Origin of the sequence: Methylorubrum podarium, from assembly GCF_040270385.1 — a bacterium.
Lineage (GTDB): Bacteria > Pseudomonadota > Alphaproteobacteria > Rhizobiales > Beijerinckiaceae > Methylobacterium > Methylobacterium podarium.
Window position 1 is genome coordinate 1 of the sequence record NZ_JBELQE010000014.1, and the last position, 57,180, is coordinate 57,180.

The window sequence follows — 57,180 nt, forward strand, 5'->3', positions numbered from 1 at the left end:
GGTTCAGGATGAGGCGATGCGGTGCCTTCTGCACCACCCCCACCCCGAACCCCTCCCCACAAGGGGGAGGGAACAGGCCCTGCTTTGCCCGAAGCACTCAACCGGAGACCTGATAAGACGTCAGCCCTTCTTCGCGCTCGGGAAGAACAGCTGCTCGCCGTTGATCTTGTAGTCGGCGATCGCCTTCTGGCCCTCGGGCGAGACCAGCCAGTCGATGAAGGCCTGGCCCTCCTTCACCTTCACCGTCGGATGCTTGTCCGGGTTCACCAGCATCACGCCGTAGGGGTTGAACAGCCGCTTGTCGCCCTCGACGAGGATGGTCAGGTCGCCCCGGTTCTTGAACGAGAGCCAAGTGCCGCGGTCGGCAAGGATGTAGGCGCCGAGCGACGAGGCGGTGTTCAGCGCCGGGCCCATGCCCTGGCCGACATCGCGGTACCAGTCGCCGCGCACGGCCGCGAGATCGACACCGGCCTCCTTCCAGCCCCGCAGCTCGGCGCTGTGCGTGCCGGAACGGTCGCCCCGAGAGACGAAGGGCGCCTTGGCCGCCGCGATGGTCTTGAACGCGTCGTCCACGCCCTTGCCGCGAATGCCGGCCGGATCGTCCTTCGGGCCGATCAGCATGAAGTCGTTGTACATCACGTCCTGCCGCCCCTTGGCGAAGCCCTCGGCGACGAACTTGTCCTCGGCCGGGCGGTCGTGGACGAGCAAGACGTCGGCATCGCCCCGGCGCGCCGCGTCGAGGGCCTGGCCGGTGCCGAGCGCCACGACCTTCACATCGATGCCGGTCTTCTGCTTGAACAGCGGCAGGATGTGCTTGAACAGCCCCGATTGCTCGGTCGAGGTCGTCGAGGCGACGACGATCGAGGCGGGCTCGGCGGAGAGCGGCGAGACCGCGCCGAGAGCGGTCAGTAGCGAGAGGGTCAGGAAGCCGCGGCGAAGGAAGTCCAAGGCAGTTCTCCGGTCAGGTAGGCCCGCGCCTCAGCGGTGCGGGGTGAGAAGAGGACGGATCGGGTCGGGCCCCGCTCGACGACGCGGCCGGCGGCGAGCACCACGGTCTCGTCGGCGAGCCGGGCGACCTGCCCGAGATTGTGCGAGACGAGGAGCACGGCGGTGCCGGCCCGCGCCATCTCGGCCACCAGGCTCTCGATGGTCTCGGTCGCGGTGGGGTCGAGGCTCGCGGTCGGTTCGTCGAGGAGGAGAAGGCCGGGCCGCATCGCCCAGGCGCGGGCCAGCGCGAGGCGCTGCTGCTCGCCGCCCGAGAAGCGGGTCGCCGCGTCGTCCGCCCGCTCCGACAGGCCGACGCGGGCGAGCGCCGCCGCGATCCGCTCGGCCCGCGCGCGGCGGGGCAGCTTGAGCGGGACGAGGCCGAGGGCGACGTTGGCGGCGGCGCTGGCGCGCACCAGGGCGGGGCGCTGGAAGACGAAGGCGCGGGGGCCGGGCGCGAGGCGCACCGTGCCGGAATCGGGCCGCAGCAAGCCGTCGATCACCCGCAGCGTCACACTCTTGCCCGCGCCGTTGGGGCCGACCAGGGCCGTGATGCCGGACGCGGCAACGTCGAGGCTGAGCCGGTCGAGGATCGTCCGCCCGCCGAGGGTCAGGCCGACGCCGTCGAGGCGGATGGCGGGGGCGGCGCTCATCCGTAGGCCCTCGCCGCGTGTCCGCGCAGCAGCGCGGCGGCCGCGTTCACGGCGAGCACGAGGCCCATCAGCACGGCGCCGAGCGCCAGGGCGAGGCTGAGGTCGCCCTTCTGCGTCTCCAGCGAGATCGCCGTGGTCATGGTGCGGGTATGTCCGTCGATGTTGCCGCCGACGACGAGCACCGCGCCGATCTCCGAGATTGCCCGGCCGAAGGCGGCGAGCGCCGCGGTGAACAGCGAGAAGCGCGCGTCGTAGATCAGCACGCCGGCCCGCCGCGGCGCGGAGAGCCGCAGGGAGCGGAGCTGCTCGCCGAGATGCGCCTCGGCGTCGGCGATGACCTGACGCGTGAGCGCCGCGACCAGGGGGGTCGCCAGCACGGCCTGGGCCGCCACCATGGCGGTGGGGGTGAACAGCAGCCCGAGCGCTCCGAGCGGACCCGAGCGCGACAGGGCGAGATAGAGGATCAAGCCGACGATCACCGGCGGCAGGCCCATGAAGGTGTTGAGCAGCCCGACCAGGGCATCGCGCCCCGGAAACCGCGCCACCGCGATCAGGGCACCGAGCGGAATGCCGAGAAGAAGCCCGATGCCGACCGCCGTGAGGCTGACGCGCAGGGACAGCCACGCGATCGCCAGGACATCCCGGTCGAGCGTCCACAGGCGAAAGAACGTCTCCTGAAAGGCTTGGCTCACGCGGTGGACTCGTGGGCATACGGGGCTGCGCGGGGCTTGCCGGGATGATACGCCACAGGGTGCAAGATCAATAGGAAAGGCCGTGCATATGGCCGTCGAGATTGTGCCCGGTTCCCGCCAGGTCCTCACGGAGCCGGGTCGTCTGAACGTGCGCCTCCAGGTCGAGGGCCGCTGCGAGGGCGCGCCCTCCTTCGCGCTCCGGGGAGCCCACGCTCTCCTCGACGCGCTCGGCCGGTCGGGCTCGCTTCAGGGGGCGGCCGAGCGCCTCTCGATCTCCTACCGCTCCGCCTGGGGCCAGCTCGAAGCGCTCGAACAGGCGCTCGGACGGCCGGTCGTCGTGAAGACCAAGGGGCACGGCACCGACCTCACCTCCTTCGGCACGGCGCTGCTCGCGCTGCTCGCGGCGTCGTGGAACCGCCTCGCACCGGCGCTCGCGGCGGAGGAACTGGCGCTGACCGAGGGTCTGCGGCGGCTGCTGGAGCCGGCGGACGCCCGGATCCGGCTGGCAGCGAGCCACGATCCGCTGCTGCTGGAGGCGGTCGAGGCGCGGCGGGAGATCGACCTGATGGTCGCGGGCAGCCTCGACGCCCTGGCGCGGCTGCGCGACGGAACCGTCGATGCCGCGGGCTTTCATTACGGTTCGGACGGTCCGCCCCCGGCCCCCTTCGACGCCGTCTTCGCCGACCGCGACCTGATCGTCGTGCCGCTGTTTCGCCGGGAGCAGGGCTTGATGCTGGCGGCCGGCAATCCGCTCAGGCTCGAAACGGTCGCCGACATCGCCGCGCGGCAGGCCCGTTTCGTCAACCGTCAGCGCGGCGCCGGTACCCGGATCTGGTTCGAGCGGCTCTGCGCCGAGGCGGGTCTCGCGCCGGAGGCCATCGTCGGCCATCACACGGAGGAGTTCACCCACCAAGCGGTGGCGGCCTTGATCGCCACGGGTGCGGCCGATGTCGGCATGGGCACCCGCTCCGTCGCCGAGCGCTTCGCCCTCGACTACCGTCCGCTCGGCTGGGAGATCTACTTTCTCGCGGCGCGCGCGAGCCTCGGTGCGCCGCGCCTGGCGGCCTTCCGCGACGACCTGCGGGATCGGGCTGGCCGCGCCTCGGGCTATGCGGCGCCCGATGACGTCCGCGAGTAGGTGTTGTCCGATGCACTGCTTGGAATGAAGAGGTCCGCTAAGGATGGGGGGCTTGGAAGCCAGGCCCGTCAGCGGACGGACTACTTCCGACCCATATCAACTATTGGGTGCGCTGCCATCTCCTACTTGGAACCTATCATCCTTTCGGTTCAGCCAAGCGGCGGAGACATGGCCATGATGCGACTGGCAGTTTCTACTTGCTAACGTACGGAAAACACACCGATCCACGAGAATACTTCTAACTCAATCCCACGTCGATGTTCAAAAGTTATGGCTTCTGCCTTTTAGGATATTCCTGTCTGAGTTCGTCCAGGTTAAAACGCCACAACCCCTTTTTCTCGATCGCGCGCGTTAGTTCCGCAACCGGCGTATGCTTCTTGAACAGAGTCATTTCCCTCAAAGACGAATTAACCATGTTTTGCAAATATAAGCTGATCGGTTGCTGATCCTCGAAGAAACTGGTTCTGAACAAAGACAACCAGCCCATGAGGAATGCAAGAGGTGTGTCGGTGCTGTAGGGCATAATGAAGCCCGTTGCATCCAGAGCACCCACCTTGTGAGTAAAAGGTAGGCCGATCTGTTGAGTGAAAGGTGCCTTCTGGTGGGGTGACAAGATCAAGGCGACGTTCTGGTCGAGAAGGAATATGCCATCGAGAGGGAGAATTTTCTCACTATCGATATACTCCATCACCTCCAATAGGATCGATTGCCAAGGCGACTTCGTTTCGGTTGCGACCATAAAATATGGTCGGTAGAAAACATAGTAGGAGGCCCAATCATTTGGGCTAGTCACCTGTACTAACCGAGACATGTTCTTTGCACGTAACGCACGAAACTTTCGAGCTTTCCGCAATTCGTCCGGCATAATCGAGCGCGACAAACTGGTTTTAACTTCGCCGGCGGCCAGTACCCCTTCGATGAAAAACAGTGTCGGAACATCTCGTGCCGTTGAGAACGGTTGCGACTGATTCGAAAATACCAGATCCATCTGGCCCGATCGGGCTCCAACGCTGTCGCTGTCGCTTTCGGAAGCGATCACTTCGCCCGTTCCCACGTTTACGGATCGAGGTAGGTGCTTTTCGAAGAAATCGCGAGAGGCGATTTCCAGTGCGTTACCCCGTAGACCGGAATGCTCGAAACGAGTACGTGCTACTTCCAGCTCCAACTCAAGGATTTTTTGCTGCTGATTGAAAAGTTCCTTAAAGTCCATCTTCCTAAATTTGCTCCGCTCACCTATCAGAAAACTGCCAATGCATTGGAAAATATTATACTCGTGACAGAATGTACGTAGTATTCTGAGCTATGGTCGAGGTAAATTTTTGCAATTTTCTAACTCTCCGATATAAAAAATCACTATGAATGTCTACATCTGATAGTCGCCAGATCTAAAACAGGCAGTCCCCTTTTACAGCAAACTAAATTGTAAAAATCTATCTGATCTATAGTCTCAAAGCGAACCTTTCCCAGTCCCGCAACGGGTCGAAAGACGACCATACCGAAGCTCAAGAACTGTCTGGCTCCGACCCCGAATCCGCCTACCACAGCAGCGCGTGCGGGTAGTAGGCCAGCATGTCGCCGGGCGCGAGGCTGGTCGCGTCGTCGGGCAGTTCGACGAGGCCGTCGCTCTCGGTGAGCGAGGTCAGCACGCCCGCCCCGTCGCGCGGAAACTTTTGCGCCTCCAAACCGCCATCGGTCGCGCGAAAAAGACTGACGCGGACGAACTCACGGCGGCCCGCCTTCTTGCGGTAGGCGAAACCCGCCCGCACCGGCCAGGACAGCGGCGGCGCGTAGAGTGCGCCGCCCAGCCGGGCCAGGAGCGGGCGCACCACGAAGAGCAGCGTGACGTAGACCGCGACCGGATTGCCCGGCAGGCCGATGAAGGGCGTGCCCGCCACCAACCCCGCCGCGACCGGGCGGCCGGGCTTGATCGCGAGGCGCCAGAGCATCAGCCGCCCCTGCGACTCGACGGCGGCCTTCACGTGGTCCTCCTCACCAGTCGAGACGCCGCCGGAGGTGAGGATCAGGTCGTGGTCCCGCGCGGCCTCGGCGAGGCGGGCCGACAGGGTCGAGGGGTCGTCGCGCAGGATGCCGAGATCGTCCACCGCGACACCGAGGCGGGTGAGCAGGCTGACGAGCAGCACGCGGTTCGAGTCGTGGATCGCGCCGGGGCGCAAGGGCGCGCCGGGCTCGCTCAACTCGTCGCCGGTGGAGAACACCGCGACCCGCAGGCGGCGGCGCACCGCGATCCGCGCATGGCCGGTGGCGGCGGCCAGCGCCAGGTCCTGCGGGCGCAGGCGCTGCCCGGCGGCGATCGCGAGACCGCCCCGGCCGAGATCCTCGCCCGCCGGCCGCGCGTTGGCGCCGCGCTTCAGGCCCGGCGGCAGGGTGACGCGGTCGCCCTCGCGCCGTACGTCCTCCTGCATGAACACGGTGTCCGCGCCCGGCGGCATCGGCGCGCCGGTGAAGATGTGGATCGCCGTGCCGTGCGGCATGTCCCCGGCCGCGGCACCGGCCGCGAGGCGGCCGCTGACCGGAAGGACGGTCTCGCCCGCCGGGGCAAGGTCGGCGAAGCGCACGGCGTAGCCGTCGACCGCGGTGTTGGCGAAGGGCGGCAGGTCATGCGCGGCGAACACGTCCTCCGCCGCGATCCGGCCGTCGGCGAGACCGAGCGGCACCGTCTCGGTGCCGGCGATGACAGGGAAGCGCTCGGCGATCGAGGCCACCGCCTCCTCGACCCGCATCAACTTGCCCCCGAAGGCGAAGCAGTCGTCGGTGAGCTGTGCCATCGCTCAGGATCTCTCCAGCCGGGCGAGCACCGCTTCGAGGGGTTCGGCGCGCTCGACGACGAGACCGGCGATGGCCTCGATGTCGTCGAGCCCGACCACCGGCACGCCGGCTTGCGGGAACGGCACGTCGCTGGCGATGCCGACGATGTGCGGATCCTGATCGTGCAGCGGCGGGCGGCCGTTGGCAGCGCGAAAGACTTCGAGCTTCGGATGTGCCTCGCGCTTGAAGCCCTCGACCAGGGCGAGGCCGGCCGGCGTCAGCCGCCGCAGCAAGTCGGGCAAGGTGGCCTCGGCGCCGTCCCCGACCTCGCGGATCTGGGCCCAGCGCCGGGCGGAGGAGACGATGACCTCGCTCGCTCCGGCCTGTCGGTGGACGAAGGAATCCTTGCCCGGATGGTCGATGTCGAAGGCGTGGTGGGCGTGTTTCAGGGTCGCGACCCGCACGCCGCGCGCGACGAGAACGGGGATCAGGCGGGCGAGCAATGTCGTCTTGCCCGCCCCGCTCCAGCCGGCGAGGCCGATGACGCGCAGACCGCTCATGACTCGCCTCCACCGGGCTCGAAGCCGAGTTCGGTCAGGGCCGCGTCGGCCTCTTGCGTGCCGAGCAGGGCCAGGAAGGCGGCGAGCGCGGGCTTCTCGCGATCCGCCACGCGATAGGCGAAGTCGTAATGCTCCTGCGCCAGGGGCAGGAAGCCGAGGCCGTAGGCGTGCGCCACGCTCGCGATCGCCACGCCCCAATCGGCCCGCCCCTGCGCCACCGCCGCCGCGACGGCGTTGTGCGAGCGCGGCTGGTTCCAGAAGCCCGGCGGCCGGGCGGCGCCGATCAGGCCGTCCACGAGGAGGCGGGTGCCCGATCCGGCGTTGCGGTTGACCATGACCGAGTCCGGGTCGGCGAGGGCGGCGCCCACCGCCTCGGCGGCGCTGCGCCCCTCGAAGCGGGGATCGCCCGCCCGGAACACCACGCCCTGCAGGCGGCGCCAGCCGGGGGACAGCGCCATGCCGGGTTCGAGGAAGGGCGCGTTGTAGCGGCCGGTCTCGGGGTCGAGCAAGTGCATCGCGGCGAGATCGCACTCGCCCCGGCGCAGGGCCGCGAGCCCGCCGGCCGAGCCGACCCAGACCGTGCGGGCGCGAAAGCCCCGTTCGGCGAGCAGCCCGACCACGCGGTCGAGCCCGACGCAGTGGCTGCCGATGACGGTGAGGTCCGGCGGCCGGACCCCTGCCCCGAGGCGCACCACCGAGACCGTCTCGCCCGCCTCGATGCCGGACCGCGCGGCGGGGACGGCGAAGAAGCCGTCGGCCTGCGAGAAGGCGGTGACGGAGCCCGATCCCTTCGGCAGCGGCAAGGCCACGGGGCCGTCCTCGCCCTGCGCCAGGGAGGCCATGACGAATTCGGTGCGGCCGAGTTCGGAGGTCAGCCGCTGCGGCAGGCGCGCGGCAATCGCCTCTTCCTCCCGCGGCGGCAGCCCGGCGAGCGCGCGCACCAGCGGCACCACGAATTCGTGGAAGGTGAACATTGCCGAGGTTGGAAAGCCCGGCAGCACCACCACCGCCTTGCCCTCGGCCACGGCGAGGCAGAGCGGCTTGCCGGGTTTCAGCGCCACGCCGTGGACGAGGATGCCGGGCTCGCCCAGCCGCGACAGGATGCGGTGGGAGACGTCGCCCGCCCCCTTCGAAGTGCCGCCGGAGAGCACGACGAGGTCGGCCCGCGCCAGGCCGTCGCGCAGGGCCCGTTCGAGGGCGGCCTCCTCGTCGCGCACGATCCCGAGCGGCACCGCGACCCCGCCGTTCTCGGCGACGGAGGCCGCGACGATGGCGCCGTTCGAATCGTAGATCGCGCCCGGTCGCAGCGCGTCGCCCGGCGCGACCAGTTCATCTCCCGTCGAGAGCACGGCCACCCGCGGCCGGCGCAGAACCGCGATCTCGGCCAGCCCGCAGGCGGCGAGCATCCCGATCTCGCGGGCGGTCACCACCATTCCCTTGCGCAGGACGGTCTCGCCGAAGGCCATGTCGGCCCCGGCATAGCCGACGAACTGCCCCGGCCGCACCGGACTCGTCACATCGACGGCGAGGGAGTCTTCGAAGAATTCGGTCTGCTCGACCATCACCACCGCGTCGGCGCCCCGCGGGATCACCCCACCGGTGGCGATCGGCGTCGCGGTAGCGGCGGCCACCGGGAGCGCCGGGGCGACGCCGCAGGCCAGGATCTCGCGGTTGAGGGCGAGCCTCCGGGGCCGGGCGGCGTTGGCGCCCTCGGTGTCGGCGGCGCGCAGGGCGAAGCCGTCGACCAGGGCGCGGTCGAAGGGCGGAACGTCGATGGGCGAGGCCACGTCCCGGGCGAGCACCCGGCCGAGGGCCTGCGCAAGGGGCACGGTCTCGGGGGCAAGCGCCGTGTGCGGCACCGCGGCGCGGAAAGCGGCCAGCGCCTCCTCCCGGCTCATCACCGTGAGGAACTGCTCCTGCCGGGCCGCCGCGGCGAGGCGCCGGGCGAATTCCATCTCGCGATCCGCGCTCACAGCGGCACCACCTCGACCTCGCTCCCCGCGGGATAGCCCTCCCGCTCCGGCGGCACCAGCACGGCCCCGTCCGCCTCGATCAACCGCCGGAGCGGCAGTTCGGCCCCACCGAGCGGCTCGAGCTCCGAACCGTGCTGGCGGACGAACACGATCTCGGAGAGCCCGACGGTGGATGTGATCTTGCGCCGGAGGGCGCCCGTGCATGGCGCCGGTTCGACGCCGCCGGTCAGAGCCGCGAGCAGCGGCCGGCCGAGCGCCAGGAAAACGGCGAGCGCGGCGTCGGGGCGTCCGGGCATTAGCAACACCGGCCGCCCCCCTGTCTCGCCGATCCCGGCCGTCTCGCCGGGGCGCAGGGCGAGACCGTGGACGAGCAGGCGTCCGGCCCGCGCCAACGCGTCCGCGCTGCGGTCGCTGCGGCCGAAGCCGCTGCCGCCGAGGATGAGGATCGCGTCGGTCCCATCGGCCGCGATGGCGCGAGCGATCCTTTCGGGATCGTCGGGTACCGCGATCGTCTCCGCGGTGCCGCCTGCCCGTTCGACCAGGGCTACAAGCGTCGGCGACAGCGCATCTGCGTCTGATGCGCCCGTCGCGACGAGGCGAATGCGGGTGTTGCGGATCGCGACCTCGCGAAACCCCGCGGCGGCCAGGGCGAGGAGATGGCGCGGCAGGATGCGCTCCCCCGCCGCAAGCAGGACGTCACCTGGAAGAAAATCCTCGCCCGCGGCGCGGGTGCCTTCGCCCGCTCCGACCTCGGCGACCGCACTGCGACCCTCCAGGCCCTCGACGGGCAGCACCGCGTCGGCGCCGGCGGGCAGGGAAACGCCGGCCTCGACCCAGACCGGCGCGCGCGGCAGCATCACCGGCGCGTAGGGCGAGGCGCCGCCGATCGCCGCCGACTCGACGGCGAAGCCGTCGCGCAGGGCGATAAGTTCCGGTGGAACGGGTGCGGCAACGGCCACCGCGGTCGCCGCGATGCGCCCGCTCGCGTCGTTCAGTGAGACGGTTCGCGGCGCGACCGGTGCGGCGAGGCTGCGAAGAATGGCGAGGGCCTCGGCCAACGGCGTCAGGGCAGCGGAGGATGCGCGCATCGCTCAGCCGGCCGCGCGCGCGGACGATGCGATGCGCGAAACGGTGATGATGTGCGGGGCGCCGTCCTGTCTCATCGTCGCGATCGATGCGTCATCGCCGGTCGCGGATCAAGGTTCGGTGACGCACCCGTCCAATGCATGAGACAGAAACTCTCACCCTTCCGGGCGGACACGGCCCCGGCCTCTCGCCTATGGTCCGCCGCGACGGAGCGGAGTGGGGTGACGATGCGGGGGACGCGGATTCTCGGGGTGATCGCCGCCCTGTTGCTCGCGCTGCCGGCGACGGCGCAGATGCGCGGTCACGGCGGGCCGGTGCGGGCGCTGGCGATCACGGGCGACGGCCGGCTCGCGGTCTCCGGCGGGTTCGATCAGGCGGCGATCATCTGGGGCCTCGACACCGGCGCGGCGCTGAGCGTTCTGCGCTTCCACGACGGCGCGGTGAATGCGGTCGCGGTCCTCCCCGACGGGCGCTTCGCTAGCGCCTCGGAGGACGGGCGCATCGCCCTGTGGCGATTGGGCCAAGCCGAGCCGGAGCGCGTCCTCGAAGGCCATGCCGGCCCGGTCGCCGGGCTCGCCGTCTCGCCGGACGGCACGGCGCTCGCCTCCGCCGCCTGGGACGGCACCGCGCGGATCTGGCCGCTCGCGGGCGGGCCGGCCCGCGTGCTGGAGGGACACAAGGGCAACGTCAACGCCGTCGCCTTCCTGCCGGACGGCGGTCTCGTCACCGCCGGAGCCGACGCGAGCGTGCGGATCTGGACGCCGGACGGCCAGGCTGTCGCGACCGCGACCCTGCCGAGCGCGCTCAGCGCCCTCGCCGTCACCCCGGACGGCGAGATCGCCGCGGCTGGGGCGGATGCCGCGGTGCGGTTCCTCGCGCGGGACGGAGCCGTGCGGTGGCAGGTCGATCTCGGCCCGGCGCCGGTGATCGCGCTGGCGCCCTCGCCGGACGGCACGCGGATCGCCGCGGCGAGCGCCGGCGGCACCGTCGCGATGATCGAGCGGGCGAGCCGTAAAGTGCTGTTCACCCTGGTCGGGCCGGGCCTGCCGGTGTGGTCGGTGGCGTGGCGGCCGGACGGGAGCGAGCTCGTCACCGGCGGCGGTGACCGCCTGGTGCGGCGCTGGAACGCGGCCGACGGCGAGCCGATCGGTCCGCTCGCCATGCCGCGCCCGGCGGACACGCTGGCGGCCTTCCACGGCGAGCGGGGCGCCGAGGTGTTTCGCGCCTGCGTGGCCTGCCACACCCTGACACCCGACGAACCGACCCGCGCCGGGCCGACGCTCGCCGGGATCTTCGGCCGGCGCATCGCCGCCGTTCCGGGCTACCGCTACTCGGAGGCGCTCAAGGGCATGGACATCGTCTGGACGCCCGAGACGGTCGCCCGCCTGTTCGAAGTCGGTCCCGCGCGCTACACGCCGGGCACGCGGATGCCCGAGCAGACCATCAACAGCGCCGAGGACCGCGACGCGCTGGTGCGCTTCCTCGCCAAGGCGACCGGGACGAACTGAGCCGCACCCGGTCGAGGGCCGGCCCGATCAGCCGTGGCAGGTGCAGCCGGCATGATCGCAACCGGCATGGTCCGGATGGCCCTCGGCGCACTCGTCGCAACAAAAGGCCTTGTCGTCACGCGTCACCGCCTTCGAGAGCGAGACCACGCAGACACAGTCCGGGCAGGCGCATTTCACCATCTCGACATCGGCGCTGGCCATCGGAGTCATCCTTCCGAGAATATTCTTTCACGCACCGACGCAGCGGCAGCGCGGGACCATCTTCGTCTTCACCGAAGCGGAGTGCAATCCCTGCGGGCAAGGGTTTGTCGGACATGCCCAGGGCGTCACACCCAGTGCGCGCCCGCGCGAGCCTTTTGCAATACACCTCCGCCGTCATTGCGAGGCGAAGCCGTGGCAATCCAGCCCGCGACCCCTCCGGATGGTCGCGCGCTGGATCGCTTCGGCTTCGCCTCGCGATGACGGGGTGCGGCAAAGCCGGAGGCGACTACCCGGAAACGGTATGACTGACCGCGACGTCATGGTCTGGCGGAGCGTCACTCGTGGATTGCACGCCAACGGCGCGCCTCTTCGGGTCCGGGTTCCGCTGCGCGGCCCCGGAATGCCGGGTGTTTTGCCAGTAGCGGGCAACGATGCAATCGTTGGCTGCGTCACGCGAACCCGAGCTGCAAGCCCGCGGACGTCGCGCCGATCTCTGGCCGGCCGTCAGACCGCCGCTTCGAGAAGCTGCGACACCCGCGCGGCGAGTTCGGCCGAGGCGAAGGGCTTCGTCATCACCGGCAGATCCTCCGGGATCTGCACGGCCTCGGCGTGGCCCGTCAGCAGCAGGACCGGCACGCCGGAGAAGCGCTGCCGGATCGCCGTGGCGAGTTCGACGCCGGTCATGCCCGGCATCGCGAGGTCGGCGACCACGAGGTCGAAGCTGTGGCCCTGCTCCAGCAAAGCGAGCGCGCTGCGCCCGTCGGCGGCCTCGGTCTCGGAGTAGCCGAAATCGCTGAGGAAGGAGGCGGTGACGTGCCGGACCTCCGCGTCGTCGTCGACCACGAGGATACGGGCCGGGCTCGCCGCCGTCGGCACCGCAGGCAGCACCTCGGCTTCCGTGCGCTCGGCGGTGCCGTCGGCGCGCGGGAGGGCGAGTTCGATCCGGGTGCCCTGCCCGACCTCGCTGGTGATGCGCAGGCGTCCGCCCGCCTGCTGGGCGAGGCCGAACACCATGGCGAGGCCGAGGCCCGTCCCCTGCCCCACCGCCTTGGTGGTGAAGAACGGTTCGCAGACCCGCTCCAGGATCTCAGGAGGAATGCCGGTCCCCTCGTCGGCGACCGTGACGACGGCGTAGGTGCCGGGCTTGAGGTCGGGATCGTCGTGGATCTCGGCGCGGCGGGTCGAGATGGTGATCGTGCCGCCGTCGGGCATCGCGTCGCGGGCATTGATGCAGAGGTTGAGCACCGCGAGTTCGAGCTGGTCGGGATCGACCTGAGCGAAGGGCATGTCGGGTTCGAGATCGCGCTCGACGCGCACGAGACTGCCGAGGCTCGAACCGAACAGCGCGCTCATCCCCTCGATCAGCCCGTTCGGATCGACGGGCCGGGCGTGGGCGTCGTTGGAGCGGCTGAAGCTCAGGAGCCGCTTGGTCAGGGCCGAGCCGCGCTGCGCCGCGCCGGTGGCGTTGTCCACGAGGCGCTTGACCCGCGGCTGGTCGGCGATCTTGGGGCCGACCAGTTCCAGGCTGCCGAGGATCGCGGTCAGCAGGTTGTTGAAGTCGTGGGCGATGCCGCCGGCGAGCGTGCCGAGCGCCTGCATCTTGTCGGATTGGCGCAGGCGCGCCTCGAGGCTCTTCTGCTCGGTCACGTCCCGCTCAATGGTGGCGAGATGGGTCACCTCGCCGGCCCCGCCGCGGATCGGCACGCGGATGATGTGCGACCAGCGCTCGGCGCCGAGCGCGCCGCGGGCGATCACCGTCGAGCCGGCCTCTCCGGCCGCGATCGCGCGGCGATCCACGGCTTCCGCCTCGCGGGCCTCGGGGGTGTCGGCGATCTCGATCTCGGTGCGGCCGAGGCTCGCCTCGACCGTGCCGCCGACGAGGCCGGCCTTGCGGGCGTTGAGGCGCACGAAGCGCCCCGTCGCGTCCTTGAAGGAGATCGCCTCCTCGGCGTGATCTAGGAGGCCGCGCAACAGGGCGCGCTCGGTGGTGAGATCCCGGCCGAGGCGGTGGCGCTCGTAGGCGTTGCGCACGGTGGCGCGCAGCAGGGTCGGGTCCCAGGGCTTGGCGACGTAGCCGATGATGCCGCCGCGGTTGAGCGCGGCGATCACCGCCGAGATGTCGGCGTAGCCGGTGAGCAGGATCGCCTGCGCCTCGTGGAAGCTCCGTGCCTCGGCGAGCAGGGCGTCGCCGGTCATGCCGGGCATGCGCTGGTCGGAGACCACGACGGCGATGTCGGGCTCGGAGCGCAGGATGTCGAGCGCCTCCTCGGGCTTGGCCGAGGTGAGCACCCGGTACTCTTCCTCGAACAAATCCTCCAGAGCGATCAGGATGTCCGGCTCGTCATCGACGGCCAGGATCGTGCCTTTGCTCATGCCGGTGCCGGTTGCCTCGGAATGCCGATGACGAAGCTCGCGCCGCCGCCCGGCGCCGTCTCGACGGTCAGCGAGCCGCTATGCGCCTGAACGACGCTGTACGCAATCGCCAAGCCGAGTCCCGTCCCGGACCCGACCGGCTTCGTGGTGAAGAACGGTTCGAAGATCTTTTCCCGCAGGTCTTCCGGGATGCCGGGCCCGGTGTCGCTGATGCGGATCATGTCGGTTTCGGCGTCCGAGTAGGTCGCCACCGTGATCGTGCCCTCGCCGGGGATCGCGTCCGCGGCGTTGCCGAGGATATTCATCACGACCTGGTTGAGGAGCGCCGGGGTGCAGGAGATCTCAGGCCGGCCGGAGAAATCGCGCGTCACGTGGATGCGCGTGCCGAGCTTGTGCTGGATCAGCGCCAGCACCGTCTCGATCGCCTCCGGCACGTTGACGAGGCCGCGCTCGCCCTCGTCGAGCCGCGAGAACTTGCGCAGGTTCAAGACGAGATCCTGGATGCGCGTGAGGCCGAGCCGCATCGAGCCGACGCGGTCGCGCGCCTTCGTCAGCGCCCGCTGTCCCTCCGGCGCCTCGGGGGGAGGCAGCTCGCCGAGCAGGCGCTCGACCGTGCCCTGATGCGCCAGGATGAAGGCGAGCGGGTTGTTGATCTCGTGGGCGATGCCCGCCACCAGCTCGCCGAGGGAGGCCATCTTGGCGGCCTGGACGAGCTTGGCCTGCGCCTCCGTCAGTTTGCGGTTGGCATCCTCGAGATCGCGGTTGGCCTGTTCCAGGGCGTCGGCGAGCGCGGCGCGGGCGGCGGCCGCCTCGGCCTCGGCGCGGGCGCGTTCCACCGCGCGCTCGCGGTCGCCGAACTCGCCGGAGATGCGGCGGTTGTCCTCCTCCAGCAGGCGGCGGCGGACGAGGCCGCGCACCCGCATCGCCAGCACCTCGCCATCGGCCTTCGAGACCACATCGTCGGCGCCGGCGGCGAAGGCGGCGACGAGGAGGCTCTTGTCCGGCTTGTCGCCGGCCATGCCGACGAGGGGGAAGGCGTTGCCGCCCCCCTCCGGCGCCATCATCCGGCGCTCGGCGATCTCGGTGCAGAGGGCGATGCCGTCATAGGCGCTGCCGACGAGGTCGAGGGTGACGCAGTCGAAGGCGGCGCCGGGCTCGTCGAGGGCCGCGAGCGCCGCCGAGCGGTCGGCCGCGGCGACCACGGTGTGGCCCTCCTGGGTGAGGAGCCCGGTGAAGAAGGCGCGGTAGGTGGCGCTGCCGTCGACGACCAGGACCCGGCCGCGGCGGAAGGCGGCGCCGGACGGCCCTTCCGCCTGCCCGCCCCGGCGCTCGCGCAGCAGCGCGCGGATGCGCAGCACGAGCAGGTCGCGGTCGGCCGACTTCTCGACATAAGCGTCGGCACCGCTCTCGAAGCCGTGGCGCTCGCCGTTGCGGGTGCCGGTGAGCATCACCACCGGCAGCGCCCGGGTACGCAGCGACAGGCGCATCTGCCGGGTGAACTCGTCGCCGTTCATGCCGGGCAGGTGATGGTCGGCGACGACGAGGTCCGGCAGGTCGGTGTTGAGCAGGTCGAGGGCGGCCTCCGCCGTGGCGCAGCGCTGCACCGCGAAACCCTGCGCTTCGAGCTGGAGACGGAGTTCGAGCGCCTGGGTCTCCGAATCCTCCACCAGCAGCAGCCGGTGGCCCGGCGCGGCGGCGGGCGATGCGCTCGCGGTCATGCTGGCTTCCTATGCGCGAGCCGCAGGAGATGGGGCGCCACCTGATCGACGGGCAGCACGCGGGACGCGGCGTTGAGGCGCACGGCCGCCGCGGGCATGCCGTAGACGACGGCGCTGCTCTCGTGCTCGGCCACCGTGGCGGCGCCCGCCTTGCGCATGTCGAGCAGTCCTTGCGCGCCGTCCTCGCCCATGCCGGTGAGAAGCACGCCGATGCCCTGCGGCCCGGCCTGCCGGGCGACCGAGCGGAACAGCACGGTCGCCGCCGGGCGCTGGCCGCCGACGGGGGCGGCGTCGCTCACCCGCAGCGTGCCGTTCGGACCGAGTTCGAGATGCCGGTCGCCGGGGGCGACGTAGACGTGGCCGGCCTGCATCGTCTGCCCGTCCCGCGCCACGCCGACGCTGAGGGGCACCACGCCGTCGAGCCAGCTCGCGAACCCGTCCATGAAGGCCGCGCCCATATGCTGCACGAGCAGGACGGGAAGCGGGAAATCCGCCGTGAGGCCGCCGATGACCCGCGCGAGCGCCGGCGGCCCGCCGGTCGAGGCGGCGACCGCCAGCACGCTCGGCGCGGCCTCCGTGTCCGAGAGGATCGGCAGCTCGGCCGCGGGCGCCGCCTTGCGCGCGCTCCATTCCGCGCCGATCGGCCGGCGGCGGATCACCGGGACCGCGGCCATGATGCGCAGCTGCGTGCAGATCTGGCCGGCGATCGCCTCGTAACTGTCGTTGGTGGTGGCCACCGGCTTCTCGACCACCGAGAGCGCGCCCGCCCGGAGCGCGTTCATCGAGATCTTGAGCGAGGCATCCTCGACCGAGTCGGCGATCACCACGATCGGCGTCGGCCGGCTCGCCATGATCCGGCGGGTCGTCTCCAGCCCGTCGATGCCGGGCAGGCGGATGTCCATGGAGATCACGTCCGGCCGCACGGTCTCGATCGCAGCGAGCGCCGCCTCGCCGGATTCGACCGCGCCGGCCAGTTCCAGCCGCGCGTCGCGGGCGATGATGTGGGTGAGGAGGATCCGCACCACGAGCGAGTCCTCGACAACCAGTACGCGCACGCGCGGGTTCTCAGCCCCTCCGTTCACAGCAACTGACCGATGGTATCCAGGAGTTCGCGCTGATCGAATTTCTGCTTGGTCAGATAGGCGTCGGCGCCGAGTTCCAGCCCTCTCGCCACGTCCTCGTCGTCGCCGCGGGAGGTCATCAGCACGATCGGAAGTCGCGCGAAATCCGCCTCGGCCCGCAGCGCCTCGACGAGGCCGAAGCCGGTCAGCCGCGGCATCTCCACGTCGGCGACGACGAGGTCGACCGGCTCGATGCGCGCCCGGAGGCGGTCGAGCGCCTCCTGCCCGTCGACGCAGACGATCACGCGGTAGCCCGCTGCTTCCAAAATGCTCTTCTCCAGGGTGCGGGTCGTGATCGAGTCGTCCACGACAAGAATCGTCGAACGTCGCTTTTCCTGGATCGTTCCGCTGCCGTCCTCCCCGCCCCTCGCCGCAGGACGCGCGGGGCGCGGACCGGCGCGGCCGAGCCGGTCGATCAGCCCGTCGGGATCGAGGACGAGGGCGGGCGTGTCGGTGCCGAGGATCACGGTTCCGGTGACGAGGCCTGGATCGCTGCCGATCGGCGGCGCGGGCAGGACGAGGAGCGTGCGCACCTCCTCCAGCCGGTCGACGGCGAGCAGGCAGCGCCCGCGGGTGCCGCGCAGGCGCACGACCGGGATCGTCGCCCCCTCCGAGCGGTCGGAGCCGAGGCCGAGCAGGTCCCCGAGTTCGGCGACCGGCAGCGTCACGGCTTCGCCGCCCTCCACCGCCACCCGAGCGACCGGCCGGCCCGCGACGGTCGACAGAGCCGCAGGATCGAGCCGGGTGAGCGCCTCCGCCGCGCCGCTCGGCAGGGCGAAGCGGGTCCCGCCGGCCACGACGATCAGGACCGGACGGCGGGCGGCCGAGAGCGGCAGGGTGAGGATCAGCGACGTGCCGTGCGGCCGGCGGCGGGCGAGCTGTACCTGCCCGTGCAGGGAGCGGGCGACCTCGGCGACCACCGAGAGGCCCATCCCGCGGCCCGACAGCGCATCGACCGCCCCGGCGGTGGAGAAGCCCGGCTCGAACGGCAGCGCGAGCAGCGCCTCCGCGTCGAGCGTCTCGCCCGGCGCGATCAGCCCGCGCGCGCGGCCTGTTTGCTCGATGGCGGCGAGGTCCGGCCCCCGCCCGTCGTCGTGGATGCCGAGGACGAGCCGTCCGCCCTGGGCCTCGACGGTGAGCCCGATCGCGAGGGAGGCGGGCTTGCCCTGCCGTTGCCGGACCTCCGGGCGCTCCGCTCCGTGGCTCAGCGCGTTGCGCAGGGCGTGCAGCACCGGGTCCTTGAGGGCCTGGAGCATCGCCCGGTCCACCGGAAGGTCGAGCCCGCGGGTGGTGACCTCGACCTCCTGCCCGTCGCCGCGTGCCATGTCGCGCACCGCGCGAGCGAGGCCGCCGAACACCGTCTCGGCGGGCACCAGCGCGAGGCGTTCGGTCTCCTCCCGCAGCCGGCGGGCGGCCGTCTCGACGGAGAGGATGGCCGCCTTGTGCCCCTGGGCGAGGTCGGCGGCTTCGCGGGCCAAGGCCGCCACCCCGGTCTCGATCTCGGCGAGGGCTCGACGAAGAGCCGCCGTCTCCGACTCGTCGGCACCGCCGGGGGCCGAAACCGGAGCGCGGCGGCCGGCCTCGGTGCGGCGCCGGAGCGCGGACGCGTTCGCCGAGAGCCGCGCGATGCGTTCGGCGACGACGCCCTGCCCCGGCAGGGCCGCCCAGAGGCCGTGGCTCGCCCGCGACAGCGACTCCACCGCCGCAGCGGGGACGCGCAGCACCGCCGCCTGGGCGGGCTCACTCGAAGAGTCGGGCGCGGCGGCCGGAGCCGCGGCTTGCGAAGCGGCCGGAGTGGCGGATGGGGGAACCGGTTCGGCCGGCGCCGGGGCAGCCTTCGCGTCGGGATCGAGGCAGGCGTTCAGCGCCGCCAGCGCGTCCTCGGGCATGCTCGCCGATCCGCCTGCGCTCGCCGCGACGTAGGCCTCGATCCGGTCGAGGGCGAGATGGGTCGCGGCCCGCGCCGCGCGGTCGAGGGGGCGCTGTCCGGCGCTGATGCGCTCGAACAAGGTCTCGAGCTGGTGCGAGACCGCCTCCACCGGGGGCAGGTCGACGGCGCGGGCGGCGCCCTTCAGGCTGTGGGCCCGGCGGAACACGTCGTGCCAATCGACCGGACCGTCCGCGGCAAGTGCGGCGCGGATCGCGTCGAGATGCTCGCGGTGCTCGATCTCGAAGGCGGCGAGGAGCTGCTGGCGGATGTCCATGCGGCGGAGCGCTCGTCCGGTCCGCTAGAGCCGGTAGCGCTCGGCCAGCGCCATCAGCCCCTGCGCCAGCTCCGTGAGGTTCGCCGAGGCGGTCTCGACCTCGCGGGTGCCGGCGGCCGTCTGCTGGCTCGCCTGCCGGATGTTCTGCAGCGCCCCCATCACCTGCTCGATGCCGAGCTGCTGCTGGTTGGTCGAGGCCACGATCTGCTGGAAGGTCTGCACGCCCTCCTCCACCCGCGCGGCCATCTCCTCGATGGTGCGGACGGTGGAATCGGTGCGGGTCTTGCCGGCGGCGGCACGCTTCACCGCCTCCTCGGTGAGCATCACCGAGGCGTTGATGCCGCGCTGGATCTCCCCGAGGATGCCGCGCACCTGGGCGGTGGCGCCCTTCGCCTGGTCGGCGAGCAGCTTCATCTCGGAGGCGACGACGGCGAAGCTGCGCCCGCTCTCGCCCGCCGCCGCGGCCTCGATGGCGGCGTTGAGGGCGAGCAGGTGGGTGCGCTCGGAGATGTCGTTGACGGTGACGATGATCTCGCCGATCGCCTGGGTCCGCTCGCTCAGCGCGACGATGTTGCCGGCGACCGCCTCGCCCTGCTCGCGGATCGATTCCATCGCCTTCGCGGTGTCGGTGGCGGCACGCAGGCCCGAGCGGGCGGTCTGGGCCGCGGCCTGGGCGGTCGCGATGACCTCCGTCGCCCGCTTCGAGATCTGCGCGCCGGAATGGGTGATCTCGTCCACGGTCGCGGCGGTCTCCTGCACCGCGGCGAACTGCTCCTCGACGCTCGCCGCCTGCTCCTGGGCGGAGGCGCGGATCTCGGCGGCCGCGGCGTTCAGGTCGGCGGTGGCGGCGCGGTTGGTGCGGGCGAGGTCCGACAGGCCCGCCACCATCCGGTTCAGCGTGTCGCCGAGCCGTCCGATCTCGTCGTTGCCGGTGCGGTTGAGGCGTCCGGTCAGATCGCCCGAACCGATCTGCGCGACGAATGCCATCACGTCCTCCAGCGGGCGCACCACGGCGCGGCTGATCAGCACCGTCACCAGGATCGAGAGTAGGATCGACGCGGCGACCGTGATCGCCACCGAGAGGAGGCTGTTGCGGTAGATCTCGTTCACGCTGTGCTGTCCGGCGGCGATGACGCCGTCGAGGGCGTTGCGGGCATTGGCGATGCTGCGCAGCAGGCCGTCGTGGAGGCGGTTGACCTCCTCGTTCCGGGCCTCGACCTGGGCGATGTCGCGGGCATCGACGGACCGGAGCTGCTGCTCGCTCGCGTTGCGGACCAGACGGAACGCCTCCGCGGTCTCGGTGAAGACGGCGCCGAGGCGCCCCCAAGCCGCGACGCGCTCCGAGGACAAAGCGGAGGCCTGATAGGTCTTCGCCTCTCCGGCGACGGTGCTGAGGAGGCGGTCCAGCTCCGACACGTTCTGGCGCCAGCTACCCAGGAAATCGTCCGACCGGGCCGGTGTCGAGGCCGGATTCGCCTGCGTTTGCCCCTGGGCCAGGACGGCGATCACCGCGTTGCGCCGCACGAGACCCATGTTGCGCGCGACGTTGCCGAGATCGTCGAGCTGGCGCAGCACGCCGACATCGCGGGTCACGATCAGGTCGGTCATGTCGCGCACGCTGCCGATCTGGCGCAGGGCGTAGGCGCCCAGGGCTGCCACGATGAGGCTCGCTGCCACGAAGCCGAGGAGGATGCGTTTTCCGATCGAGAGCGACACGGGCGATTGGGCTCCGGCAGGCGATGCGGGGAGAGGGTTCGACACTCGTGACCGTCAGGTCGTGAAGCGGGCGAGCAGCGCCGGCAGATCGAGGAGGGAAAATCCCTCGCGGACGTCCCCCGTCCTGTCCGAGCCGGGCGGTGCATAGCCCGAAAGCGGGCCGCGTCCCAGGCTTTCCGGCTCGGTCGCCGGCCGCGCCAGTCCGATTTCGATCCGGGCGATGCCCAGCACGCGATCGACCGCGAGCGCGACCGGCGGCTCCTGCGCCCGCAGGCGCACGACGTGGCCGCCTTCCTCGTCCCCGCGACGGTCGAGCCCGAGGCAGGCGGCGAGGTCGAGCACGGTGACGATCGCGCCGGCCACGGCGGTGATGCCGAGCAGGGCCGTCGGCGCACCGGGCAGACCCGTGCAGGGACGCTCGGGCGTCACGCCCGCCACCGCCGTGAGCGGCAGGCCGTAGCGCTCCGTTCCGCAGGCGCAGACGAGATAGGCCGCGGTCTCGACCATCTCCTCTTGCCCCGCCTTGCGCGCGGCGAGCGCGGCGGCGCGCGCATCGAGCAGGGCGGCCGTGCGTGTCGTCGGGTCCGCCCCGGCGGTCCGGCCGATCTTCATGCGTCGCTGACCGTGAGTCCGGCCAGGACGCGGCGTGCGCTCTCGGCCAAGCGTGCGGCGCTCACTCCGTCTCCCTCCGGAAGGATCGTCTCGGACGGCAGTCCTTGCGCGAGGCGCAGCGCGTTGTCGAGGGCGCGGGCGGCTTCATCGCGGCGGCCGCCGCGGACGAGCAGCAGGCCGAGCTGGAAATGGGCCATGATGAAGCCCCGGTGGAGGAACAGCGCTCCCCGCAACGCCCGCTCCGCCTCCCGCTCCCGTCCGAGATCGAGGGCGAGCAGGCCCTCGTAGTAGCGCAGGGAGGGATCGGTGGCGTAGCCGTCGATCTCCTCGTGCAGCCGGCGCCAGGCCCGCGCGGTCTTGCCGGCATCGGCCAGCACACGGATCTCGGCCAGGAGATCGCCCGGCGAGAGCGGGTGCTCCGTCGCGGGGGAGGCGGGGATGGCGACCGGCTCCGGCGGGACGGGCGGCTGAGGGGCCGGCGAATGCTCCGGAAGGTCGTCCGGCGACCATTCCGGAAGCGCCGCGAGCGGGATCGGAGCCGCGTCCGGAATCGCCGGCACGAGCACCGGGGGCGGCTCGGACGTCGGCGTATCGATCGGGCGGTAGGCGACCGTTCCGGGCAGGGCGACCGGCTGCAGCCATTGGGAGAAGGTTGGGTTCGGCTCGGCATGGCCGATCAGGAGCCAGCCCTGCGGGTTGAGCCGCTCGCCCAGGGCCCGCACGATGCGGTTGACGTGATCGGCACTGAAATAGATCAGCACGTTGCGGCACAGGATCAGGTCGAAGCTCGCCCCCGTGCGATCGCTTCCGTCGATCAGGCTCAACAGGTTCTGGCGCTCGAAGCGCACCATGCGCCGGTAGGCCGGCCGAAGGGCGTAGCCGCCCTGGGGCAGGCCCGGCCGCGCAGGGGTGCGGCGAAACCAGCGGGCGCGCTCCTCCGTATCCAGGGTGCGCAGGGCCCAGGGCCCGAACTCGGCCTCACGGGCGGTCGCCAGAGCCGCGGCGCTGAGATCGGTCCCGACGATCGTCACGGTCCAGTCGTCGAGCGCCTCGCCGAGGAGGTCGTGGACGAGGATGGCGATGGAATAGGGCTCCGCCCCGGTCGAGCAGCCGGCGCTCCAGATCCGCAGGCGGCGGGTCTCGCGGCGCGCCCCGATCAGGTCCGGCAGGATCGTGCCGCGCAGGGCCGCGAACTGCTCGGCGTAGCGGAAGAAGAAGGTCTCGCCGATGGTGATCTCGGCCTCGAGCGCCGCCCACTCCTCCCGGCCGGCGCCGCTCTCGAGCAGGGCGAGATAGGCGGCGCAGTCGGCCACGCCGCGAATGCGCATCCGCTTGCGCACGCGGTCGTGGAGCAGGTCGTCCTTGTCTTCGTAGTAATTGTGTCCGGTCCGGGCGATCACCCGCGCCTTGAGGGCGGGGAATCCGGGATCGACCGTCGCGCCCGATGCGCGCCGCGCCCGCTCCATGGGGGCCGTCATGTGCGGGGGCCTCAGACGGGACGCGCCCCGTCGGGCTCGAACCGGGCGAGCCGCGTGGTCGCCTGCCGGGTCAGGGCGTCGAGGCGGGTCCGCTCTTCGAGCGTGAGGATCCGGTCGAGCGCGAGGAGATGCACGAGCCGGTCCGCCCAGGCGAACTCGCCGACGACGCAGCCGTTCAGGCTGCGGGCGGATTCGACCGGCCGCAGCACCTCCGTCTCGACCTGCACGAGATCAAGCGCGCGATCGACGAGGAAGGCGATGGTGCCTCGCCGGGCCACCAGGACATGCCGGTACGGATCGTCGCCGCCCGCCGCGCGAAGGTCGAACAGCGCGGCGAGATCCACAACCGGCACCGGCTCACCGCCGAGGTTGAGGAAGCCGGCGAGCGGACCGCCCGCGGCCGGAGGGGCGTGCAGGCGCGGCAACGGGAGGATCTCGCGGATCTCGGTCCGCGGCAGGGCGCAGATCGTCCCGGCGATATCCAGGAGAAGGGTGGGTAGACCCGCCATCGCATGTCCTTGAGGCGGCTCGCCGCCGGGAGCGGACGGAGGGACCGCTCGTCGTCTTGATCATGCGGTTGACGCTCGCCGAAGGCAAAGGTTTCACGAACGACCGAACCGGTCGTCCGTTGCGGCGGCGAGCGTCGGATCAGGCGACCTTCTGGCGCGAGCGGGACTTCGGCTCGGGCGCGGGAGCCTCTTCCTCGATGCGGCCGCCCGGCCGGCCGAGGCCGATCGACTTGGCGAGGGCAGAGCGCTGCGCCGCGTAGTTCGGGGCGACCATCGGGTAGTCGTTCGGCAGGCCGTAGCGCTGACGGTACGAGTAGGGATCGAGGCCGTGGGTGCCGAGATGACGCTTGAGCGTCTTGTAGGGCTTGCCGTCAATGAAGCTGATGATCGCGTCCGGGGTGACGGATTTGCGAATCTGCGCGGAGGTCGGCTTCTCGATCACCTCTTCCGCGGGGGCGGCAGCGGTCTCGGGGCTACTGAGACCGGTCAGCGCGGCATGAACGTTGATGATCAGGCCCGGGAGCTCGGAGGCGGGCACCGAGTTGTTCGAGACATACGATGAGACGATGTCACTCGCCAATTCTACGAAGTCGTTGAACGATTTTTGGTTTTCTTCTGTCATTCTGCGCGTCCGTTTCGTGAGCCCCCGGGCGCCAAGATCATACGTGCAGCGCAGCGATGCAAGAGAAGAATTGAAAAATCTACGTCAGGCTTGTGGGTATTGAGGGAAGCGCGCTCAAGTTCAGCGTTGCCGACGAAGCGTAGAAGGTTAAGTGCAGGCCAAGCTCGCACGGTCCAGTGGTGTATCAGAGCTCGACCTTCCCCTTGCCCGCGCGGACGATGTGGCCGGGTTCGCCTCTTCTGAAATTGGATCCAAGCTACGAAGGGATCATGTAATTCGGCGCCGTGTTCGCAATCTTTCTATGCCTTGGAGCCGGATAGCGCGGTCTCCCATCGCGACGGCCGGCGGCGGCCGATCGTGCTGGTGACGCAGGTTCCGATCCCACCCGGGGCGGCGCCGACGAACGGAACGTTACAACCTGTGCGAGACGATCTGCCGCGTCGGGCCGAGGCGACTGTTTTCACGCCGAGCCTGGAATCGCGGGTCTGTGTTCTTCGAGAAGCCAATTTGCCGAATCATCACGAAGGCGAAGCCGAAGTGTCGCGTCTCTTCCCGCCTCTGTTTGTTACGGCTCGGCCGTGCTACGGACGAGAGCAATGAAGTCCGCTCGTCCCATAGCGCTCTGGCTGGCGGCGGTGATCGTCACGATCGCCGCGGCGCTGATGCCGTCCGGCGCGCAGGCGCACGGCGCCCATCGGCACGCGCCTCAGGCGCAGCCTGCGGTGAGCGCGTCGTCGTCCGAGGCCGCGGTCGTCGCCGTCGAGGCTCGGCTTGCCGGTCCGTCCGCGATCGTTCGCACCGACGTCGTTCCCTTCATCGAGACCGCCCGAATCGCCTGTGCCTGTGCGGCCTGCCTGGCCGGCGGCGCCTGCGGGCACGCACCGTCGTCCTGCTGTGCGACCGGGCTCGCCCCCTCCCCGAATCCGCTGCTGGCTCCGCCGTCTCCGCGAGACCGCGCGCCGACCTGCGACGGACCGCGCCTGTCCGGCATCGTGCCCGACACACAGATCGAACCGCCCAGACCCCTCGCCTGACGCTCGTTCCCATCCGGTAGCTCGCTGCCGGGTGACGTCGTTGCTTTCCTGGCGAAGGTTCCGTTCGACATGTTCATCCGTCTCGCGGCGGCGCTCCGGGCGCTGGCCGTCTCGCTCGCGCTCGCGGCCGCATCGGCCTCCGGCAGCGCAGCCCTGGCCCATGAGGGTCACAGTCACGGTGCTGACGCGGTACAGGCCCCGCCCACGCAGGCGGCGCCGCGCGCCGAGGCCGTTTCGACGGCGTTCGAGCTCGTGGCGGTGGCGGGCAAGGACCGGGTCCGCCTCTACCTCGATCGCTTCGCCAGCAACGAGCCGGTGAACGGAGCGCGGATCGAGGTCGAGACTCCGGACGGTCCGGTCGAGGCGACGGCCGCCGGTGACGGCGTCTACGAGATCGCCGCGCCCTGGCTCGCCCGCGGCCGCCGCCACGATCTTCTCGCCACCGTGAGCGCCGACGGCGCCACGGACGTGCTCGCCCTCGATCTCCACCTTCCCGAGCCGGCGCCGGCCGCCGTCGTCTCGTCGCCAGCGGCGCCGGCGTGGCTGGCCAATCTCCGCCATCACCTCACCCATCAGGGACCGATCGGCGCCGCCGCGGGCGGCTTCCTGCTCGGGCTCGCCGTGATCATGCTGGTGCGCTCCCGCCGGGCGCTGCCGGCCTTCGCGGTCCTCGCTCTCACCCTGACGCTGCTCCTCGGGACGGCCGCCCTCGCGCACGAGGGGCACGCCGATGGCGCGGGGGAAGCCGCCCCGGTTCAGGGGGCGGCCCTCACTGCCCCGGCGACCTCGGGCGTCGAGCGTGCGCGGCGCCTGCCGGACGGCGCGGTGTTCGTTCCGAAATCGATGCAGCGCCTGCTCGCGCTCCGCACCGGGCTGACCGGCATCGCCGACCACCGCCGCACGGTGGAACTGCCGGGACGCGTCATCGCCGACCCGAATGCCAGCGGCGTGGTGCAATCCTCCGTCGGCGGGCGCCTCGCTCCCCCGTCCGGCGGCTTCCCGAATCTCGGCGCGCGCGTCCGCAAGGGCGACGTGCTCGCCACCGTGACCCCGCCGGTCCAGGCGGTGGACCTCTCCGACATGCGCCAGACCCAGGGCGATCTCGACCAGCAGATCGCCATCACCGGCCGCAAGGTCGCCCGCTACGAGCGTCTCGCCGCGACCGGCGCCGTGGCGCAGACGGCCTTGGAGGATGCCCGCGCCGAACTCACCGGCCTGAAGGACCGCCGCGCCGCCCTCGACACGATCCGCCGCGCCCCGGAGGAACTGGTCGCGCCGGTGGACGGCGTGGTCGCGGAGCGGTCGGCGGTCGCCGGCCAGATGGCGGCACCGGGCACGATGGTGTTTCGCATCGTCGATCCCGAAAAGCTCTACGTCGAGGCCCTGAGCTTCGTCGCCCTGGAGCCCGGCGCGGCGGCCACCGCGCGGCTGCCCGACGGACGCATCCTCGCCCTCGCCTCCCGCGGCGCCGGGCTTGCCGACCGCAACCAGGCGGTGCCGGTGCAGTTCGCGATCACGGGAAGCATCGAGGGCGTGCGGCTCGGCCAGTTCGTGACCGTGCTCGCGCCGACCGGCGAGACCGTTGCCGGTCTGGCCGTGCCCCGCTCAGGCGTCGTCCGCACCGAGTCCGGCGCCGTCGTCTACGAGCACGCCTCCGCCGAGCGGTACGAGCCCCGCGCCGTGCGGGTCGAGCCGCTCGATGCCGAGCGGGTGATCGTGGCGGGGGGCGTCGGGGCCGGCCGGCGCATCGTCGTCCAGGGTGCCGAACTGCTCGATCAGGTCCGCTGAGGGACGACGCGCCATGTTCGCCCTCCTCGTCCGCACCGCCCTGCTCAACCGGGTGCTGGTCCTGGCCCTCTGCCTCGCCCTCGTCCTGGCGGGCGGCCTCGCCCTGACGCGCCTGCCCGTCGATGTCCTGCCCGACCTCAACCGCCCCACCGTCACGGTGATGACGGAGGCCGAGGGCTACGCCCCGCCCGAAGTGGAGCAGCTCGTCACCTACCCGATCGAGACCCGGATGAACGGCCTGCCCGGCGTCACCCGCGTCCGCTCGGTGTCGAGCGTGGGGCTCTCCATCGTCACCGTCGAGTTCGGCTGGGACACCGACCTGTATCGCGACCGTCAGTTCGTGGCCGAGCGCCTCGCCCTGGTGCGCTCCGAACTGCCGGCCGGTGTCACGCCGCAGATGGGCCCGGTCGCCTCGATCATGGGCGGCATCCTGCTCGTCGCGGTGACGGGTGAGACGTCGAGCCCGATGCAGCTGCGCGAGACCGCCGACTTCATCCTGCGGCCGCGCCTGCTCTCGATTCCGGGCGTGGCGCAGGTGATCCCCATCGGCGGCGAGGTGCGCCAGTTCCGTGTCAGCCCGAACCCGGCGGCGATGCGGGCGCTCGGGGTCACCAACGAGGCGCTGGCGAACGCGCTGTCCGGCTTTGGCACCAATGCCGGCGGCGGGTTCGCCGACGCCAACGCCCGCGAGATCCTGATCCGCAACATCGGCCGGACCCTGAGCCTCGAGGATCTCCGCAACCTCGTGATCCCGACGGGTCCGCAGGGCGCGACCGCCGCCGCCGACCTGCCCGGCACCGGCAATCCGGCGATCGAGGGCCGGGTCTACCTTCGCCAGATCGCGGAGGTGGCGTTCGCCGCGCGGCCCAAGCGCGGCGACGGCGGCTATCGCGGCGAGCCGGCGGTGATCCTTTCGGTCGAGAAGCAGCCCGGCATCGACACCGTCCGCCTGACGAGGGATGTCGAGGCGGCGCTGAAGGAGATCGCCCCCACCCTGCCGAAGGGCATGGACGCCCAGAAGATCCTGTTCCGGCAGGCGGATTTCATCGAGACCTCCCTCGCCAATGTCGAGCGGGTGTTGATGGAAGCGGTCGCGGTGGTGGCCGTGGTGCTGTTCGCCTTCCTCATGAACGCGCGCACGACGCTGATCTCGCTCACCGCGATCCCCGTCTCGATCCTCGCCACGGCCCTGGTGTTCTGGACGCTCGGCTTCTCGATCAACACCATGACGCTCGGCGGCCTCGCCATCGCCATCGGCGAGCTGGTCGATGACGCGGTGGTCGATGTCGAGAACATCTATCGAAGACTGCGCGAGAACCGGGCCGAGGGCTCGCCCCGCAGCGTCTTCGACGTGGTGGTGGCCGCCTCCAGCGAGGTGCGCTCCGGCATCGTCTACGCCACCGCGATCATCGTGCTCGTCTTCGTGCCGCTCTTCGCGCTCTCCGGCATCGAGGGGCGGCTCTTCGCGCCGCTCGGACAGGCCTACATCGTCGCGATCCTGGCGAGCCTGCTCGTCTCTGTGACGCTGACGCCGGTCCTCACCTCCTGGCTCCTGCCCGGCATGAAGTCTCTTGCCGCGCACGAGCCTGCCCTGGTCCGCAGGTTGAAGGCGGGCAACGCGGCGCTGTTGACGACCGCCCTCGCCTATCCGCGGGTGCTGGTGGCCGGTGTCGCCGTTTGCGTCGTCGCGGCCGGCATCGCCGCCGCGCAGCTGCCGCGCGCCTTCCTGCCGGCCTTCAACGAGGGCTCGCTGACGGTCACCGTCACCTTCCGGCCCGGCATCTCGCTTGCCGAGAGCAGCCGGGTGGGGGCCATCGCCGAGCGGCTGGTCCTCGACATGCCGGAGGTCGCCACCGTCGGGCGCCGCACCGGCCGGGCCGAACTCGACGAGCACGCCGAGGGCGTCCACTCCTCCGACCTCGAAGTGCGACTGCGGGCCGGACGCCCGCGCGAGACCGTGATCGCCGAGATCCGCGAGCGACTCGCCGTCTTGCCGGTGACGGTGAATGTCGGCCAGCCGATCTCGCACCGGCTCGACCACATGCTCTCGGGCGTGCGTGCCGAGATCGCCCTGAAGCTGTTCGGCGACGACCTCGACGCCCTGCGCGCCGCGGCCGAGGGTCTCCGGGAACGGATCGCGGCGCGGGTGCCCGGCGTCACCGATCTTCAGGTCGAGCGGCAGGTTCGCATCCCGCAGCTCGACATCCGGATCGATTACGGCCGGGCCGCGCTCTACGGCGTCTCGCCCTCGACCGTGGTCGAGACCATCGCCCGGCTCGCCAACGGACGCACCCTCTCGACCATCGCCGACGGGCCGCGCCGCTTCGACGTGACCCTGCGCCTGCCCGAGGCCCGGCGCAGCCCGCAGGCGCTGGGCGACCTCCTGATCGAGACGCCGTCGGGCTGGGTGCCGGCCCGCGAGATCGCCGACATCCGCGAGACCGACGGGCCGAACCAGATCCTGCGGGAGAACGGGCGGCGGCGGATCGTGGTCCAGGCCAATTCCGACGGCCGCACCGACATGGCGGCGATCGTCGCCGGCATCCGCCGCGTCCTGGACGAGACCCGCCTGCCGGAGGGCGTGAGCGCCCGGCTGGAGGGCACCTACGAGGCGCAAGGCGAGGCCGCGCGCACCATCGGCGGGCTCAGCCTCGTCTCGCTCGCCCTCGTCTTCGCCCTGCTGCACGGGCGCTACCGCTCCGTGCCGCTGGCGCTCATCGTCATGGCCAACGTGCCGCTGGCCCTGATCGGCAGCGTGCTCGCGCTCTGGATCGCCGGCCTCCCGCTCTCGGTCGCCTCGATGATCGGCTTCGTCACGCTCACCGGCATCGTCGCCCGCAACGGCATCCTCAAGATCAGCCACATGCTGAACCTCGCCCGCGAAGAGGGGCTGGCGCTCGGGCCCGCCCTCGTGACCCGGGCGAGCCTGGAGCGGATGACCCCGGTGCTGATGACGGCGCTGTCGGCCGGCATCGCCCTCGTGCCGCTCCTGATCGACGGGACGGCTCCAGGCAAGGAGATCCTGCACCCCGTGGCGGTGACGATCTTCGGCGGGCTGATGAGCGCGACCCTCCTCGACGCCGTGCTCACCCCCGTCCTGGTCCTGATGTTCGGGCGCGGTGCCTTCGACCGGCTCCACGCCCCCGCGCCGGCCGACCGCCTGCACGCGCCGGTGCGCGAAGCCTTTTGACCCTCCGCAATGAAGGAGACGACCGATGAAACGCGCGATGCGATGCGCCGCCCTGGCGCTGACCCTCTTCGCCGCGCCCGCCGGCGCGCAGCAGGCCCATGACGGCGCCCACCGTCACGACCATCCGCCCGGCCCGAACGGCGGGCGCGTCGAGGGGGCTGGGCCGTGGCACGCCGAACTCGTGACGCGGGCCGAGGCCGTCTCGGTCTACCTGAGCGACGGCGCCGGCAAGCCGCTGCCGGTCGAGGGCTTCAAGGCGATCGCGATCCTCAAATCCGGCGCGAAGACCGCCCGCATCCCCCTCCGTGCCGAAGGCAACCGGCTCTCCGGCAAGGCCGACGCGGCCCTCGGGGAACTCCCCACCGGCGCCGTGCGCATCACCGCGCCCGACGGCGTCACCGCCAACGCCCGCTTCGACTGACAACCTCTTCGATCCAAGGATGAACGCGATGATGAAAGCTTTTCCGGCCGCTCTCCTCTTCGGCCTCCTCGCCACTCCGGCCCTCGCCGGGGACGGACATCACCACCACGGACATGCCCAACCGGCCGCGACATCGATCATCGGTGACAGCGCGGCGACCAAGGCGTTTCGCGATGCCGATGCCCGCATGCATCGCGAGATGGACATCCGCTACACCAACGACGTCGATCTCGATTTCGTCCGCGGGATGATCCCGCACCACCGCGGCGCGATCGAGATGGCGAAGATCGCCCTCGAACACTCGAAAGACCCGGAGATCCGCAAGCTCGCCGAAGAGATCGTCAAGGCGCAGGACACCGAGATCGCGCAGATGGAAGCTTTTTTAAAGCGCAAGCAGGACGCCAAGGGCCGCTGATCCGCTTTCCGGGTCAGCACCTTGTTTTTTTACTTCGGCATCACGAGCGGCAGCGAAGCGATTCAGGGTGCGACGTCTTCGGAAAGATCGTGGCTTGGATCGCTTCGGCATCGCCTCGCGATGACGGGGACGGCAATCACCGGAACGGTCGACCGGAGACCGTGCTCCTCAATCGAAGCGGGACCGGCGGCCGGAGACACGCCGCCTTTTCCCGGCCGCGGCGAACGACCCTCGCATCCTGGCTCTGCTCACTGAGCTCGCTCATTTTCGGCGACGCGACGGATTAAAACTTGCCGAGGCAAGTTCGGTTTTCATCCTTTACTTTGTCAAGATTGGACAATGGGGAGTGCTATCGCACACCCGGCCCGCCCTCTCTCGGGATTAAATCTTAAGTATATTTCGGTGATAAAACGCACTTTCAAAATATAATTCGAGGAATTACTGTCCTGATGCGACGAGAAATAAGACAAAAAATCTCGCATCTCAGGGATTACGAGAGGATCTAGGCATGAAGCGTATGATGACAGTCGGTTTTCTAACGGCGGCGGCACTCGCTCTGCCGATAGCGGCGCAGGCGGAGGGCGGCGGCAGTGGAAGCCGCCAGCAGGCCGGCGGCGGCTTCATGAGCAGCTACGTCGACGATCCCTATCATGACCCCCGCTCGCTGCACTCGCAGCGGAGGGGCACGGGCCAGATCCTCGGTGCGCCGATGCTCAGCGAGAACGCGGGCGCCAAGGGCGGCGTCGCCCGCTCGGCCCTGCGCCGGGGCACGGTCGAGCCGAACTGGGCCGCCGGCCCCGCCCCCCGCCGCCGGGCGCGCTAAGGACGGCCCTCCGGCGGCGTGGCCTGGTCCGCGCCGCCGGTCGCGCCTTCACGCCCGATCACCGGCCGCTCCAATCCCGAGCGCCCGGACCCTCACGACGAGTCTGCACCGGCTCGCACGCCGTCGCGACCCTCGCGACGGCGCGGGCAGCCTCGTCCCCGACGGCGGGCGTCGGCCTCGCCACGTCCCGTCGGATCTCATTCCGCGACCCGGCAGGCGGTGCGCCGTCTGTCATCCAGCCAGCCATTCAAACGTCCCGACGCGACGGCTCGCGCGCGGTGACGGACAGCGAGGTTTGCCGTGGACGGCATCATCCAAGGTCTTTCGAACTTCCGCGGCACGGTCTTCCCGGGCCAGCAACAGATGTATCGGCAGCTGGTCCGCGATGGTCAGCAGCCCCAGGCGCTGATCATCGCCTGCGCCGATTCCCGCGTCTCGCCCGAGCACATCACGCAATCCGGTCCGGGCGACCTCTTCGTATGCCGGAACGCCGGCAACATCGTCCCGCCCTTCTCCCAGCAGAACGGCGGCGTGTCGTCCGCGATCGAGTACGCGGTCGTCGCGCTCGGCGTGCGTGACATCGTGATCTGCGGTCATTCCGATTGCGGCGCCATGAAGGGTCTCATGAACCCCGAGGCGCTGGGCAGCATGCCCAACGTGGCGGCTTGGCTTCGCCACAGCCACGCGGCGAACCGGATCGTCTGCGAGGCCTATCCGGAGGGCATGGACCCGAAGGAGCGGCACCGCGCCATCGCCCTCGAGAACGTGGTGGTGCAGCTCAACAACCTGCGCACCCATCCGAGCGTGGCCGCGGCGCTCGCCGGCGGCAAGCTGCGCCTGCACGGCTGGTTCTTCGAGATCGAGAGCGGCCAGGTGCTCGCCTATTGCGGCGAGCGCGGCCGCTTCGTCCCCATCGACGAAGCCGCCAGCGTCCCCGTCGCGCAGGCCCCGGCCGCACGGCTTGCCACGCCGGAATTCGCCGGCTCCCACGTCCTCGCGGCGGAGTAGGACCCTTGCCATGCGCGCCTCCTTCGCCAGGCTGATGCCATCGACCCTCGGCCGGGATCTCCCGGCCTCCTTCGTCGTCTTCCTCGTGGCGATGCCCCTCTGCATGGGCATCGCCATCGCATCCGGCGTGCCGGCCGAGCGCGGCCTCATCACCGGCGTGATCGGCGGCATCATCGTCGGCTTCCTTGCCGGCTCGCCGCTTCAGGTCAGCGGTCCGGCCGCGGGGCTCGCCGTCATCGTGTTCGAGTTCGTGCGCGAGCACGGCATTGATGCGCTCGGGCCGGTCCTCGTCGCCGCCGGCGCCATCCAGCTCCTGGCCGGGGCCTTGCGGGTCGGCGGCTGGTTTCGGGCGATCTCCCCGGCCGTGGTGCACGGGATGCTCGCCGGCATCGGCATCCTCATCGTGCTGGCGCAGATCCACGTGCTGACCGACGCGCTGCCCAAGGCCAGCGGTCTCGACAACCTCGTCGCCATCCCCGGCGCCTTCTTCAACTTCGTCTCCAGCCCGGACGGCAACCGGTCCGGCGCCGTAATCGTCGGGCTCGCCACCATCGTCGCGATGCTCGGCTGGGAGAAGGTCCGTCCGGCCAAGCTCAAGCTGGTTCCCGGCGCCCTGGTCGGCGTCGTGGCAGGCACCCTCGTCGCCGTCCTCGGCGCCATGGACGTCAAGCGCGTCGAGGTGCCGGAGAACATCCTCTCGGCCGTCGCCTTGCCGGGCGCGGGCGATTGGAGCCGCCTGACCGAGCCGGCGATGATCCTGATGGCGATCACGCTGGCGGTGATCGCCAGCGCGGAGAGCCTGCTCTCGGCGGCGGCGGTGGACCGGATGCATGACGGCCCGCGCACGCAGTACAACCGCGAGCTCGGGGCGCAGGGGATCGGCAACATCCTGTGCGGCCTGGCCGGCGGCCTGCCGATGACCGGCGTGATCGTCCGCTCCTCCGCCAACGTCCAGGCGGGCGCGGCGTCGCGGGCCTCCACCATCCTGCACGGGAGCTGGATCCTCGCCTTCCTGCTGATCCTGCCGATGGTGCTCAAGGTGGTGCCGACCGCCTCCCTCGCCGGCATCCTCGTCGTGACCGGCTGGCGCCTCGTCAGCCCCGCCCACGCGTTCCACCTGCACGAGCGCTACGGCCTGCCCACCGCCGCGATCTGGCTCGCCACGATGGTGATGGTCGTCGCCACCGACCTCCTGACCGGCGTGCTCACGGGCCTCGCGCTGAGCCTCGCCCAGGTGATCCCGCACTACATCCGCGGTCCCCTGAAGATCGAGGGCGGCGCCGCGCAGACGGTGCAGGCCGGGGCCGTCCGGGCGGTGCCGGAGCTGAAGCTCTCGGGCTCGGCCACCTTCCTGCAGCTGCCGCACCTCAACGAGGCGCTGGAGCGCACGCCGGAGGGCACGCCGGTCCGCCTCGCGGCGGCGGAGCTGCGCCACGTCGATCACACCTGCCTGGAGATGATCCGGGAATGGGCGACGCGGCGGGCGAAGACCGGCGCCCACATCGAGGTGGTGGGCGGCGGCGCGAGCGGACTGCACCACAGCCTCGCCATGGTCGCCCACGCCGCGCCGAAGGACTGAGGTCGCGGGCGCGAACATGAGAAGGGCCGGTGCCGCGAACCGCGGCACCGGCCCTCTTCGTTTCACGTCTCGGAGCCCGTCGGCCGGGCTAGCCGTCCTACGCGGCCGGCCTGTCCTGCGGTCCGCCGATGCGCTGGGCCGCCACGAACCGGTTGAGGAAGCGCGGCTCCTTCTCCGGGGCGATGCGGATGGTGAGCGCGATCGCGCCGCCGGTCTCGGATTGGCGGTCGAGCACCTCGGCGTTCTCGTAGAGCCAGTTGAGCGCGGCGCCGTCCTCCGGCGGAAGCGTCACCGCGAAGGTCGAGCGGGCGCGGGCCACCTGCGCCTCGATCCGCTCGGCCAGAGCCGGCAGCCCCTCCCCCGTCAGGGCCGAGACGAGGATCGGCGCCGCCCCTGCGCCGCGATGGGCGGCGCTGAGGTTGACGAGCCGGGTGCGCTCGCCCTCGTCCAGGAGGTCGGCCTTGTTCCAGACCTCGATGATCCGCTCCGCGTCCTGCTCGATCCCGAGCTCGCGCAGCACGCCCTCGACATCCTCGGCCTGAGCCTGGGTGTCGCCGTGCGAGACGTCGCGCACGTGGAGCAGGATGTCGGCCTCGATCACGTCTTCGAGCGTCGCGCGGAAGGCGGCGATCAGCGAGGTCGGCAGGTCCGAGATGAACCCCACCGTGTCGGAGAGGATCACCGTCTCGCCGTGCGGCAGCTTGGTCGCCCGGGCCGTCGGATCGAGGGTGGCGAACAGCATGTCCTGCGCCCGCACCTCCGCCTTGGTGAGCGCATTGAACAGAGTCGACTTGCCGGCATTGGTGTAGCCGACGAGCGCGACGATCGGGTACGGCACCCGCGCGCGGCTCTTGCGATGCAGGCCGCGGGTGCGCGTCACCGCCTCGAGATCGCGCTCGATCCGGGTCATCCGCTCCTGGATCATCCGCCGGTCGGCCTCGATCTGGGTCTCGCCGGGACCGCCGAGGAAGCCGAAGCCGCCGCGCTGCCGCTCCAGGTGGGTCCAGGAGCGGACGAGCCGGGACTTCTGGTAGGCGAGGTGGGCGTGCTCGACCTGGAGCGTGCCCTCGCGGGTCGAGGCGCGCCGGCCGAAGATCTCGAGGATCAGGCCGGTCCGGTCGATGACCTTCGCACCCCAGGCCTTCTCGAGATTGCGCTGCTGCACCGGCGAGAGGGCGCAATCCATCACCACGAGGCCGATCTCCTCGGCCTTGATGAGTCCGGCGACCTCCTCCACTCGGCCCTTGCCGAGATAGGTCGAGGGGCGCGGGCGCTGGATATGCACCGAGATCGCCCGGGCCACGTCGAGGTCGATGGCGGCCGCCAGACCCACCGCCTCGTCGAGCCGCGCCTCGTCGGAGCGGACGGTCTCCGTCTGTCCGGGCGCGGTCCGCTGGGCGGCGCGGGTGAGGTAGGGGCCGAGGACCAGCGTGCGGGTCGCGGCGGCAATCTCGCCCTCGGGGGCGGCCTTCGCCTGCAGGCGGGCTTCGCCGGGCGGAAGGGTCTCAGTCATGGAGTCTCCGTGTCATCGTCCCCTTATGTCGGAACGATGACGCCATTTTGCATCCGCCGGCTTCCGCAAATGACGGAAACCGGCGAGCCGAGAGCAGATCAACGATGGAAGACGACGATCAGGCCTTCTCGGGCGCCGTCTCGTCGGGCTCGAACAGCTGCACCGGGTGGCCCGGCATGATCGTCGAGATCGCGTGCTTGTAGACGAGTTGGGAGTGTCCGTCGCGGCGGAGCAGGACGCAGAAGTTGTCGAACCAGGTCACGACACCTTGAAGCTTGACGCCATTGACGAGGAAGATCGTCAGCGGGATCTTGTTTTTGCGGACATGGTTCAGGAACGTGTCCTGGAGATTCTGAGCGCGCTCGCCCGCCATTTCTTGTTATCCTTGTTTCGAGGCCGCAACCACGGAGCAGCAGGGTCCCGATGTGAGTCGCGGGCCCGCGACTCTCTCGTGCAGGGACCGCTCTGCCGGGTTATTCCATTACAGGGCGAAGCTTGCCGCGATGCAAGAGGCACCCGGCTGCGCGGAGCGTCAATATCCACCCCTTGCAACGTCTGCCGCCGCCGGTTCCGAGGGCGAACCGGCGGGGACCCCCGTCACGGGCCGATGCCGAGCGACTTGAGCTTCCGGTGCAGGGCCGAGCGCTCCATGCCGATGAACTCGGCGGTGCGGGAGATGTTGCCGGAGAAGCGGGCGATCTGCGCGATGAGGTATTCCCGCTCGAAGATCTCGCGGGCCTCGCGGAGCGCGAGGCTCATCAGCTTCTCGCCGCCCGCGCCCGTCGGCGTCGTCGGCACCAGCGCGCCGATCTCGGTCGGCAGCATCTCGGACGTGACCTCCTGCTCCGGATCGCTCTGGGTCAGTATCATCAGCCGCTCGACGTTGTTGCGCAGCTGACGCACGTTGCCGGGCCAGTCGTGCGACTGGAGAACCGCCATGGCGTCCTCGGCGATGCGGCGCCGCGGCAGGCCGGTGGCCGCCGAGATCTGCTCCATGAAGAAGGAGATCAGCTCCGGCACGTCCTCGCGCCGCTCGGCCAGCGACGGGATCCGGATCGGCACCACCGAGAGGCGGTGGAACAGATCCTCGCGGAAGCGCCCGGCGCCGATTTCCTCGGTCAGGTCGCGGGAGGAGGACGAGATGATGCGCACGTCGACGTGGACGCGGGCGGTGCCGCCGACGCGCTGGAAATTCTGATCGACGAGGACGCGCAGGATCCGGCTCTGCGTCTCCTTGGGCATGTCGGCGACTTCGTCGATGTAGAGGGAGCCGCCATGGGCCTCCTCCAGGGCGCCGACGCGCCGCACCCGGCCCTCGCCGCCCTCGACGCCGAACAGCTCCGCTTCCATCGTCTCGGGCGTGATGGTCGCCGCGTTGATCACGACGAAGGGCCCGCTCGCCCGCGAGGAGGCGGCGTGCAGGGTGCGCGCCGAGAGTTCCTTGCCGGCGCCCGGCGCGCCCGAGATCATCACGCGGGCATTGGTTGGGGCCACGCGCTCGATGGTCTGGCGCAGCTGGTTGACCGCCACCGAGGCGCCGACGATGCGGCTCGCCTGCCCCGATCGCACCTTGAGGTCGCGCACCTCGCGCTTGAGGCGGGAGGCCTCCAGAGCGCGCTCGGCGACGAGGATCAGGCGGTCGGCCTTGAACGGCTTCTCGATGAAGTCGTAGGCGCCGGATTTGATCGCCGCCACCGCGGTCTCGATGTTGCCGTGGCCCGAGATCATCACCACCGGCAGGTCCGGGTGGCCCGCCTTGATCAGGTCGAGCACCTGCAAGCCGTCGAGGCGCGAGCCCTGGAGCCAGATGTCGAGGAAGACGAGGTGGGGCCGGCGCGACTCGATCGCCGCCAGCGCCTCGTCGGAGCCCGCCGCCGTTCGGGTGCGGTGCCCCTCGTCGTCCAGGATGCCCGCGACGAGATCGCGGATGTCGGCCTCGTCGTCGACGATCAGGATGTCGGCGCTCATGGCTGCATCTCCGCGACGCGTCGCGCTTCCATGGCGCCCTCCGTGTTCTTGTCCATCGTTGTCCCGTCACGCGCGTCCGGCGCCGCGGAGCGATTCCGCTCCCCTGGCGCGCCGGGCTCGGCATTGTGCCCGCCCTGTCGACCGACTTCCCGCGGCAGCCGCATGCGGACCTGTCCGCCGCGCCCCTCCGGGTTGTCGTTCAACTCGATCCCCCCGCCATGCTCCTCGAGCACCTTGGAGACGATCGCCAAACCGAGGCCGGTCCCGCCCTCGCGGGTGGTCATATAGGGTTCGAGCAGGCGCTGGCGCCCCTCTGCCGGAAAGCCTTTTCCGTTGTCGGTGACTTCGATCACCACGAAGGCGTCCTCGACGAGGAGGCGCAGGCGCACCCAGCCCTTGCCGCCGTCGGCGGCCAACACGTCCTCGGGCACGGCCTGGACCGCCTCGACGGCGTTCTTGAGGATGTTGGTGAGCGCCTGGGAGAACAGCCGCACGTCGAAGGCGGCGACCACCCGGCCCTGCGCGTCGGCGCCGACCGTATCGAACGGGAAATCCAGGTCGGGATGGGCCATGCGCAGCATGAACAGATTCTGGCGAGCGATCTCGGCCAGATCCTGCTGCGTGATCGCGGGCTTGGGCATCCGGGCGAAGGAGGAGAATTCGTCCACCATCCGTTTGATTTCGTCCACCTGCCGCACGATCGTCGCGGTGCACTGCTCGAACACTTCCTTGTCGGCTGTAATCACTTTTCCGTACTTGCGACGGATGCGCTCGGCCGAGAGCTGGATCGGCGTCAGCGGGTTCTTGATCTCGTGGGCGATGCGGCGGGCGACGTCCGCCCAGGCGGAGGTGCGCTGCGCCGTAACGAGGTCGGTGATGTCGTCGAGGGTCACCACGTAGCCGCGCGCCTCGCCCTGGGCCTGCTCGCTGGTGACCCGCACGGCGATGGTGCGCTCGCGCCCGCCGCGGACGAGCTGGATCTGCTGCTGCAGGGCGCGCTGGCGGCCCTCGGCCTCCGGGAACAGGGCCGCGATCTCCGGCACGACGCCCGTCAGCGGCTGGCCGACCAGTTCCCTGGCCGTCAGCCCGAGGGTGCGCTCGGCCCCCGGATTGGCGATGGTGATGACCCCGTCGGCATCGACGCCGAGCACCCCCGGCGAGACGCCCGAGAGCACGGCCTCGGTGAAGCGGCGGCGGCGGTCGATCAGGTCGTTGGCCGCCCGCAGGCCGTCGTGCTGCCGGCGCAGCTCTTGCGTCATCGTGTTGAAGCTCTCGCCGAGATGGGCGAGGTCGCCGTCGGATTTCCGGGCCGGCACGCGGGCGTAGAAATTGCCCGCCGCGACCTCGTCGGCCGCGTTGATGAGCCGGCGGATCGGGGCGACGAAGCGGTTGGCGAAGTTCAGCCCGAACCAGACCGCCGAGAGCAGCGTGATCAGCGCGATCAGGATGAAGACCGATGCGAAGGCGATCTGCACGTAGCGGCGCAGCTCGTCGTAGGTCAGGTACTCGGCCGCCGCGGCGCGGGCGACGCCGGGGAAATCGATGGCGAGCTGGCTGACCTCGCGCTGCACCAGCAGCACGGCGTTGTCGTAGGCCGGCATCCGCATCAGCGCGGCGAAGACCCGGCCCTCGTTCGGCAGCAGGCAGATCGGGTCGCTCGACTTCGCCGCATCCTCGAAGGCCGCCGCCGAGGGCAGCCGCGTCTGCTTGAGCACGTCGATGTTGGCGCGCGCCACGACCTCGTTCGGCCCGCGCATGATCTTGACGATCGGCAGCCCGAGCGCCTGGGCGCGGGTCGTCATGAAGTTCTCGAACCACTCGCGGTTCACGTCGAAATTCGGCCGCGCCCGCGTCAGGTCGTCGGCGAAGATGCGGATCTCGCGGGCGAGCGACTGGCAGTGATTCTCTTGGTAGGCGTCCGCCACCTGCACGGATTTCAGCACCACGTCGCGGACCCGGTCGGTGAAGCCCAGCGACAGGCCGACATCGATGGTCACCGAGGCGACGATGGCGAGCAGGATCGTCGGCAGGATCGCGATCAGGCTGAAGAGGCCGACGATGCGGGTGTGCAGCCGCGCCACCGAGGCATGGGTGCGCCGGGCGTGCAGGAAGACCCGCGCCTCCCAGACGATCACCACCACGAGGGCGAGGACCAGCGCCGCATTGACTGAGAGGAGCGCGACGCCGGTGGTCGGCGTCCGCGTAATCTGGATGATGCCGGCCAGGATGAGGAAGGTGACGGACGCCGAGATCAGCGCCGTGAGCACCACCGCCGCCCCGATCCAGCCCGGCCCGCGCGGCGGCGAGTCGAACCGGCGCGCGGCGGCCTCCGCTCCCTCCTCGACGGCGGGGGCATCGGACGGCACGTCTTGGGAACGTCGCGACAGCAGCGGCATTGCTGATGCGGGGCCACAACAGTGTGGCGAAATTAATACGAATCAGCCGAGCTTGAGCCGTCGATCAGGCCGCCAGACCCCCCAGCGGCGCAGGTCGCGGAAGCGGCGCCCATCCGAAAATTGCACCGTGACGCTCTCGGAGAGCCGGCCAGCGGCATCGATCTTCAGGGCATCCGGCCGCTCCAGCTCGTCGGCGCGCTCCAGGGCGGCGGCGACCGACATCGGCACCGGCTCGGCGCCGCCGAAGGCGCGCCACCACTGGACCGCCTTCTCGCGGGCATGGCCCGAATCCTCGAGGCAGACCTCGACCCGGCATCCGCCGCCGCGCCAGCGCAGGGCCACTTCGAGCCGGTCCGGACCGGAACCGCCGGGGCCGCGGTCGAGGCGCCAGCCGGTCACCTCGCGCCAGGGCGAGATCGATTCGGACAGGATCGGCAGGGCATCCTCGGCGCTGGCGGCGTGGGGCGCCTCCTCGTCCTCCGCTTCGGGCTCGACCCAGCATGCGTCGCAGGTGCTGGCGTTCAGCGCGATCAGCGCGCCGCAGCCCGGGCAGGGCTTTGCCCGCACGCTGCCCGGTGCGGCGGGGCCGAGGGCGACGCTGCGGGCGGTCACGGCATCGACCGGACCGTGCATCCGCACCAGCCCGGCATAGTCGAGCACGATCGCGTCCGCTTTGCCCGGCGCCCGGCGCAGGGCGCGTCCGACCTGCTGCACGTAGAGCCCAGCCGACTGGGTCGGGCGCAGCAGGGCGATCAGATCGACCTCCGGCACGTTGAAGCCCGTTGAGAGCACGCCGACCGAGGCGAGGCAGCGAATCTTGCCAGCGCGGAAGTCTCGCACGATTCGGTCGCGCTCGCGCTTGCCCATCTCGCCGGTGACGGTCTCGCAGGAGATGTTCTCCTGCCGGATCGCGTCGCGTACCGCGGCGGCGTGGGCGAGCCCGGCGCAGAAGGCGAGCCAGGCTCGCCGCTCGCGGCCGTAGCCCACCATCTCCTCGACCGCGGCGTGGGTGATCCATTCGCGGTTGACCGCCGCCTCCAGCGCCGAGGGGACGTATTCGCCGCCGCGCTTCGGCACGCCGGAGACGTCGAGGGCGAGCGCCGTCGCCTTGCAGACGAGGGGCGCGAGGTAGCCCTGGTGGATCAGGTCGCCGACGAGCGATTCGTAGACGATCCGCTCGAACACCCTCCCCTCGCCCTCGTCGAGCCGGCCGGAATCGAGGCGGTAGGGCGTGGCGGTGAAGCCCGCGACCTTGAGATCCGGATTGGCGGCCCGCGCCGCGGCGAGGAAGCGGCCGTAGCTGGTTTCGCCGGACCGCGGCACGAGATGGGCCTCGTCGATCACGATGAGGTCGATGGCGCCGAACATGTCGGCGCGGTCTCGCACCGACTGGATCGAGCAGAAGGCGACCTGCGCGTCGGCCTCGCGCCGCCCGACGCCGGCGGAGAAGATGCCGGCGGGCGCTTCCGGCCAGTAGGACAGCAGCTCGCCGTGGTTCTGCACCACGAGCTCGCGAACATGGGTGAGGACGCAGATCCGCGCCCTCGGCGCCCGCACCAGCCATTCGCGGATCAGGGCGGCGATGACGAGCGCCTTGCCCGCGCCGGTCGGCAGCACGACGAGGCCCGGCTCGCCGCCCCGGTCCCAATGCCGGTCGAGCGCGTCGACGGCGGCGCGCTGATATTTGCGGAGACGCAGCATGGCGCGCCTTTAGCGAAGCGCGGCCGTGGAGAACAGAGGAGAAACGCGGCGGTCGGGGAGTCGGATGCGGGTGGCGGGCTTCGCGCTTAAGGCGCGCTTCCCCGACGCCCGTCATTCCGGTGCCGCGGAGCGGAACCCGGAATCTACCCGTGATGCGCGGCCCAATGTGGCATCACGGATGGATTCCGGGTTCGCCTCCGGCGCCCCGGAATGACGGCGCTGGTTCGGTTACTTCGGAGCCGCGCCGGCCTCGCCGAACGGAGCCTTTCACCGCGACGTGCGAAACACCTGCAGATCGAGATCCCGCACCTTCTTGCGTAGGGTGTTGCGGTTGACCCCCAGAAGCTCCGCGGCACGGATCTGGTTGCCGCGGGTGGCGGCGAGCGCCGCGCCGATCAGCGGGCCTTCGATCTCGCGCAGGATGCGGTGATAGAGGCCGGGCGGGGGCAGCGTGTCGCGATAGCCCGAGAAATAGTCGGCGAGGTGCCGCTCGACCGCGCCGGACAGGGTCTCGCTGTCGGAGGCTCCGTTCTTGCGGGCCGCGCCGTTGCCGTTGACGGCGGCGGGCTGGGCGAGCGGCAGGGTGTCGAGCTCCGCCTCGATGACCGGACCGGTGATGGTCTCCTGCGGGTAGAGCGCCGCGAGGCGGCGAACGAGGTTTTCCAGCTCGCGCACGTTGCCCGGCCAGCGGTAGCGCTTGAGCCGCTCCATGGCGTCGGCGTCGAGCGTCTTGCGGGTCAGGCCCTCGCGTTCCACCAGCACGAAGAAGTGGCGGATCAGGTCCGGCACGTCCTCGGAGCGCTCGCGCAGGGCCGGCAGGCGCAACGGCACGACGTTGAGGCGGAAGAACAGGTCCTCGCGGAAGATGCCCTGCTGGATCGAGACGCGAAGGTCCTTGTTGGTGGCGGCGATGATGCGGACATTGGTCTTGATCGGCACGCGCCCGCCGACGGTCGTGTACTCGCCCTGCTGAAGCACGCGCAGCAGCCGGGTCTGCGCCTCCATCGGCATGTCGCCGATCTCGTCGAGGAAGAGCGTGCCGCCCTCCGCCTGCTCGAAGCGGCCGGCGGAGCGGGAGAGCGCGCCGGTGAAGGCGCCTTTCTCGTGGCCGAAGAGTTCGGATTCGATCAGGTCGCGCGGGATCGCCGCCATGTTGACGGGCACGAACGGCCCGGTGCGGCGGCGGCCGTAATCGTGCAGCGCGCGGGCGACCAATTCCTTGCCGGTGCCGGACTCGCCCGTGATCATCACGGTGAGGTCGGTCGGCATCAGCCGGGCGAGCGCCCGGTAGATCTCCTGCATGGCGGGCGAGCGGCCCACCAGCGGGATGTCCTCGTTCTCCGGCCCGGCCCCGGGCGCGGGCGTTCCGCGGGGACGGGAGAGGGCGCGGCCGACGATCGCCGTCAGCTCCTTCAGGTCGAAGGGCTTGGGCAGATACTCGTAGGCGCCACGCTCGGAGGCGCGGATCGCGGTCATGAAGGTGTTCTGCGCGCTCATGACGATGATCGGCAGTTCCGGCCGCACCCGCTTGATGCGCGGCAGCAGGTCGAACACGTTCTCGTCGGGCATCATCACGTCGGTGATGACGAGGTCGCCCTCGCCCTGGGCGACCCAGCGCCAGAGCGTCGAGCAATTCGAGGTGGTGCGCACCTCGTAGCCGGCCCGGGAGAGGGCCTGGTTGAGAACGGTGCGGATCGCGGCGTCGTCGTCCGCGACGATGATGTGGCCGTTGGGCATGGCTCTCGACTCAACGCTCCGCGGCCGATTCACGCCCGTCGCGGGCGCTCGACATGGGAAGCAGGATCCGGAAGGCGGTGCGGCGGGGAACGGGATCGCATTCGACGATGCCCCCATGGTCGCCGACGATCTTGGCCACCAATGCAAGTCCGAGGCCGGATCCCTGCACCTTGGTGGTGACGAAGGGGTCGAACAGGTCGGACAGCATGTCGGGCGGAATACCCGGCCCGTTGTCGCGCACCGCCACCTCGATCGGCAGGCTGACGCGCTCGCGGGAGCCGGGAATCTGCAGGCGCAGGCCCGTGCGGAAGGCGGTGGAGAGCGTGATCTCGCCCTCGACCGTGTCGGTGCCGATGGCCTCCGCCGCGTTCTTCACGAGGTTGAGGATCACCTGGATCAACTGGTCCCGGTTGCCGAGAACCGGCGGCAGCGAAGGGTCGTAGTTCTCGATGAAGCGGATGTGACGGGCGAAGCCCGACTGCGCCGAGCGCTTCACCTGATCGAGCACGCCGTGGACGTTGACGGGGCCGCGCTCCACCGGCCGCTCGTCGCCGAACAGCTCCATCCGCTCGACGATGCGCACGATCCGGTCCGACTCGTCGCAGATCAGGCGGGTGAGGAGACGATCCTCGTCGTCGCGCTCCTGTTCGAGCAGTTGCGCCGCGCCGCGGATGCCGGCGAGCGGGTTCTTGATCTCGTGGGCCAGCATGGCGCCGAGCGCGACCATCGAGCGGGCGGCGCCCCGATGGGTGAGCTGCCGGTTCATCTTGTCGGCGATGGTGCGCTCCTGGAGCATCAGCACCACCGAATCGTCCTCGTCGCGCAGGGGCGTGGCGAAGACGTCGACGCTGCGCTCCGTCCCCGAGCGCGGCTGGACCAGTTCGACCCGGTATTCCGAGACGGAGGAGCGGCGGCGGCGCACCTCGGCCACCAGCGCGATGATCGGCGAGGAGAACGGGATGATGTCGCGAAGCCGCCCGCGCAGCATCAGCCGGGCGGAGGCGTCGAAAAACAGTTCGGCGGCGTGGTTGACCCGCAGGATCCGCTCGTCGGGCCCGATGGTGAGCACCGGCAGCGGCAGCGAGTTCAGCACCGCCTCGGCCGGCGGCAGGGATTCGGGGGCGGGCTCATCGGAAAAGGGCATCAGGCCGCCTCGCCGAAGGGCGTCGCCGCCGCCCCGGCCGGTTCGAGAAATGCACGCCGCAGGAGACGCAACGCCTCCGCGGGATCATGCGTGGTGACGAGGCGGCGCCGGTCGTCCGCGCCGAGCCCGCCGGCCGCGTCGGCATAGGCCGCGAGATGCTTGCGGGCGTGGCGCACGCCCATCGCCGCGCCGTAGAGCGCGATCAGCCCCTCGTAATGCTCGGCCGCGACCGCCGCGCGCTGCTCCGGCGTGAGCGGCGCGGCCGCCCGGCCGGCGAGCCCGGCAGCGATCGCGCCGACGAGCCAGGGACGGCCCACCGCCGCGCGCCCGACCATCACGCCCGCCGCACCGGACTGGGCGAGACAGGCGCGGGCCTCGTCGAGGCTCGTGACGTCGCCGTTGGCGATGACGGGAATGCGCACCGCCTCGACCACGGGGCGGATCGCCGACCAGTCGGCCCGGCCCTTGTAGAATTGCTGCCGGGTGCGGCCGTGGACCGTCACGCCGTCGAGCCCGAGCGCCTCGGCGCGGCGCGCCAGTTCGGCGGCGTTGAGGCTCGCGTGATCCCATCCGAGCCGCATCTTCACCGTCACCGGCACGTCCACCGCGCCCCGCACCGCCGCGAGAAGGCGCGCGGCGTGGTCGAGGTCGCGCATCAGCGCCGAGCCGGATTCGCCGCCGGTCACGGTCTTGGCCGGGCAGCCCATGTTGATGTCGATGGCGTCCGCCCCGTTCGCCACGGCGATCCGGGCGGCCTCCGCCATCGGCTCGGGCGCGCAGCCGGCAAGCTGCACCACGTGGGGATCGACGCCGTCGCCCTCCGCCCGAACCTGCGATTCGGCATCGCCCTTCGCGAGTTCGGCGGCCGCGACCATCTCGGAGACCACGGCGCTGGCGCCGAGCCGCTGCGCGAGGCGGCGCATGTGGAGATCGGTGACACCCGACAGCGGCGCCAGCAGCACCGGCGGACTCTTCGCCCCCCGGTTGTCCGCCCCGCGCAGTGCGCTCAAATAATGATCAGCTGTCATTGTGCACAAGAAATAGCCAAATGGCGGGCGGACGCAAGCGTCTGCCGCGTTTGCCTTCGCGCTTCTTGACGCATAAGGACGCGGCGATCCCCATCCATCCCCAGATGATTTCCATTCGAGGCCCGAGCATGTCCGATGAAGCCGCGCGGTCGCAGGGCAGCGAAACGGTGGCGGCGGTCGTGGTCGCGGCCGGTAAGGGCCTGCGGGTCGGCGGAGACCTGCCGAAGCAATATCGCCGCGTCGGCGGCCGCGCCGTTCTGACGCGGACGCTTTCTGCGCTGGCGGCGTCCCCCCGCATCGCCCGGATTCAGCCTGTGATCGCGCCGGACGCGCAGGACTTCTATCGCGAGTGCCTCGCCGACCTCGAACCGGCGCACCGAGAGAAACTCGCCGAACCGGTTCCCGGGGGGGCGACGCGCCAGCAATCGGTGGCGGCCGGGCTCGAAGGGCTCGCCCGCGCCGGCACGCCCGACCTCGTGCTCGTCCACGACGCGGCGCGGCCCTTCGTGGACGAGGCCCTGATCGACCGCGCGGTCGCGGCGGGGAGCCGACACGGCGCGTCGGTGCCGGGGATCGCGGTCTCCGATACCATCAAGCTGGTCGAGGATATCGCGCCGGGGATCGGACGCGTCCACGAGACCCCGGCCCGGGAAAACCTTCGCGCGGTGCAGACGCCGCAGAGCTTCCGCTTCGGCCTGCTCCTCGATGCCCATCGCCGGGCGGTCGCCGAGGGGCGCGACGGCTTCACCGATGACGGGGCGCTCGCCGAATGGGCCGGGTTGCCGGTGGTGGTGTTCGAGGGCGACCCGCGGAACCGCAAGATCACCCAGGCCGCGGACCTGATCGAGGCCGATCGGGCATTCTCCGGCCGGGCTTTCTCCGAACCGTCGCCCGCGATATCTGATGGTCCCATGACCACCTACGTGACCCGCCTCGGCACCGGCTTCGACGTCCACGCCTTCACGGAGGGCGACCATGTCTGGCTCGGCGGCGTGAAGATCCCCGCCGACCGGGGCGTGCTCGCCCATTCCGACGGCGACGTGGCCCTGCACGCGCTCACCGACGCGCTCCTCGGCGCCATCGCCGACGGCGATATCGGCACCCACTTCCCGCCCTCCGACGAGAAGTGGCGCGGCGCCGCCTCCGACCAGTTCCTGGCCCATGCCTGCGAGTTGGTGCGGGCGCGCGGCGGCAAGATCGACCATCTCGACGTGACCGTGCTGGCGGAGGCTCCGCGCATCGGCCCGCACCGGGAGGCGATCCGCGCCCGCATCGCCCAGGTCGCGGGCGTGCCGCTCTCGTCCGTCTCGATCAAGGCGACGACGACGGAAAAGCTCGGCTTCGTCGGCCGGGCCGAGGGCCTCGCCGCCCAGGCCGCCGCGACGGTGCGGCTGCCGGAGGTCTGCGCCGAGCTCGAGACCGAAGCGGAGACCAACGAGCGCCGCTCGTGATCGCCGACGCCGCCCTGCTCGCCCGCGCCGAGGCGCTGGTGCGAGCCTACGCGGCGGCGGCCAAACAAATCGCGACCGCCGAATCCTGCACCGGCGGCCTCGTCGCCGGGCTGCTCACCGCGGTGCCCGGATCCTCGGCTGTGGTGGAGCGCGGCTTCGTCACCTATTCCAACGAGGCCAAGGCCGAAGCCATCGGTGTGCCGACGGACCTCATCGTCGCGCACGGAGCGGTGAGCGAACCCGTCGCCCGTGCCATGGCGGAGGGGGCGCTCGGAGCGTCACGGGCGGACGTCGCGGTCTCCGTCACCGGCATCGCCGGTCCGGGCGGCGGCAGCGAGGCGAAGCCGGTCGGGCTGGTGCATTTCGGCCTCGCCGTGCGAGGCGGAGCGACCCGGCACGTCGAGCGCCGCTTCGGCGATCCGGGACGGGCCGAGATCCGGCGGCTGTCGGTGGCGGAGGCCCTGGCGTTGCTGGAGGAGGCAGTCGGCCTCCACCGTCATTGCGAGCCGGATGGCGAAGCCATCCAGCGGCGCGACAGCTCCGAATAAGGCGAGCGCTGGATGGCCGCGGCTCCGCCTCGCAAGGATGGCTGAGACGTCGGATCTCACCCCAACAATCGGTCCAGCGTGATCGGCGTCCGGCGCACCCGGATGCCCGTCGCGTGGTAGACCGCGTTGGCGATCGCGCCCGCGGTACCGGTGATGCCGATCTCGCCGACGCCCTTGATGCCGAGCGGGTTCACGTGCGGGTCGTGCTCGTCCACGAGGATCGCCTCGATCGACGGCACGTCGGCATTCACCGGCACGTGGTACTCGCCGAGATTGGCGTTCATGACGCGGCCCGAGCGGGGATCGACCACGGCGTTCTCGTGGAGCGCGAAGGAGACACCCCAGATCATGCCGCCGTAATACTGGCTGGTGACCAGGCGCGGGTTGACCACCCGGCCGGCGGCGAAGGCGCCGACGAGGCGGGTGACGCGGATCTGGCCGAGATCGGGATCGACGCTGACCTCGGCGAAGACCGCGCCGTGGGCGTGCATGGCGTAGGCCTCACGGGAAGCCGGATCGGCGGCGCCCTGCCCCTGCGCCGAGATGGAGGCGCGGCCGGCCCGGTTCAGGATCTCGGAGAAGGATTCGCTGCGCCCTTCGTCGTCCCGGCGCACCAGCCGCCCGTTGCTTGCGTAGACGCCGGCATTGCCGGCCCCGAACAGGGGCGAGCGCTCGTCGTTGGTGGCAAGCTCCGCGAGCTCCGCCAGCACCGCCGCGGCGGCGGAATGGATCGCCGAGCCGGCGGTGGCCGTGTGGGCCGAGCCGCCGGCGATGCCGGCATTCGGCAGATCCGAGGTGCCGCTCTTGAAATCGAGCTGGTCGAGGTCGATCCCGAGCCCGTCGGCGGCGATCTGCGCCAGCGCGGTCCAGGCGCCCTGCCCCATATCGTGGGCGCCGAGCGCCACCGTGCCGGTGCCGTCGGCCCGGATCTCGGCCCGCGCCTCCGCCTGCATCATCAGGGCCGGGAACAGCGCGGTGCCCATGCCGTAGCCGACGAGCCGGCCGGCGGAATCGCGCATCGAGCGGGGCGCCGGACTGCGCTTGTCCCAGCCGAAGCGGGCCGCGCCCTGCGCGTAGCACTCCCGCAGGGCCTTCGACGAGAAGGGGCGGCCGGAGATCGGCTCGGCCTCGGCATAGTTCCGCAGGCGGAACTCCAGCGGATCGAGGCCGCAGGCTTCCGCCATCTCGTCGATGGCGCCCTCCAGCGCGACGCTGCCCGAGGCCTCGCCGGGCGCGCGCATGAAGAGAGGCGTGCCGGTATCGACGCGCACGCCCGAATGGCGGGTCGAGACCGCGGGCGCGGCGTAGAGGTAGCGCGAGATGGCGCTGGCCGGCTCGAAGAAATCGTCGAACCGGCTCGTCGCGGTCAGGGTATGGTGGTCGAGGGCGGTGAGCGCGCCCGACGCATCGGTGCCGAGCCGCAGCGTCTGGCGCGTCTCGGCGCGGTGGCCGACGGGGCCGAACATCTGCTCCCGGCGCAGCACCAGCTTCACCGGCCGGCCGACGAGCTTGGCCGCCATCACGCCGAGCACCTGCGGCCCGGACAGGAAGCCCTTCGAGCCGAAGCCGCCGCCGAGGAAGGGCGAGCGGACCAGGACGTTCTTCGGATCGAGGCCGAACAGGCCGGCGAGCCGGAGCTTGGCCATGGCGAGACCCTGGCTCGGCGTGTCGACGATCAGCCGGTCGCCGTCCCACTGCGCGACGATGGCGTGGGGTTCGAGGGCGTTGTGGTACTGCGCCGCGGTCTCGTAGGTCGTCTCGACCCGGCGCTCGGCCTGGCCCAGCCCGGCCTCGACATCGCCGCGCGACGCGGTCGTCTTGTCGCCCGCGCCGACGCCCTCGGGCACCTGCGGTTCGTCGGCGTCGAGCCCGATGCGCGGCGGCTCCACCTCGTAGCGCGGGGCCAGCAGCTCGGCGGCCTCGGTCGCCGCCTCCAGCGTCTCGGCGATGACCACCGCGATCGGCTGGTGAGCGTAGCGGACCCGGTCGTTCTGCAGCAGATCGAGCCGGAACATGAAGGGGTTGTCCTTCGCGTCCGGGTCCTGGGCGAGCCGCGGGGCGTTGGCGCCCGTCATCACCTCGACGACGCCCGGATGGGCCTTGGCCGCCGCGACGTCGAGGCCGATGACGCGGCCGCGGGCGATGCGGCTCACTGCCACCACCGCGTGGAGCAGCCCCTCCGGGCGGTTGTCGGCGGCGTAGGTCGCCGCTCCGGTGACCTTCAGGAGGCCGTCGCGGCGGGTCAGCGGCTGGCCGATGCTCGACCCGTGCCGGGCCTGCTCGTAGGCGATGTCAGGCATGGAGCGCGTCTCCTGAGAAGGCGGAGGCCGGGAGCGCCGGCAGGCGCTCCGGGGTGCCGGCGGCGGCCAGGGTCAGCGCCCGCACGATCAGGCGGCGGGCGAGCTCGATCTTGAAGGCGTTGTCGCCGGAGGGCCGGGCCTCCGCGAGGGCCGCGTCGGCCGCCTCTGCGAAGCTCCGTTCGCTCGCCTCCGCGCCGGCCAGCACCGTCTCAGCGGCGCGGGCGCGCCACGGCTTGAGCGCGACGCCGCCGAGCGCGATCCGGGCCTCGCCGATCCGTCCGCCGTCGAGCCGCAGCGACGCCGCCGCCGAGACCACGGCGAAGGCGTAGGAAGTGCGGTCGCGGACCTTGAGGTAGCGGGAATGTCCGGCGAAGTCCGCCGCCTCCGCCGGCAGGCGGAGCGCCACGATGAGATCGCCCGGCTCCAGCACCGTCTCCCGGTCCGGCCGATCCTCGGGAAGCCGGTAGAGCGCGTCGAGCGGCACCTCGCGGGCGCCGCCCTTGCCCTCGATCTCGACGACCGCGTCGAGCGAGACCAGCGGCACGCAGAAGTCGGACGGGTGCGTCGCGATGCAGTGCTCGCTCCAGCCGAGCACGGCGTGGAGCCGCGTCTCGCCGCCCCGCGCGTCGCAGCCGGCGCCGGGGTCGCGCTTGTTGCAGGCGCTGGCCGGGTCGTAGAAGTAGGGGCAGCGGGTCCGCTGCAGCAGGTTGCCGGCCACCGTCGCGGCGTTGCGCAACTGCGCCGAGGCGCCGGACAACAGCGCTTCCGCCACCGCCGGATGCGCCTTCGCGAAGCCCCGGTCGTAGGCGAGGTCGCTGTTGCGGACGAGGGCGCCGATGCGCACGCCGCCGCCGGGCAGATGCTCGATCCGGTCGAGGCCCGGCAGATGCGTCACGTCCACGAGCCGGCCGGGACGGGCGATGTTGCCCTTCATCAGGTCGAGCAGATTGGTGCCGGCGGCGAGGTAGGCCGCACCCGGCTCGGCGGCCGCGGCGACGGCCTCGGCGACGCTGCCCGCGCGGACGTAGTCGAAGCGGTTCACGCGGCCTCTCCCTGCTCGGTGCCGGCCATGCGCGCCTGCGCGTCGAGGACGGCCTGCGTGATGCCGATATAGGCGCCGCAACGGCAGAGATTGCCGCTCATCCCCTCGCGGACCCGCTCGGGATCGTCGCCCGCCTGGCCTTCGCGGATCAGGCCGACGGCGCTCATGATCTGCCCCGGCGTGCAGAAGCCGCACTGGAAGCCGTCATGTTCGATGAAGGCGGACTGGACCGGGTGAAGCTGCTCGCCCCGGGCCAGGCCTTCGATGGTGAGAACCTCGGCGCCGTCGAGGCTGACCGCGAGCGCGAGGCAGGAATTCACCCGCCGCCCGTTCACGAGCACCGTGCAGGCGCCGCACTGGCCCCGGTCGCAGCCCTTCTTCGAGCCGGTCAGATCGAGGCGTTCACGAAGGAGATCGAGGAGGGTGACCCGCGGATCGTCGAGTTCGATCGCGCGGGGCTCACCGTTGACGGTCAGCGTCAGACGAAAAGTCATGCGGAGACGGCTCCCAGGCCCGCGTCCTGTCTGGAAGCGTTTCAATTAGCCCGGCCGTTTCCGGCGACCAGTGCGGCGAAACGGATTCGGTCAGACCGTCTCAGCTCCAACGGATGGCCAGTGCGGGCGCCGTCGCCCGCCGGGCGCGAATCCGCTACGCCCTGGTCGGCCTGTCGGCGCTCAGGTTCAGCAGCGCATCGATGAGCGGCTGCGCGCTCTCCATCACGGACTGATTGCGGGTCTGGAGCGCGAGATCCGGCGCTTCTGGCGCCTCGTAGGGGGCCGAGATCCCGGTGAAGTTCGGAATCTTGCCGGCCCGGGCACGATCGTAGAGCCCCTTGGGATCGCGCGCTTCGCAGACCGCGAGCGGCGTGTCGATAAAGACTTCGAGGAAGGGGATGTCCCCCGCGATCGCCCGCGCCGCCGCGCGCTCGGCGCGGAACGGCGAGATGAGTGACACGATCACCACGAGGCCGGCATCCGCCATGAGGCGAGCGGCTTCCGCGGCGCGGCGGATGTTCTCGACCCGGTCGGCCGCCGTGAAGCCGAGGTCGCGGTTGAGGCCCTGACGCAGGTTGTCGCCGTCGAGCACCATGGTGCTGCGGCCGGCTTCCGTCAGTCCCCGATCGACCGCGTCGGCGATGGTCGACTTTCCGGCGCCGGACAGACCGGTCAGCCACGCGATGGCCGGGCGTTGTCCCATCCGGGCCCAGCGCCGCTCGCGCGGTTGAAGAGGCTGCCACGTCACGTCGGACTTGCGTGTGGTCGTGAGAGTCATCGCCTCGAGCGGTTTCCCCGGCTGCCACGGATCGCCATCGAACGATGCAGTGAGCAACCTTGATCTGCGCTTCCGCCGGCGTCTAGCCGGCTCGGTTGAGGAACCGTGTCTCACGCCTCGCGTGAAAAGAAAACGCTTAGATTCATGCAAAATCGAGAAACATAACGATGTTAACGCGCCTGCCGAGGAACAACCATACCGTCACCCGATAGATCGCTGGGTAGCCTGTGGCTATTCAGCGAATGAGAGGCCCAGATGGCGCCGCTTTTCTTCATCCATCTGCCAAAGACGGGCGGGACAAGCCTGCGCCGCGCCGCTGAGCAGATTTTTCCACGCTCTAAGATCCTGATGGCCTATGGGCGTGATGCCAAGACGACCAGCCCATTCGCGAACGAAGTGATGCACCACAGCCCGGACTTGCCGATCGAGGGCAAGCTGGCGGCGCTCTCCGACCACATCGTCGCGCACGACATCGCTTTCTTCGCGAGCCATATGAGCGCGGCCCACCTGCCCTGCTACGATCCGGCCCGCGCCTTCGCCCTGTTCCGGTCGGTGCCGGAGCAGGTGCTCTCCTATTACACCTTCCAGAAGGCGCAGAAGCGCACGCATGACCGATTCGAGGTCTTCATCGAGAAGCCCGAGAACAGGAACATCCAGAGCAGATCCTTCGGCCCGGCGGATGTCGATCAAGTCGGCGTGGTCGGGATTCTGTCGGACTATGCCGGTTTCGTTGCCCGGCTCAACGCTCGTTTCGGCACCGCTTTCCCGGTGCTTCACCGCAACCGCCGCTCACCCCTGAGCCGATTGACCGGTCCCTCCCTCGATCCCGAGATGCGGGCGCATCTCGAACAGCTCAATCCGGAGGATGTGGAGTTGTACCGCCGGGCCGAAGCGCGCTGGCGCCGGGACACGCGATGACGAGGCACGGAAAGGCGGCGTCCCGCGCAATGCGGCACGTCCGATGTGCCGGATTGCCCTGCGCATGCACAGAGTTTCTCGAAGCTGAAGCAACAGATTAGGTTTGGTATCGGGCTCATCGCGGGGCTGAGCCGAACGGCGCAGCACATTGCGAATCGGATTCGCGTCGATTAACTGTCGACGCATTAGCGTTGGAGCAGGGAGGCGCAGCATGGTTGTCGGCACCGTCTCCCCTCGCGCAGGAACCGCTTCGCTTCCTGCCGGAATCGCCTAGGCGCATTCCTCCGCCGCCCGGCCTGACGGCCCAGGCGGCGTACGCACCCTTCCCGATCTGATCTCGCCGGACCGCGGCCTCGGCCTGCGGCGCCCGCGTCCCTCGGAGCCGACGCGTCGTCGTCGGGCGCTGCCATGTCCCTGTCTTCCCCCCGGCGCGCGAATGCTGTCCGCCGCGTTCTCGCCTTCGTCGTCCGCGGTTGGCGCGAGCGCCTCGGCCTGGTCTCTGCCCTCGTTTCCGCGATCACGCTCGCCACCTTGGCCGACGTGATGCTGCCGCTCTATGCCGGGCGTCTGGTCGATGCGCTCGCCGGCGCCGAGCGGCACGCCGCCCTGCAGGCCGCGCTGCCGGCCTTCGCCGCGATGACCGCGCTGAGCCTCGCGACCGTGGTGCTGCGCCACGTCGCCTGGAGCCTCGTGGTGCCGCTCACGCTCGGCACCATGTCCGACATCGCCCGCCGGAGCTTCGCCCGGGTGCAGCGCTTCTCGACTGAGTGGCACGCCAACACCTTCGCGGGCTCCACCGTGCGCAAGATCTCGCGCGGGATGTGGGCGCTCGACGGGCTGAACGACGTGCTGCTGCTCTCGATCCTGCCCTCCGTCGTCGTGCTCGCGGGTACGACGGTGGTGCTCGGCCTGCACTGGCCGGCCATGGGTGCGGTGATCGGGATCGGCGCGCTCGCCTATGTCGGCACGGCAATCGTCCTGGCGACGCGGGTGATCGCGCCCGCGGCCACGCTCTCGAACGCCCTCGACACGCGGCTCGGCGGCGCGCTCAGCGATACGATCGGCAACAACGCGGTGGTGAAGGCGTTCGGCGCCGAGGCGCGGGAGGACGAGCGGCTCGCCCGCGTCCTGTCGAAGTGGCGGCGGCGCACCCGGCGCACCTGGATGATCGTGACCTGGAGCGGCACGGCCCAGCTCGCGCTGCTGCTCGCCTTCCGCACCGCCATCGTCGCCACCGCGCTCTGGCTGTGGTGGCTGGGGCAGGCGAGCCCCGGCGAGGTCGCCTACGTGCTGACCACCTACTTCGTGGTGCACGGCTATCTCCGCGACATCGGCGGCCACATCAACCACCTGCAGCGCTCGGTCAACGAGATGGAGGAACTGGTCGCGCTCGAGTCCGAGCCCGTCGGCGTCGCCGACCGGCCGGGGGCGGTGCCGCTCGCCGTCAGCGGCGGCGCGATCCGCTTCGACGGGGTGCGCTTCCATTACGGCACGCACGGCACGCCGCTCTACGACGGGCTGTCGGTGTCGATCCCGGCGGGCCAGCGCGTCGGCCTCGTCGGGCGCTCGGGCTCCGGCAAGACCACCTTCGTCAAGCTGATCCAGCGGCTCTACGACGTGAGCGGCGGGCGCGTGCTCATCGACGGGCAGGACGTGGCGTCGGCGACACAGGCCAGCCTGCGGGCGCACGTCGCCATCGTCCCGCAAGAACCGGTGCTGTTCCACCGCTCGCTGGCCGAGAACATCGCCTACGGCCGGCCCGGCGCCTCGGCGGAGACGATCGAGCGGGCGGCGCGGCTCGCCAACGCCCACGACTTCATCGCCCGGCTGCCGAAGGGCTACGCCACGCTGGTGGGCGAGCGCGGGGTGAAGCTCTCCGGCGGCGAGCGGCAGCGGGTGGCGCTCGCCCGCGCGTTCCTCGCGGACGCGCCGATCCTGATCCTGGACGAGGCGACCTCCAGCCTCGATTCGGAATCCGAGGCGCTGGTGCAGGAGGCGATGGAGCGGCTGATGCGCGGGCGCACCGCGATCGTCATCGCCCACCGTCTCTCGACGGTGCGCGCCCTCGACCGCATCCTTGTGTTCGACCGCGGCCGCGTCGTCGAGGACGGGCCGCACGCCGCGCTGATGCGGCGACCGAACGGTGCCTATCGGGCACTGTTCGAGCGGCAGACGATGCTGGCGGAGAGCGCGTGAGGATCCTGTTCGTCTGCGGCCGGGCTCGCGCCCGCAGCCCGACCGCGGAACAGGTGTTTTTGCGATGGCCGGGCGTGGAGACGGCCTCGGCCGGGGTTTCGGAGGATGCCGACGAACCCGTGGACGCCGATCATCTCGCCTGGGCCGAGATCATCGTGGTGATGGAGCGCGCGCATCGGCGCAAGCTGATGCGCCGCTTCGGCCCGGCCCTGCGCCATGCCCGGATCGTCTGCCTCGACGTGCCCGACGACTACGCCTTCATGGAGCCGGCGCTGGTGACGCTGCTGGAGGCGCGGGCGGGGCGGTTCCTTCCGCGATAGGAGGTCGGCAATCGGGACACTCGATTGAGATTGCCAATGAGAGCCAGATTTTGTACATGATACGTTTCATGTACTGACCGATATGATCCGTCATACGGCCCCCGATTGATCACCTCGGTCTCCCCTCCGTCATCGCGAGGCGAAACCGTGGTGATCCAGGGCGCGTTGCTTCCGGAAAGGTCGCGCTCTGGATTGCTTCGGCTCCGCCTCGCAATGACGGTGGAGACTCAAAGGTGATCGTCGGCAATTCGCATGATCCAGAGTTTTGCCGATAAGTATACGCGGTCGCTGTTCGAAGACGGAATCTGCCATCGGCAGTGGCGGTCATTCGAGCGAATCGCCCGGCGCAAGCTGGATGCTCTGGATTATGCTGTGGTGTTGGAGGATCTGCGCAGCCCGCCGGGCAACAAGCTCGAATCTCTGAAGGGAGATCGGGCGGGGCAGCACAGCATTCGCATCAATGATCAATGGCGTATCTGCTTCCGCTGGACGGAGTCGGGTCCGGAAGATGTCGAAATCGTCGATTATCATTGATCGTCTTGTCGGCGACCAGGAAGTGAGCCCATGAAGCGGATCCGCACGCATCCCGGCGAGTATCTCTCGGAAGAGTATTTACAGCCGCTCGGTCTCAGCGCCCGCCGGCTCGCAATCGAGATCGGCGTCCCGGCCAATCGCATCACGGAACTCGTCCGGACGCGCCGCGGGATCACGGCCGACACCGCGCTTCGACTGGCGCGCTATTTTGGAACGACCCCGCAATTCTGGATGAATTTCCAGGCCGGTTACGATCTCTCCAAGGCACAGGCTGAGACGGACTACTCGACCGTTCCTCAGCACCCGCCCGCCGACGTGGCGTGAGCGCGTTCAGCGCATCGTCCTGGATATCGGATCCAGGACGATGCGCTAGATCACTGATGTTGCATCGTCTTTTTCGAGAGCCGGTGGCCACCTTTCGGGACGATGCACTAAGCCGCGCGATCGAACGCGCCCTCCTTCGAGAAGACCGGCCCGAACAGATCCTTGGCATCCTTCGGTTCGGGGAGGAGATCGAGATCCGGCCCGGCGCCCGCGACCTCCCGCAGGCAGCGCAGCGCGGAAAAGTCTTCGAGCGCGAAGCCGACGGAGTCGAACAGGGTGATCTCGTCCCGGCCGGTGCGGCCCGGCGCGTCGCCGCGCAGGACCTGCCACAGCTCAGTGACGGGATAGTCCGGCGGCATCTGCTGGATCTCGCCCTCGATCCGGCTCTGCGGCTCGTATTCCACGAAGGTGCGGGCGCGCCTCAGGATGTCGGCGTGCAGCTCGGTCTTGCCGGGGCAGTCGCCGCCGATGGCGTTGAGGTGCTGGCCCGGCTCCACGAGATCGGGCGTGAGGATCGTGGCGCGGGTCTTGTCGGCGGTCGCGGTGGTGACGATGTCGGCGCCTGCCACCGCCTCGGCGACGGAGTTCGCGCAGACGAGCCGCAGGCCGCGGCCTT

At 70.6% G+C, this 57,180-nt stretch carries 48 protein-coding genes (1 of these 48 only partly in view); 17 read left to right on the plus strand and 31 right to left on the minus strand.

The annotated features are described in order from the left end of the window. Positions 1–120 precede the first annotated feature (120 nt). Genes ABS772_RS01290 through ABS772_RS01300 form a run of 3 tightly spaced genes read right to left on the minus strand, consistent with a single transcriptional unit; the run spans position 121 to position 2,329 of the window. Positions 121–948 carry an extracellular solute-binding protein gene (locus ABS772_RS01290; protein ID WP_350391758.1) on the minus strand — a complete coding sequence of 276 codons (828 nt, stop codon included), beginning with the start codon at positions 946–948 and terminating at the stop codon, positions 121–123. After that, positions 921–1,637, minus strand: coding sequence for an ATP-binding cassette domain-containing protein (locus tag ABS772_RS01295; RefSeq protein ID WP_350391759.1), 717 nt, complete (start codon positions 1,635–1,637; stop codon positions 921–923). The genes ABS772_RS01290 and ABS772_RS01295 overlap by 28 nt, the downstream gene beginning before the upstream one ends. Further along, positions 1,634–2,329 carry an ABC transporter permease gene (locus ABS772_RS01300; RefSeq protein ID WP_350391760.1) on the minus strand — a complete coding sequence of 232 codons (696 nt, stop codon included), beginning with the start codon at positions 2,327–2,329 and terminating at the stop codon, positions 1,634–1,636. Before ABS772_RS01300 ends, ABS772_RS01295 begins: the two co-directional genes overlap by 4 nt. An 88-nt stretch (positions 2,330–2,417) precedes the next feature. On the opposite strand from ABS772_RS01300, the gene ABS772_RS01305 reads away from it, so the two are divergent. After that, positions 2,418–3,467 carry a substrate-binding domain-containing protein gene (locus ABS772_RS01305; protein ID WP_350391761.1) on the plus strand — a complete coding sequence of 350 codons (1,050 nt, stop codon included), beginning with the start codon at positions 2,418–2,420 and terminating at the stop codon, positions 3,465–3,467. 268 nt (positions 3,468–3,735) lie between these two features. Here ABS772_RS01305 and ABS772_RS01310 read toward each other — a convergent pair whose 3' ends face one another. The 5 genes from ABS772_RS01310 to ABS772_RS01330 form a co-directional block, all read right to left on the minus strand. Next, a complete protein-coding gene (locus ABS772_RS01310) occupies positions 3,736–4,677 on the minus strand; it encodes a DUF6602 domain-containing protein (protein ID WP_350391762.1) in 942 nt (313 codons plus the stop codon). Positions 4,678–5,002: 325 nt separating this feature from the next. Beyond that, positions 5,003–6,253, minus strand: a complete 1,251-nt coding sequence (locus tag ABS772_RS01315) for a molybdopterin molybdotransferase MoeA (RefSeq protein ID WP_350391763.1) — start codon at positions 6,251–6,253, stop codon at positions 5,003–5,005. A 3-nt stretch (positions 6,254–6,256) separates the two neighbouring features. Continuing rightward, positions 6,257–6,793, minus strand: coding sequence for a molybdopterin-guanine dinucleotide biosynthesis protein B (mobB, locus tag ABS772_RS01320; protein ID WP_350391764.1), 537 nt, complete (start codon positions 6,791–6,793; stop codon positions 6,257–6,259). After that, positions 6,790–8,766, minus strand: a complete 1,977-nt coding sequence (locus tag ABS772_RS01325) for a molybdopterin biosynthesis protein (protein WP_350391765.1) — start codon at positions 8,764–8,766, stop codon at positions 6,790–6,792. Before ABS772_RS01325 ends, mobB begins: the two co-directional genes overlap by 4 nt. Beyond that, positions 8,763–9,854, minus strand: a complete 1,092-nt coding sequence (locus tag ABS772_RS01330) for a molybdopterin-binding protein (protein WP_350391766.1) — start codon at positions 9,852–9,854, stop codon at positions 8,763–8,765. Before ABS772_RS01330 ends, ABS772_RS01325 begins: the two co-directional genes overlap by 4 nt. 225 nt (positions 9,855–10,079) lie before the next feature. Between ABS772_RS01330 and ABS772_RS01335 the strand changes: the two genes are divergently transcribed. After that, complete coding sequence (locus tag ABS772_RS01335; RefSeq protein WP_350391767.1) at positions 10,080–11,360, plus strand: c-type cytochrome; 1,281 nt, start codon at positions 10,080–10,082, stop codon at positions 11,358–11,360. 27 nt (positions 11,361–11,387) lie between these two features. Here ABS772_RS01335 and ABS772_RS01340 read toward each other — a convergent pair whose 3' ends face one another. From ABS772_RS01340 to ABS772_RS01385, 10 genes are all read right to left on the minus strand, one after another. After that, the gene (locus ABS772_RS01340; RefSeq protein WP_350391768.1) at positions 11,388–11,561 is read right to left on the minus strand and encodes a metallothionein; all 174 of its coding nucleotides are present in this window, start codon (positions 11,559–11,561) and stop codon (positions 11,388–11,390) included. A gap of 504 nt (positions 11,562–12,065) precedes the next feature. Beyond that, complete coding sequence (locus tag ABS772_RS01345; RefSeq protein ID WP_350391769.1) at positions 12,066–13,934, minus strand: response regulator; 1,869 nt, start codon at positions 13,932–13,934, stop codon at positions 12,066–12,068. Then, the gene (locus ABS772_RS01350; protein WP_350391770.1) at positions 13,931–15,652 is read right to left on the minus strand and encodes a response regulator; all 1,722 of its coding nucleotides are present in this window, start codon (positions 15,650–15,652) and stop codon (positions 13,931–13,933) included. The genes ABS772_RS01345 and ABS772_RS01350 overlap by 4 nt, the downstream gene beginning before the upstream one ends. Further along, positions 15,649–16,734, minus strand: a complete 1,086-nt coding sequence (gene cheB, locus ABS772_RS01355) for a chemotaxis-specific protein-glutamate methyltransferase CheB (protein WP_350391771.1) — start codon at positions 16,732–16,734, stop codon at positions 15,649–15,651. Before cheB ends, ABS772_RS01350 begins: the two co-directional genes overlap by 4 nt. Continuing rightward, positions 16,731–18,977 (minus strand): hybrid sensor histidine kinase/response regulator, encoded by a 2,247-nt coding sequence (locus ABS772_RS01360; RefSeq protein WP_350391772.1) that lies wholly within the window; start codon positions 18,975–18,977, stop codon positions 16,731–16,733. The genes cheB and ABS772_RS01360 overlap by 4 nt, the downstream gene beginning before the upstream one ends. A gap of 24 nt (positions 18,978–19,001) precedes the next feature. Then, positions 19,002–20,693, minus strand: a complete 1,692-nt coding sequence (locus ABS772_RS01365; RefSeq protein WP_350391773.1) for a methyl-accepting chemotaxis protein — start codon at positions 20,691–20,693, stop codon at positions 19,002–19,004. A 54-nt stretch (positions 20,694–20,747) separates the two neighbouring features. Continuing rightward, positions 20,748–21,305, minus strand: coding sequence for a chemotaxis protein CheW (locus tag ABS772_RS01370; RefSeq protein ID WP_350391774.1), 558 nt, complete (start codon positions 21,303–21,305; stop codon positions 20,748–20,750). Next, positions 21,302–22,783: a CheR family methyltransferase gene (locus ABS772_RS01375; RefSeq protein WP_350391775.1), complete on the minus strand. Its 1,482-nt coding sequence runs from the start codon at positions 22,781–22,783 to the stop codon at positions 21,302–21,304. The genes ABS772_RS01370 and ABS772_RS01375 overlap by 4 nt, the downstream gene beginning before the upstream one ends. 11 nt (positions 22,784–22,794) lie before the next feature. Further along, positions 22,795–23,292: a chemotaxis protein CheW gene (locus ABS772_RS01380; RefSeq protein ID WP_350391776.1), complete on the minus strand. Its 498-nt coding sequence runs from the start codon at positions 23,290–23,292 to the stop codon at positions 22,795–22,797. A gap of 139 nt (positions 23,293–23,431) precedes the next feature. After that, positions 23,432–23,914 (minus strand): MucR family transcriptional regulator, encoded by a 483-nt coding sequence (locus ABS772_RS01385; RefSeq protein WP_238254135.1) that lies wholly within the window; start codon positions 23,912–23,914, stop codon positions 23,432–23,434. Positions 23,915–24,549: 635 nt separating this feature from the next. Between ABS772_RS01385 and ABS772_RS01390 the strand changes: the two genes are divergently transcribed. The 8 genes from ABS772_RS01390 to ABS772_RS01425 all read left to right on the plus strand — a co-directional run bounded on the left by ABS772_RS01390 (position 24,550) and on the right by ABS772_RS01425 (position 34,172). Further along, positions 24,550–24,948 carry a hypothetical protein gene (locus ABS772_RS01390; protein WP_350391777.1) on the plus strand — a complete coding sequence of 133 codons (399 nt, stop codon included), beginning with the start codon at positions 24,550–24,552 and terminating at the stop codon, positions 24,946–24,948. Between the two features lie 69 nt (positions 24,949–25,017). After that, positions 25,018–26,736: an efflux RND transporter periplasmic adaptor subunit gene (locus ABS772_RS01395; protein WP_350391778.1), complete on the plus strand. Its 1,719-nt coding sequence runs from the start codon at positions 25,018–25,020 to the stop codon at positions 26,734–26,736. A 13-nt stretch (positions 26,737–26,749) separates the two neighbouring features. Next, positions 26,750–29,926, plus strand: coding sequence for an efflux RND transporter permease subunit (locus ABS772_RS01400; RefSeq protein ID WP_350391779.1), 3,177 nt, complete (start codon positions 26,750–26,752; stop codon positions 29,924–29,926). A 25-nt stretch (positions 29,927–29,951) separates the two neighbouring features. After that, positions 29,952–30,347, plus strand: a complete 396-nt coding sequence (locus ABS772_RS01405) for a hypothetical protein (protein ID WP_350391780.1) — start codon at positions 29,952–29,954, stop codon at positions 30,345–30,347. A 28-nt stretch (positions 30,348–30,375) separates the two neighbouring features. Continuing rightward, a complete protein-coding gene (copM, locus tag ABS772_RS01410; protein WP_350391781.1) occupies positions 30,376–30,762 on the plus strand; it encodes a CopM family metallochaperone in 387 nt (128 codons plus the stop codon). Positions 30,763–31,270: 508 nt separating this feature from the next. Further along, on the plus strand, positions 31,271–31,585 hold the full coding sequence (locus ABS772_RS01415; RefSeq protein ID WP_238254095.1) for a hypothetical protein: 315 nt from the start codon (positions 31,271–31,273) through the stop codon (positions 31,583–31,585). A 300-nt stretch (positions 31,586–31,885) separates the two neighbouring features. Further along, on the plus strand, positions 31,886–32,593 hold the full coding sequence (locus ABS772_RS01420; protein ID WP_350391782.1) for a carbonic anhydrase: 708 nt from the start codon (positions 31,886–31,888) through the stop codon (positions 32,591–32,593). Positions 32,594–32,603: 10 nt separating this feature from the next. Further along, positions 32,604–34,172 (plus strand): SulP family inorganic anion transporter, encoded by a 1,569-nt coding sequence (locus ABS772_RS01425; RefSeq protein ID WP_350391783.1) that lies wholly within the window; start codon positions 32,604–32,606, stop codon positions 34,170–34,172. A gap of 97 nt (positions 34,173–34,269) precedes the next feature. On the opposite strand, the gene hflX is transcribed toward ABS772_RS01425, so the two are convergent. The 8 genes from hflX to dusB all read right to left on the minus strand — a co-directional run bounded on the left by hflX (position 34,270) and on the right by dusB (position 45,659). Further along, positions 34,270–35,685 (minus strand): GTPase HflX, encoded by a 1,416-nt coding sequence (gene hflX / locus ABS772_RS01430; protein WP_350391784.1) that lies wholly within the window; start codon positions 35,683–35,685, stop codon positions 34,270–34,272. 118 nt (positions 35,686–35,803) lie between these two features. Further along, complete coding sequence (gene hfq, locus ABS772_RS01435) at positions 35,804–36,058, minus strand: RNA chaperone Hfq (RefSeq protein WP_003600267.1); 255 nt, start codon at positions 36,056–36,058, stop codon at positions 35,804–35,806. Positions 36,059–36,282: 224 nt separating this feature from the next. Next, on the minus strand, positions 36,283–37,653 hold the full coding sequence (gene ntrX, locus ABS772_RS01440; RefSeq protein ID WP_238256320.1) for a nitrogen assimilation response regulator NtrX: 1,371 nt from the start codon (positions 37,651–37,653) through the stop codon (positions 36,283–36,285). Further along, positions 37,650–40,049, minus strand: coding sequence for a PAS domain-containing sensor histidine kinase (locus ABS772_RS01445; protein ID WP_350391785.1), 2,400 nt, complete (start codon positions 40,047–40,049; stop codon positions 37,650–37,652). Before ABS772_RS01445 ends, ntrX begins: the two co-directional genes overlap by 4 nt. A gap of 42 nt (positions 40,050–40,091) precedes the next feature. Further along, entirely contained in the window at positions 40,092–41,750 is a 1,659-nt protein-coding gene (locus ABS772_RS01450) for a DEAD/DEAH box helicase (RefSeq protein ID WP_350391786.1), read from the minus strand. A gap of 267 nt (positions 41,751–42,017) precedes the next feature. After that, positions 42,018–43,487: a nitrogen regulation protein NR(I) gene (gene ntrC / locus ABS772_RS01455; RefSeq protein ID WP_238254843.1), complete on the minus strand. Its 1,470-nt coding sequence runs from the start codon at positions 43,485–43,487 to the stop codon at positions 42,018–42,020. A 10-nt stretch (positions 43,488–43,497) separates the two neighbouring features. Further along, positions 43,498–44,631 (minus strand): two-component system sensor histidine kinase NtrB, encoded by a 1,134-nt coding sequence (locus ABS772_RS01460; protein ID WP_238254842.1) that lies wholly within the window; start codon positions 44,629–44,631, stop codon positions 43,498–43,500. Continuing rightward, entirely contained in the window at positions 44,631–45,659 is a 1,029-nt protein-coding gene (gene dusB, locus ABS772_RS01465; protein ID WP_350391787.1) for a tRNA dihydrouridine synthase DusB, read from the minus strand. The genes ABS772_RS01460 and dusB overlap by 1 nt, the downstream gene beginning before the upstream one ends. Before the next feature lie 128 nt (positions 45,660–45,787). On the opposite strand from dusB, the gene ABS772_RS01470 reads away from it, so the two are divergent. Both ABS772_RS01470 and ABS772_RS01475 read left to right on the plus strand, forming a co-directional pair. Beyond that, entirely contained in the window at positions 45,788–47,110 is a 1,323-nt protein-coding gene (locus ABS772_RS01470; protein ID WP_350391788.1) for a bifunctional 2-C-methyl-D-erythritol 4-phosphate cytidylyltransferase/2-C-methyl-D-erythritol 2,4-cyclodiphosphate synthase, read from the plus strand. Beyond that, positions 47,107–47,658, plus strand: a complete 552-nt coding sequence (locus ABS772_RS01475) for a CinA family protein (RefSeq protein WP_350391789.1) — start codon at positions 47,107–47,109, stop codon at positions 47,656–47,658. Before ABS772_RS01470 ends, ABS772_RS01475 begins: the two co-directional genes overlap by 4 nt. A gap of 56 nt (positions 47,659–47,714) precedes the next feature. Here the strand turns inward: ABS772_RS01475 and ABS772_RS01480 are convergent, their stop codons facing one another. The 4 genes from ABS772_RS01480 to cysC all read right to left on the minus strand — a co-directional run bounded on the left by ABS772_RS01480 (position 47,715) and on the right by cysC (position 52,272). Then, positions 47,715–49,958 (minus strand): xanthine dehydrogenase family protein molybdopterin-binding subunit, encoded by a 2,244-nt coding sequence (locus ABS772_RS01480; protein ID WP_350391790.1) that lies wholly within the window; start codon positions 49,956–49,958, stop codon positions 47,715–47,717. After that, a complete protein-coding gene (locus tag ABS772_RS01485) occupies positions 49,951–51,000 on the minus strand; it encodes an FAD binding domain-containing protein (RefSeq protein ID WP_350391791.1) in 1,050 nt (349 codons plus the stop codon). The genes ABS772_RS01480 and ABS772_RS01485 overlap by 8 nt, the downstream gene beginning before the upstream one ends. Beyond that, positions 50,997–51,494: a (2Fe-2S)-binding protein gene (locus ABS772_RS01490; RefSeq protein WP_350391792.1), complete on the minus strand. Its 498-nt coding sequence runs from the start codon at positions 51,492–51,494 to the stop codon at positions 50,997–50,999. Before ABS772_RS01490 ends, ABS772_RS01485 begins: the two co-directional genes overlap by 4 nt. A gap of 154 nt (positions 51,495–51,648) precedes the next feature. Next, a complete protein-coding gene (gene cysC, locus ABS772_RS01495; protein WP_350391793.1) occupies positions 51,649–52,272 on the minus strand; it encodes an adenylyl-sulfate kinase in 624 nt (207 codons plus the stop codon). 255 nt (positions 52,273–52,527) lie between these two features. Between cysC and ABS772_RS01500 the strand changes: the two genes are divergently transcribed. The 5 genes from ABS772_RS01500 (at position 52,528) to ABS772_RS01520 (ending at position 56,564) form a co-directional block, all read left to right on the plus strand. Continuing rightward, positions 52,528–53,190 (plus strand): hypothetical protein, encoded by a 663-nt coding sequence (locus tag ABS772_RS01500; RefSeq protein WP_350391794.1) that lies wholly within the window; start codon positions 52,528–52,530, stop codon positions 53,188–53,190. 408 nt (positions 53,191–53,598) lie between these two features. Continuing rightward, positions 53,599–55,386, plus strand: coding sequence for an ABC transporter ATP-binding protein (locus ABS772_RS01505; RefSeq protein WP_350391795.1), 1,788 nt, complete (start codon positions 53,599–53,601; stop codon positions 55,384–55,386). After that, positions 55,383–55,706 carry a low molecular weight protein tyrosine phosphatase family protein gene (locus tag ABS772_RS01510; RefSeq protein WP_350391796.1) on the plus strand — a complete coding sequence of 108 codons (324 nt, stop codon included), beginning with the start codon at positions 55,383–55,385 and terminating at the stop codon, positions 55,704–55,706. Before ABS772_RS01505 ends, ABS772_RS01510 begins: the two co-directional genes overlap by 4 nt. Positions 55,707–55,958: 252 nt before the next feature. Further along, positions 55,959–56,240, plus strand: a complete 282-nt coding sequence (locus tag ABS772_RS01515) for a type II toxin-antitoxin system RelE/ParE family toxin (RefSeq protein WP_350391797.1) — start codon at positions 55,959–55,961, stop codon at positions 56,238–56,240. A 30-nt stretch (positions 56,241–56,270) separates the two neighbouring features. Continuing rightward, the gene (locus tag ABS772_RS01520) at positions 56,271–56,564 is read left to right on the plus strand and encodes a HigA family addiction module antitoxin (protein ID WP_350391798.1); all 294 of its coding nucleotides are present in this window, start codon (positions 56,271–56,273) and stop codon (positions 56,562–56,564) included. A 107-nt stretch (positions 56,565–56,671) separates the two neighbouring features. Here the strand turns inward: ABS772_RS01520 and ABS772_RS01525 are convergent, their stop codons facing one another. Further along, positions 56,672–57,180: the 3' portion of an ornithine cyclodeaminase gene (locus ABS772_RS01525; RefSeq protein ID WP_350391799.1), read on the minus strand. It continues 523 nt past the right edge of the window; the window shows 509 of its 1,032 coding nt (coding positions 524–1,032); its start codon lies beyond the right edge, outside the window; its stop codon occupies positions 56,672–56,674.

Coding starts and splice junctions, on each gene's coding strand:
- ABS772_RS01295 (WP_350391759.1), bottom strand. CDS start 1,637: ATGAGCGCCGCCCCCGCCATCCGCCTCGACGGCGTCGGCCTGACCCTC.
- ABS772_RS01305 (WP_350391761.1), top strand. CDS start 2,418: ATGGCCGTCGAGATTGTGCCCGGTTCCCGCCAGGTCCTCACGGAGCCG.
- ABS772_RS01310 (WP_350391762.1), bottom strand. CDS start 4,677: ATGGACTTTAAGGAACTTTTCAATCAGCAGCAAAAAATCCTTGAGTTG.
- ABS772_RS01315 (WP_350391763.1), bottom strand. CDS start 6,253: ATGGCACAGCTCACCGACGACTGCTTCGCCTTCGGGGGCAAGTTGATG.
- mobB (WP_350391764.1), bottom strand. CDS start 6,793: ATGAGCGGTCTGCGCGTCATCGGCCTCGCCGGCTGGAGCGGGGCGGGC.
- ABS772_RS01330 (WP_350391766.1), bottom strand. CDS start 9,854: ATGCGCGCATCCTCCGCTGCCCTGACGCCGTTGGCCGAGGCCCTCGCC.
- ABS772_RS01335 (WP_350391767.1), top strand. CDS start 10,080: ATGCGGGGGACGCGGATTCTCGGGGTGATCGCCGCCCTGTTGCTCGCG.
- ABS772_RS01340 (WP_350391768.1), bottom strand. CDS start 11,561: ATGGCCAGCGCCGATGTCGAGATGGTGAAATGCGCCTGCCCGGACTGT.
- ABS772_RS01345 (WP_350391769.1), bottom strand. CDS start 13,934: ATGAGCAAAGGCACGATCCTGGCCGTCGATGACGAGCCGGACATCCTG.
- ABS772_RS01350 (WP_350391770.1), bottom strand. CDS start 15,652: ATGACCGCGAGCGCATCGCCCGCCGCCGCGCCGGGCCACCGGCTGCTG.
- ABS772_RS01360 (WP_350391772.1), bottom strand. CDS start 18,977: ATGGACATCCGCCAGCAGCTCCTCGCCGCCTTCGAGATCGAGCACCGC.
- ABS772_RS01370 (WP_350391774.1), bottom strand. CDS start 21,305: ATGAAGATCGGCCGGACCGCCGGGGCGGACCCGACGACACGCACGGCC.
- ABS772_RS01375 (WP_350391775.1), bottom strand. CDS start 22,783: ATGACGGCCCCCATGGAGCGGGCGCGGCGCGCATCGGGCGCGACGGTC.
- ABS772_RS01380 (WP_350391776.1), bottom strand. CDS start 23,292: ATGGCGGGTCTACCCACCCTTCTCCTGGATATCGCCGGGACGATCTGC.
- ABS772_RS01385 (WP_238254135.1), bottom strand. CDS start 23,914: ATGACAGAAGAAAACCAAAAATCGTTCAACGACTTCGTAGAATTGGCG.
- ABS772_RS01395 (WP_350391778.1), top strand. CDS start 25,018: ATGTTCATCCGTCTCGCGGCGGCGCTCCGGGCGCTGGCCGTCTCGCTC.
- ABS772_RS01400 (WP_350391779.1), top strand. CDS start 26,750: ATGTTCGCCCTCCTCGTCCGCACCGCCCTGCTCAACCGGGTGCTGGTC.
- ABS772_RS01405 (WP_350391780.1), top strand. CDS start 29,952: ATGAAACGCGCGATGCGATGCGCCGCCCTGGCGCTGACCCTCTTCGCC.
- copM (WP_350391781.1), top strand. CDS start 30,376: ATGATGAAAGCTTTTCCGGCCGCTCTCCTCTTCGGCCTCCTCGCCACT.
- ABS772_RS01415 (WP_238254095.1), top strand. CDS start 31,271: ATGAAGCGTATGATGACAGTCGGTTTTCTAACGGCGGCGGCACTCGCT.
- ABS772_RS01425 (WP_350391783.1), top strand. CDS start 32,604: ATGCGCGCCTCCTTCGCCAGGCTGATGCCATCGACCCTCGGCCGGGAT.
- hflX (WP_350391784.1), bottom strand. CDS start 35,685: ATGACTGAGACCCTTCCGCCCGGCGAAGCCCGCCTGCAGGCGAAGGCC.
- hfq (WP_003600267.1), bottom strand. CDS start 36,058: ATGGCGGGCGAGCGCGCTCAGAATCTCCAGGACACGTTCCTGAACCAT.
- ntrX (WP_238256320.1), bottom strand. CDS start 37,653: ATGAGCGCCGACATCCTGATCGTCGACGACGAGGCCGACATCCGCGAT.
- ABS772_RS01445 (WP_350391785.1), bottom strand. CDS start 40,049: ATGCCGCTGCTGTCGCGACGTTCCCAAGACGTGCCGTCCGATGCCCCC.
- ABS772_RS01450 (WP_350391786.1), bottom strand. CDS start 41,750: ATGCTGCGTCTCCGCAAATATCAGCGCGCCGCCGTCGACGCGCTCGAC.
- ntrC (WP_238254843.1), bottom strand. CDS start 43,487: ATGCCCAACGGCCACATCATCGTCGCGGACGACGACGCCGCGATCCGC.
- ABS772_RS01460 (WP_238254842.1), bottom strand. CDS start 44,631: ATGCCCTTTTCCGATGAGCCCGCCCCCGAATCCCTGCCGCCGGCCGAG.
- dusB (WP_350391787.1), bottom strand. CDS start 45,659: ATGACAGCTGATCATTATTTGAGCGCACTGCGCGGGGCGGACAACCGG.
- ABS772_RS01470 (WP_350391788.1), top strand. CDS start 45,788: ATGTCCGATGAAGCCGCGCGGTCGCAGGGCAGCGAAACGGTGGCGGCG.
- ABS772_RS01480 (WP_350391790.1), bottom strand. CDS start 49,958: ATGCCTGACATCGCCTACGAGCAGGCCCGGCACGGGTCGAGCATCGGC.
- ABS772_RS01490 (WP_350391792.1), bottom strand. CDS start 51,494: ATGACTTTTCGTCTGACGCTGACCGTCAACGGTGAGCCCCGCGCGATC.
- cysC (WP_350391793.1), bottom strand. CDS start 52,272: ATGACTCTCACGACCACACGCAAGTCCGACGTGACGTGGCAGCCTCTT.
- ABS772_RS01500 (WP_350391794.1), top strand. CDS start 52,528: ATGGCGCCGCTTTTCTTCATCCATCTGCCAAAGACGGGCGGGACAAGC.
- ABS772_RS01505 (WP_350391795.1), top strand. CDS start 53,599: ATGTCCCTGTCTTCCCCCCGGCGCGCGAATGCTGTCCGCCGCGTTCTC.
- ABS772_RS01515 (WP_350391797.1), top strand. CDS start 55,959: ATGATCCAGAGTTTTGCCGATAAGTATACGCGGTCGCTGTTCGAAGAC.
- ABS772_RS01520 (WP_350391798.1), top strand. CDS start 56,271: ATGAAGCGGATCCGCACGCATCCCGGCGAGTATCTCTCGGAAGAGTAT.